Source organism: Pseudomonas sp. HY7a-MNA-CIBAN-0227 (assembly GCF_040310325.1).
In the GTDB taxonomy this organism is placed as follows: Bacteria; Pseudomonadota; Gammaproteobacteria; order Pseudomonadales; family Pseudomonadaceae; genus Aquipseudomonas.
Genome location: NZ_JBEOPT010000025.1, coordinates 1 through 48,030, shown reverse-complemented (window position 1 = coordinate 48,030; position 48,030 = coordinate 1). Strand labels below are relative to the sequence as shown.

44 protein-coding genes, 1 tRNA gene and 7 pseudogenes are annotated in these 48,030 nt (G+C 58.6%); 26 read left to right on the top strand and 26 right to left on the bottom strand.

Annotated elements, in window-relative coordinates; genetic code table 11:
• The first annotated feature begins 70 nt into the window (after nucleotides 1-70).
• From AAEZ06_RS25975 to AAEZ06_RS25920, 12 genes are all read left to right on the top strand, one after another.
• Nucleotides 71-223 (top strand): helix-turn-helix domain-containing protein, encoded by a 153-nt coding sequence (locus AAEZ06_RS25975; RefSeq protein WP_502948052.1) that lies wholly within the window; start codon nucleotides 71-73, stop codon nucleotides 221-223.
• 119 nt (nucleotides 224-342) lie between these two features.
• The gene (locus tag AAEZ06_RS25970; protein ID WP_149411755.1) at nucleotides 343-537 is read left to right on the top strand and encodes a glycine zipper domain-containing protein; all 195 of its coding nucleotides are present in this window, start codon (nucleotides 343-345) and stop codon (nucleotides 535-537) included.
• A 295-nt stretch (nucleotides 538-832) separates the two neighbouring features.
• The gene (locus AAEZ06_RS25965) at nucleotides 833-1,051 is read left to right on the top strand and encodes a hypothetical protein (protein ID WP_350616900.1); all 219 of its coding nucleotides are present in this window, start codon (nucleotides 833-835) and stop codon (nucleotides 1,049-1,051) included.
• Between the two features lie 113 nt (nucleotides 1,052-1,164).
• Nucleotides 1,165-1,530 carry an EscI/YscI/HrpB family type III secretion system inner rod protein gene (locus AAEZ06_RS25960; protein WP_149411757.1) on the top strand — a complete coding sequence of 122 codons (366 nt, stop codon included), beginning with the start codon at nucleotides 1,165-1,167 and terminating at the stop codon, nucleotides 1,528-1,530.
• 7 nt (nucleotides 1,531-1,537) lie between these two features.
• On the top strand, nucleotides 1,538-2,362 hold the full coding sequence (sctJ, locus tag AAEZ06_RS25955; protein ID WP_149411758.1) for a type III secretion system inner membrane ring lipoprotein SctJ: 825 nt from the start codon (nucleotides 1,538-1,540) through the stop codon (nucleotides 2,360-2,362).
• Nucleotides 2,355-2,930, top strand: a complete 576-nt coding sequence (locus AAEZ06_RS25950; RefSeq protein WP_178114434.1) for a type III secretion protein — start codon at nucleotides 2,355-2,357, stop codon at nucleotides 2,928-2,930. Before sctJ ends, AAEZ06_RS25950 begins: the two co-directional genes overlap by 8 nt.
• The gene (gene sctL / locus AAEZ06_RS25945) at nucleotides 2,908-3,489 is read left to right on the top strand and encodes a type III secretion system stator protein SctL (RefSeq protein ID WP_149411759.1); all 582 of its coding nucleotides are present in this window, start codon (nucleotides 2,908-2,910) and stop codon (nucleotides 3,487-3,489) included. Before AAEZ06_RS25950 ends, sctL begins: the two co-directional genes overlap by 23 nt.
• Before the next feature lie 107 nt (nucleotides 3,490-3,596).
• Nucleotides 3,597-3,815, top strand: a complete 219-nt coding sequence (locus tag AAEZ06_RS25940; RefSeq protein ID WP_149411760.1) for a hypothetical protein — start codon at nucleotides 3,597-3,599, stop codon at nucleotides 3,813-3,815.
• 1 nt (nucleotide 3,816) lies between these two features.
• Complete coding sequence (locus AAEZ06_RS25935) at nucleotides 3,817-4,206, top strand: type III secretion system chaperone (protein ID WP_149411761.1); 390 nt, start codon at nucleotides 3,817-3,819, stop codon at nucleotides 4,204-4,206.
• A gap of 15 nt (nucleotides 4,207-4,221) precedes the next feature.
• Nucleotides 4,222-6,369: a type III secretion system outer membrane ring subunit SctC gene (gene sctC, locus AAEZ06_RS25930; RefSeq protein WP_350616895.1), complete on the top strand. Its 2,148-nt coding sequence runs from the start codon at nucleotides 4,222-4,224 to the stop codon at nucleotides 6,367-6,369.
• 38 nt (nucleotides 6,370-6,407) lie between these two features.
• Nucleotides 6,408-6,569: an HrpT family type III secretion system protein gene (gene hrpT / locus AAEZ06_RS25925; protein ID WP_371923876.1), complete on the top strand. Its 162-nt coding sequence runs from the start codon at nucleotides 6,408-6,410 to the stop codon at nucleotides 6,567-6,569.
• Complete coding sequence (locus AAEZ06_RS25920) at nucleotides 6,566-6,946, top strand: transcriptional regulator (protein WP_149411764.1); 381 nt, start codon at nucleotides 6,566-6,568, stop codon at nucleotides 6,944-6,946. Before hrpT ends, AAEZ06_RS25920 begins: the two co-directional genes overlap by 4 nt.
• Nucleotides 6,947-6,979: 33 nt before the next feature.
• Here the strand turns inward: AAEZ06_RS25920 and sctU are convergent, their stop codons facing one another.
• Genes sctU through AAEZ06_RS25865 form a run of 11 tightly spaced genes read right to left on the bottom strand, consistent with a single transcriptional unit; the run spans nucleotide 6,980 to nucleotide 17,156 of the window.
• Nucleotides 6,980-8,077, bottom strand: coding sequence for a type III secretion system export apparatus subunit SctU (gene sctU / locus AAEZ06_RS25915; protein WP_149411765.1), 1,098 nt, complete (start codon nucleotides 8,075-8,077; stop codon nucleotides 6,980-6,982).
• Complete coding sequence (gene sctT / locus AAEZ06_RS25910) at nucleotides 8,074-8,862, bottom strand: type III secretion system export apparatus subunit SctT (protein WP_350616905.1); 789 nt, start codon at nucleotides 8,860-8,862, stop codon at nucleotides 8,074-8,076. The genes sctU and sctT overlap by 4 nt, the downstream gene beginning before the upstream one ends.
• Before the next feature lie 15 nt (nucleotides 8,863-8,877).
• Nucleotides 8,878-9,138, bottom strand: coding sequence for a type III secretion system export apparatus subunit SctS (gene sctS / locus AAEZ06_RS25905; protein ID WP_133101935.1), 261 nt, complete (start codon nucleotides 9,136-9,138; stop codon nucleotides 8,878-8,880).
• A 7-nt stretch (nucleotides 9,139-9,145) separates the two neighbouring features.
• Entirely contained in the window at nucleotides 9,146-9,799 is a 654-nt protein-coding gene (gene sctR / locus AAEZ06_RS25900) for a type III secretion system export apparatus subunit SctR (RefSeq protein ID WP_149411766.1), read from the bottom strand.
• On the bottom strand, nucleotides 9,796-10,830 hold the full coding sequence (locus AAEZ06_RS25895) for a FliM/FliN family flagellar motor switch protein (RefSeq protein WP_149411767.1): 1,035 nt from the start codon (nucleotides 10,828-10,830) through the stop codon (nucleotides 9,796-9,798). The genes sctR and AAEZ06_RS25895 overlap by 4 nt, the downstream gene beginning before the upstream one ends.
• Nucleotides 10,827-11,285 (bottom strand): type III secretion system HrpP C-terminal domain-containing protein, encoded by a 459-nt coding sequence (locus AAEZ06_RS25890; RefSeq protein WP_350616891.1) that lies wholly within the window; start codon nucleotides 11,283-11,285, stop codon nucleotides 10,827-10,829. The genes AAEZ06_RS25895 and AAEZ06_RS25890 overlap by 4 nt, the downstream gene beginning before the upstream one ends.
• Complete coding sequence (gene sctO / locus AAEZ06_RS25885) at nucleotides 11,282-11,695, bottom strand: type III secretion system stalk subunit SctO (RefSeq protein ID WP_149411769.1); 414 nt, start codon at nucleotides 11,693-11,695, stop codon at nucleotides 11,282-11,284. The genes AAEZ06_RS25890 and sctO overlap by 4 nt, the downstream gene beginning before the upstream one ends.
• On the bottom strand, nucleotides 11,682-13,040 hold the full coding sequence (locus AAEZ06_RS25880) for a FliI/YscN family ATPase (protein WP_149411770.1): 1,359 nt from the start codon (nucleotides 13,038-13,040) through the stop codon (nucleotides 11,682-11,684). The genes sctO and AAEZ06_RS25880 overlap by 14 nt, the downstream gene beginning before the upstream one ends.
• On the bottom strand, nucleotides 13,037-13,933 hold the full coding sequence (locus tag AAEZ06_RS25875) for an FHA domain-containing protein (protein ID WP_350616889.1): 897 nt from the start codon (nucleotides 13,931-13,933) through the stop codon (nucleotides 13,037-13,039). Before AAEZ06_RS25875 ends, AAEZ06_RS25880 begins: the two co-directional genes overlap by 4 nt.
• Nucleotides 13,934-13,956: 23 nt before the next feature.
• A complete protein-coding gene (gene sctV, locus AAEZ06_RS25870; protein ID WP_149411772.1) occupies nucleotides 13,957-16,053 on the bottom strand; it encodes a type III secretion system export apparatus subunit SctV in 2,097 nt (698 codons plus the stop codon).
• Nucleotides 16,050-17,156 (bottom strand): TyeA family type III secretion system gatekeeper subunit, encoded by a 1,107-nt coding sequence (locus AAEZ06_RS25865; protein WP_149411773.1) that lies wholly within the window; start codon nucleotides 17,154-17,156, stop codon nucleotides 16,050-16,052. Before AAEZ06_RS25865 ends, sctV begins: the two co-directional genes overlap by 4 nt.
• A 262-nt stretch (nucleotides 17,157-17,418) precedes the next feature.
• Between AAEZ06_RS25865 and AAEZ06_RS25860 the strand changes: the two genes are divergently transcribed.
• Nucleotides 17,419-17,967, top strand: a complete 549-nt coding sequence (locus AAEZ06_RS25860) for an RNA polymerase sigma factor (RefSeq protein WP_149411774.1) — start codon at nucleotides 17,419-17,421, stop codon at nucleotides 17,965-17,967.
• Between the two features lie 52 nt (nucleotides 17,968-18,019).
• Here the strand turns inward: AAEZ06_RS25860 and AAEZ06_RS25855 are convergent, their stop codons facing one another.
• A complete protein-coding gene (locus AAEZ06_RS25855; RefSeq protein WP_149411775.1) occupies nucleotides 18,020-19,237 on the bottom strand; it encodes an MFS transporter in 1,218 nt (405 codons plus the stop codon).
• Nucleotides 19,238-19,614: 377 nt separating this feature from the next.
• On the opposite strand from AAEZ06_RS25855, the gene AAEZ06_RS25850 reads away from it, so the two are divergent.
• A tRNA-Met gene (locus tag AAEZ06_RS25850) sits at nucleotides 19,615-19,691 on the top strand.
• Nucleotides 19,692-20,311: 620 nt separating this feature from the next.
• Here the strand turns inward: AAEZ06_RS25850 and AAEZ06_RS25840 are convergent.
• Both AAEZ06_RS25840 and AAEZ06_RS25835 read right to left on the bottom strand, forming a co-directional pair.
• The gene (locus AAEZ06_RS25840) at nucleotides 20,312-21,868 is read right to left on the bottom strand and encodes a methyl-accepting chemotaxis protein (protein WP_149411776.1); all 1,557 of its coding nucleotides are present in this window, start codon (nucleotides 21,866-21,868) and stop codon (nucleotides 20,312-20,314) included.
• Nucleotides 21,869-23,007: 1,139 nt separating this feature from the next.
• Nucleotides 23,008-23,445: pseudogene (locus AAEZ06_RS25835) on the bottom strand (GNAT family N-acetyltransferase); the annotation flags it as partial.
• A gap of 447 nt (nucleotides 23,446-23,892) precedes the next feature.
• Between AAEZ06_RS25835 and ggt the strand changes: the two are divergent.
• Nucleotides 23,893-25,737, top strand: coding sequence for a gamma-glutamyltransferase (gene ggt, locus AAEZ06_RS25825; protein ID WP_350616885.1), 1,845 nt, complete (start codon nucleotides 23,893-23,895; stop codon nucleotides 25,735-25,737).
• A gap of 65 nt (nucleotides 25,738-25,802) precedes the next feature.
• Here ggt and ddlA read toward each other — a convergent pair whose 3' ends face one another.
• Together ddlA and AAEZ06_RS25815 are read right to left on the bottom strand one after the other, a co-directional pair.
• Nucleotides 25,803-26,897, bottom strand: a complete 1,095-nt coding sequence (gene ddlA, locus AAEZ06_RS25820) for a D-alanine--D-alanine ligase (RefSeq protein ID WP_350616883.1) — start codon at nucleotides 26,895-26,897, stop codon at nucleotides 25,803-25,805.
• 100 nt (nucleotides 26,898-26,997) lie between these two features.
• Entirely contained in the window at nucleotides 26,998-27,636 is a 639-nt protein-coding gene (locus tag AAEZ06_RS25815) for a LysE family transporter (RefSeq protein ID WP_350616881.1), read from the bottom strand.
• Between the two features lie 151 nt (nucleotides 27,637-27,787).
• Here AAEZ06_RS25815 and AAEZ06_RS25810 point away from each other — a divergent pair, with 151 nt between their 5' ends.
• Together AAEZ06_RS25810 and AAEZ06_RS25805 are read left to right on the top strand one after the other, a co-directional pair.
• The gene (locus AAEZ06_RS25810) at nucleotides 27,788-28,591 is read left to right on the top strand and encodes an AraC family transcriptional regulator (RefSeq protein WP_149411780.1); all 804 of its coding nucleotides are present in this window, start codon (nucleotides 27,788-27,790) and stop codon (nucleotides 28,589-28,591) included.
• Nucleotides 28,592-28,707: 116 nt separating this feature from the next.
• Nucleotides 28,708-29,253: a GNAT family N-acetyltransferase gene (locus AAEZ06_RS25805; protein WP_149411781.1), complete on the top strand. Its 546-nt coding sequence runs from the start codon at nucleotides 28,708-28,710 to the stop codon at nucleotides 29,251-29,253.
• Here AAEZ06_RS25805 and AAEZ06_RS28665 read toward each other — a convergent pair.
• The 3 pseudogenes from AAEZ06_RS28665 to AAEZ06_RS25795 all read right to left on the bottom strand — a co-directional run.
• Nucleotides 29,246-29,677 (bottom strand): annotated as a pseudogene (locus AAEZ06_RS28665) (methyl-accepting chemotaxis protein); the annotation flags it as partial. The gene AAEZ06_RS25805 and the pseudogene AAEZ06_RS28665 overlap by 8 nt on opposite strands.
• 156 nt (nucleotides 29,678-29,833) lie before the next feature.
• A pseudogene (locus AAEZ06_RS28660) lies at nucleotides 29,834-30,472 on the bottom strand (PAS domain-containing protein); the annotation flags it as partial.
• A gap of 211 nt (nucleotides 30,473-30,683) precedes the next feature.
• Nucleotides 30,684-30,860, bottom strand: a pseudogene (locus tag AAEZ06_RS25795) (DUF2790 domain-containing protein); the annotation flags it as partial.
• Nucleotides 30,861-30,971: 111 nt separating this feature from the next.
• Here AAEZ06_RS25795 and AAEZ06_RS25790 point away from each other — a divergent pair.
• Both AAEZ06_RS25790 and AAEZ06_RS25785 read left to right on the top strand, forming a co-directional pair.
• Nucleotides 30,972-31,869: pseudogene (locus tag AAEZ06_RS25790) on the top strand (OprD family outer membrane porin); the annotation flags it as partial.
• A pseudogene (locus AAEZ06_RS25785) lies at nucleotides 31,868-31,960 on the top strand (winged helix-turn-helix domain-containing protein); the annotation flags it as partial. The pseudogenes AAEZ06_RS25790 and AAEZ06_RS25785, both read left to right, overlap by 2 nt.
• 38 nt (nucleotides 31,961-31,998) lie before the next feature.
• On the opposite strand, the gene AAEZ06_RS25780 reads toward AAEZ06_RS25785, so the two are convergent.
• Nucleotides 31,999-33,324 carry an MFS transporter gene (locus tag AAEZ06_RS25780; protein ID WP_149411783.1) on the bottom strand — a complete coding sequence of 442 codons (1,326 nt, stop codon included), beginning with the start codon at nucleotides 33,322-33,324 and terminating at the stop codon, nucleotides 31,999-32,001.
• Between the two features lie 198 nt (nucleotides 33,325-33,522).
• On the opposite strand from AAEZ06_RS25780, the gene AAEZ06_RS25775 reads away from it, so the two are divergent.
• The 3 genes and pseudogenes from AAEZ06_RS25775 to AAEZ06_RS25765 form a co-directional block, all read left to right on the top strand.
• Entirely contained in the window at nucleotides 33,523-34,941 is a 1,419-nt protein-coding gene (locus AAEZ06_RS25775; RefSeq protein WP_149411784.1) for a short-chain fatty acid transporter, read from the top strand.
• Nucleotides 34,942-35,171: 230 nt separating this feature from the next.
• A complete protein-coding gene (locus AAEZ06_RS25770) occupies nucleotides 35,172-36,341 on the top strand; it encodes a hypothetical protein (RefSeq protein ID WP_149411785.1) in 1,170 nt (389 codons plus the stop codon).
• Between the two features lie 48 nt (nucleotides 36,342-36,389).
• A pseudogene (locus tag AAEZ06_RS25765) lies at nucleotides 36,390-36,725 on the top strand (SET domain-containing protein-lysine N-methyltransferase); the annotation flags it as partial.
• Here AAEZ06_RS25765 and can read toward each other — a convergent pair.
• Nucleotides 36,722-37,366 carry a carbonate dehydratase gene (can, locus tag AAEZ06_RS25760; protein ID WP_133101908.1) on the bottom strand — a complete coding sequence of 215 codons (645 nt, stop codon included), beginning with the start codon at nucleotides 37,364-37,366 and terminating at the stop codon, nucleotides 36,722-36,724. The pseudogene AAEZ06_RS25765 and the gene can overlap by 4 nt on opposite strands.
• 151 nt (nucleotides 37,367-37,517) lie before the next feature.
• On the opposite strand from can, the gene AAEZ06_RS25755 reads away from it, so the two are divergent.
• On the top strand, nucleotides 37,518-37,922 hold the full coding sequence (locus AAEZ06_RS25755; protein ID WP_149411787.1) for a serine kinase/phosphatase: 405 nt from the start codon (nucleotides 37,518-37,520) through the stop codon (nucleotides 37,920-37,922).
• Between the two features lie 57 nt (nucleotides 37,923-37,979).
• On the opposite strand, the gene rimI is transcribed toward AAEZ06_RS25755, so the two are convergent.
• Together rimI and AAEZ06_RS25745 are read right to left on the bottom strand one after the other, a co-directional pair.
• Nucleotides 37,980-38,432: a ribosomal protein S18-alanine N-acetyltransferase gene (gene rimI / locus AAEZ06_RS25750; protein ID WP_149411788.1), complete on the bottom strand. Its 453-nt coding sequence runs from the start codon at nucleotides 38,430-38,432 to the stop codon at nucleotides 37,980-37,982.
• Complete coding sequence (locus tag AAEZ06_RS25745) at nucleotides 38,425-39,171, bottom strand: energy transducer TonB (RefSeq protein WP_149411803.1); 747 nt, start codon at nucleotides 39,169-39,171, stop codon at nucleotides 38,425-38,427. Before AAEZ06_RS25745 ends, rimI begins: the two co-directional genes overlap by 8 nt.
• 214 nt (nucleotides 39,172-39,385) lie before the next feature.
• Here AAEZ06_RS25745 and mksB point away from each other — a divergent pair, with 214 nt between their 5' ends.
• From mksB to mksF, 3 genes are read left to right on the top strand one after another with little or no spacing between them, the layout of a single operon-like run.
• Nucleotides 39,386-40,678, top strand: a complete 1,293-nt coding sequence (gene mksB / locus AAEZ06_RS25740) for an Mks condensin complex protein MksB (protein ID WP_350616902.1) — start codon at nucleotides 39,386-39,388, stop codon at nucleotides 40,676-40,678.
• On the top strand, nucleotides 40,668-41,375 hold the full coding sequence (gene mksE, locus AAEZ06_RS25735; RefSeq protein ID WP_350616876.1) for an Mks condensin complex protein MksE: 708 nt from the start codon (nucleotides 40,668-40,670) through the stop codon (nucleotides 41,373-41,375). Before mksB ends, mksE begins: the two co-directional genes overlap by 11 nt.
• Entirely contained in the window at nucleotides 41,372-44,212 is a 2,841-nt protein-coding gene (gene mksF / locus AAEZ06_RS25730) for an Mks condensin complex protein MksF (RefSeq protein ID WP_149411790.1), read from the top strand. The genes mksE and mksF overlap by 4 nt, the downstream gene beginning before the upstream one ends.
• Before the next feature lie 66 nt (nucleotides 44,213-44,278).
• Here the strand turns inward: mksF and AAEZ06_RS25725 are convergent, their stop codons facing one another.
• The 3 genes from AAEZ06_RS25725 to AAEZ06_RS25715 are packed head-to-tail and all read right to left on the bottom strand — an operon-like array spanning nucleotide 44,279 to nucleotide 47,844.
• Nucleotides 44,279-46,582, bottom strand: coding sequence for a PqiB family protein (locus AAEZ06_RS25725; protein WP_149411791.1), 2,304 nt, complete (start codon nucleotides 46,580-46,582; stop codon nucleotides 44,279-44,281).
• Entirely contained in the window at nucleotides 46,575-47,198 is a 624-nt protein-coding gene (locus tag AAEZ06_RS25720) for a paraquat-inducible protein A (protein WP_149411792.1), read from the bottom strand. Before AAEZ06_RS25720 ends, AAEZ06_RS25725 begins: the two co-directional genes overlap by 8 nt.
• Nucleotides 47,185-47,844 (bottom strand): paraquat-inducible protein A, encoded by a 660-nt coding sequence (locus tag AAEZ06_RS25715; protein WP_350616873.1) that lies wholly within the window; start codon nucleotides 47,842-47,844, stop codon nucleotides 47,185-47,187. Before AAEZ06_RS25715 ends, AAEZ06_RS25720 begins: the two co-directional genes overlap by 14 nt.
• Nucleotides 47,845-48,030 lie beyond the last annotated feature (186 nt).

Sequence of the window (48,030 nt, the reverse complement as noted above, 5' to 3'; positions counted from 1 at the left end):
TGTGAGAGCCTGGATTCTACCGGTGGCTGGCTCTCTGCCTCTCGTTTCAAGCGTTGCGCTTATTCTATGAATTCAGGAACGATTACAACAAATAGAGAAAGTACTGATCGAAGACTCCCTGCGGCGCCACCGGCGCAGCATTGATACGGTCGCACTTGAATTGGGGATGGCCAGGCGGACGCTTTATCACCGGATGAAACAACTGGAAATACCCACTCATTGAGTTGATGGAACCAGAGAGCCGAAATTACCACTTATTGTGCAAGCCAGCTCCAATTGGCTTGACTGGACTTGTGAATCCATAGCTAACATGAAACTTTAGCACTCCAGGAGATTAACAATATGACTAGCGGTATAACGCAACTTCCGATGCAGTTAATCCAAACCGCTGCACCTATAGCAGGTACAGCCGCAGGAGCGGCGCTGGGCACTGCTGTAGGTGGCCCCCTCGGCAGTATGGTGGGCGGCGCTATCGGTGGCGTCGTGGGGCAAGCAGCCAGCAGCCTCCTTGAACAACAGAGACCCTTGAGCTATTGATGAAGGTTGAGTAGTCGTCAATGCAGTGGAGTATTTTGTTGTACAGAAAATGATAATCGACGACCCACAATCAGAATCTTGACTCATTAGCCGAATGTTGCGCACCAGAACTTACCGATGATTCTGTATCACGGATACATTCCATGCTCTTGATTTATGCACTGGCAGACAGCCCCGTCGCAAACAATACGTGACCTACGGGGCACCGTCGAAAGCGTGGTGCATTCAAGCGCATTGAAATACTCACAACATACTCCTCCTATAACAGATCAGAAATTGAATAGAGGTATACACCATGTCATATGGCTTGAATAGCAACCTAATGTCTAACTATGTCAACTATAACACCAACCTTGCGGGCTCCGGCTCGAGTGCAGCAGGTGCTGGCGGGGACGTCGGGGATCAGCAAGAGGCGGCCAGGAAGGCGCTTGCAGAAAAACGCGGCTGGCAGCGTATTGCAGCTGAGGATTTTGCTGCAGGAATCGATGTTCCAAAATCCATAAGGATCAGTTAACTCTACTGCCTCCTCCCCCCGAATAGAGGGAAAGGAGGCAGTTCAAAAACAATTCACTCCTATTTTAAATCAACTCGCCAGTTGATCACCCATCAATTTGGAGCAAGGAATTTATGCTCGGAAATATCAAAATTTTTTCGTCGAGCGACCCCCTCCATAACTCTACTGGCGGACCAGAATTATCCTCGTCAGCCACAGACATCAACTTTTTCAATGCGCGCTTAACCAGCGACAAACTGCCAGCCACGAGTATGAGCACAGCCATGGCTCCCAACCTTCTGTCAGAACAGTCGAATCAGCTGATTGGGCTGAGATCACAGGTGGCTCGCAGCCTTCGAGAGATCAGTCGAGGCTCCAACCCCTCGGCGCTACGCGATTACGGCAGCCAACTTTCCGACGCTCAACTACAGACCGTTCTGACGGTCAAGACTCTCAATAAAGCCGTACAAGCTCTCGAAAAACTGACCAACCTGCAATAGGAAGAACATGGCCCGCCCTCTGATTGCCACTGTACTTTTGTCATTGATGTTAATGCTGGGTGGATGCGGCGAAAGTGTGGAGCTTCATCGCCAGCTCTCAGAGCAGGAAGCCAACGAAGTCATTGCCGAGTTGGCGGACAAACAGATCCGCGCCCAGAAAGCCCCGGCCAAAGATGGGGTCGTTGTCCGTGTTGCAACTGATGACATCAGCCGCGCTGTCCGCACGCTGGAAGCAGCCGGCCTGCCACGAACCGCACGCTCGACACTGGGTGATATTTTTCGTAAGGAAGGTGTCATCTCCACCCCACTGGAAGAGCGCGCCCGCTACATCTACGCCTTGTCCCAGGAGCTGGAAGCCACCTTGTCCAATATCGACGGGGTAATCGTCGCCCGCGTTCATGTGGTGCTGCCTGAACGGGTTGCACCGGGAGAACCGGTACAACCGGCATCCGCCTCAGTATTTATCAAACATGATCCGCGACTTGAGCCTGACAATATCCGTCCCCGCGTTCGCAGGATGGTGGCCAGCAGTATTCCCGGCATGTCGACCGCAGTAGATAACCCACAAAAACTCACCGTAGTGTTTGTCCCCGCGACCGTTTATCAGGAGCAAAGACGCTTGATCTATTTCGGTCCCTTCCTGGTACCCAGTGAGGATCTGCGATTTTGGCAAAACAGCCTGACGGTATCATTGTTCAGCCTTTTACTTGCCGGTATCGCCGCGTTTTTCTGGTTTAAACGCAACTCACGAGCGCGGGGTTATCTGGCCAGTGATCCGACGCATTCACCAGCGCCTGCCCACACCTCGATGAACCCATCGCCTTATGAGTGACGCACAAACCTGGGCGCAATGGTGGGCCTATCCCTGGACAGTCTCATCACCCGAATGGGGAGTTCCAGGCGCCTTGAAACCCCTCTATCGCAGCCAGCACTGGCTGCTCGGCAAAAAACTCTCCATTGCCCCGTGCCTTCCCACTCCCCCCAACTTGGCACTGCTGCGGCTTATATATGGATCGCCAGGCCAACGAGAGTTGATGCTTGCGTTGATTGAAAGTATTTGCCACCCCAAGTCCAGCAGCCAGTTGAGCGAAGAACACCAACTCTGGTGTCAGCGACTTGCAAAGGCATTGCCTCCCTGCTCGCCGCTTTCAGAGGAGCAAGATCCGCTGCGACTGTTACGGGAGTGGGTCCCGCTCCCCACCTGGCAGCGACTCCGCCTCAGTTTCCCCCGTCAACGAGTGATTGAGTTGGAACAGATCCCGTGGCTATCCGACGCCCATGGCAGGCTCGACACCCTCTGGCAAGCAGCCATCTGGCGCGCCACCTCAATGGAAAGCGCTGAGACCCATCAGTATCAATCATGGGAGCATTCAATCAATGCTTTGTCATCGCAAGATTGAGCTGCATAACGGCACGCAAGGCCTGCCGCAAACATTGATTCCTCAAGAAACCCTCATACATTGTGGCCAGGCCTCTCGGTTGCTGGCACGCGCGCAGACGCAAGTGCGCGAACTGCTGCAACAGGCCAAGCAGCAGCGTGCAGAACTGCTGGAGCAGGCTCTGCAGGCGTTCAGGACGAATGCCGAGGCCCAGCTCAGTCAGCTGAAAATCGAACACCAAAAAATGTGCGATGGCCTGGAACAGAGTGCCACATCGCTCGTCAACCAGGCGCTACGCTGCCTACTGGAAGAGACCCCGCCTGCGCAACGTCTCGCGGCCCTGCTCAAACAACTCCTGGCAACCCAACTGCCCCCGGTCAAGGCGACGCTGTTGTGCCACCCCCTGGACCGCGAACCTGTCGAATCGTGGCTGAGCGGCCATGAAGAGCTCCCCTGGAGTCTTCGGATCGGCGACACGCCGAGTGCTCAAACATTAGTGCTGAAAACGGAGGAAGGGGACTTTTGCGTCGATTGGAACTCGATCCTTGAAACGCTCATGACTCCTGAGAAAGACGGATAGCTTGATGTGTCGCAAGTATTTCATTTTTTTGCAGCCAAGGTGCTCCATCGTGGAACTGACGCCAAGGCAAGGACCACTGAGGAGGGAAATCCAAAAGGGGACAGTTGATGAGTTTCTATGACGGCATACAAAGCAGGCTTGACAGCCAAATGAAAAAAACCACAAAGCAACTCGACGAACTTCTTCGCAATCCGGACCCATTCTTTTCGGATGACGTCGATTTTTTCGAAACCAAAATGGAAATTGCCCAGGCTCATTTCGCGAGGTCGGAACATACCCGAATCAGGCATGAGTTGAGGAAGTCCGTTCTTGATGGAATGCAATGAAATGAGCGATCTGCTTGCTCGCTGGCTGGAAGGCAGCGACCAACAGATCGCATTGTACGAAGGCGACGACTCGATCGACCTGCGGCGTTGCGAAAGCAATCTGCTGTTAAGCGTTCAGCTTACCCTTGCCCCTCCCGATAACCCCCAGCAGGAAATCTGGATGCGTCAGGGGCAAGCCAACCTGGAGTACTTTCAAGGTTCCCTGGCCCAATCACCTGAAAGCCGCCATCTCTGGCTACTTCAGAGATTGCCCGGTAACTGTTGCCGGGATCAGCTATTGGCAAGTCTCGAAACCCTGCTCAACCAACGCGATACCTGGCGCTCTATGGTCGAGTGCCGCCGGAGTGCCCCGAAGTGCATGCCCTCATCGCTGCGCTTGCTTTCGCACTAACCAGAGAATCTCTCCATGCCTGACAAGACCTACAAGCAAACCTGCTTGCGCCTCACCTCGCCCGTAGCAACAACGACGCAGCCCTCCCATTGGCGCTGGCTGGCCGTATTACCCTGGCTACTGATACCGCTGGAAAGCACACTGGCAGCCATACCCGCCGAATGGAAAACCACGGCTTACGCCTACGAGGCCGACAACAAGACCCTGCAGGAAGTACTCGAAGACTTCACGAAAACCTTCGGCACCCAACTGCAAATCGACGGTTTCCTGGAAGGCTACGTCAATGGCAAAATTCGCTCGAACACGCCCCAATCGCTGTTGGACCGGCTCGCCGTCGAGCACCGCTTCCAGTGGTTCATGTACAACAACACTCTGTACATCAGTACCCTGGACCAGCAAGAGTCAGCACGGCTTGAGGTTTCAGCCGAAACTGTTGCCGACCTGAAGCAGGCCTTGACCGACATCGGCCTGCTGGACAGCCGTTTTGGCTGGGGTGAGCTACCGGATGACGGCGTTGTATTGGTCTCTGGCCCCAAGCGCTATATAGAACAGATCAAACAATTCAGCAGCAAGCGCAAGACGCCTGATGAAAAACAGAGTGTGCTGACGTTTACCCTGCAGTTCGCCAATGCGGCGGATCGCCAGATCGACTACCGCGGCGAAAAACTGCTTATCCCTGGCGTCGCCAGCATGTTGCGTGGTCTGCTGGAGCCGCGAACATCCTCCGTGCTCTCGAGTGCGGCTCAAAACCCCGCACCGTCGTCAGTACTATCCCCCATGGCCCAAGTCTTTCCACGGCTGAGCAATCCTCTGCTGGGGCAGATGCTCAGCCCACCGGCCGCCCTCGGCCAGCCGGATGCCAACTACGCCATGACACCCCGAGCGCCGACACCCACAAGCAAAATCCGCGTCGAAGCCGATGTGCGCAACAACGCCGTGCTGATCTACGACCTCCCGGAACGCCAGGCCATGTACCGCGAACTGATCGCCAAGCTCGACGTGGCGCGCAAGCTGGTGGAGATTGACGCGATCATCCTAGACATCGATCGCACTCAGCTCAGGGAGTTCGGAGTGAACTGGGGCTTTCAAAACAGTCGCTTCAGGGCTGGGGTCAATAACATTGCGCCGGGGACGGCATCGCAAGTGTCTATCGGTAACCGTGACCGCTTTGAAGCAGACCTGCGGGCACTGGAAGCCCGTGGCCTGGCGACCGTCGTGTCCAATCCCTCGATCCTGACCCTGGAAAACCAGCCGGCGGTGATCGACTTCAACCGCACGCAGTACATTACCGCAGGCACCGAAAACGCAACCATTCTGCCAGTCACAGTGGGCACCAGTTTCCAGGTTGTCCCACGGGTCATTACGTCAAAGGGCGCGCACCAGATCCACTTGGTAGTGGACATCGAAGACGGCAGTTTCGATGAAACCAACCCCGATCGAATCGGCCCGGATGTGCGTAAGGGTAAGGTCAGCACCCAAGCGGTGATGGCGGAAAAGCGCTCGCTGGTAGTGGGAGGGTTCCACGTCACAGAGAACGCCGACAGGCTGAACAAGTTGCCATTACTGGGGGATATCCCGCTGCTGGGCAAGGCGCTGTTTTCCTCCACCGAACGCAAGAGCAACCGGCGAGAGCGCCTGTTTATCCTGACGCCCCGAGTCATCGGTGATCAGGCCGACCCCTCGCGTTATTTGCCAAAATCTGATCAGGTGGAATTGGAAGACGCCCTCAAACCGCTGGCGCGTCGCTACGCCGAACACCAGCCGGCGATCAAGCGCAGCGATGTCACCTCTACCCTGGCCCATCTGGTCACCGGGCAGGTACCCAAGGACTTCAAGGCCGAGCCCATGCCACTGGGGCTCGATACTCTGTGCCGAACCCGCGACCTCCTGGCGCTCAACACCGCCAGCAGTCAGTGGTATGCCGGCCCGCAGTACAACGTGGCCATCATCGTTCTGCGTAACCAGTTCAACCGCAATGTGCGCATCGACGAGAGGGAATGCAGCAACTCGCAAACCCTGGCCGTCACTGTCTGGCCGCACGCCTGGCTCAAGCCGGGTGAGGAAGCGGAAGTGTTTATCGCCATGCGCCCTGTTGTGAAGGACGAGCACATTGGTGTGCCTCGCCCTTCCCTGCTCACTCCGACCCGGAAGACCGATCAATGAAAAAGATACTCTCGCCCCTTGCACTCCTTGCCCTGGCCATGGTCATGTCGGGTTGCACGCCCACCTGTAAGGGTGATTCCTGCTCACGGCCGCAATCAAACGCCCAGCAAATGGTGATTTGGTGGCCTGAACAGATGCGGGTGGAGCCCGGCCCGTCCGGCGAACGATCGGACTATCAGACGGTCTCTCTGGAGCGATGAAGAACGCAGGAATTTCTGCCGACGAGCAACGTCGGCAGGCCTTCCTAGACGCCCTCATGGCTGGCAATGACGCTGAGTGGTCGTTGTGCGACGGCATCATATTCTGTCGGTTGAGGGTGGGGACCAAGGTGGGACTGGCCTTGCGAATACCGCCTCACGCCATCAAGGCGGGTCAGCTGCAGCGCGTACTTGAACGACGCTTTGAGCAGGCACTGGCATTCGATGGGCTGTTTGCCTATCTCGACGATGAACGAGCGCTGGTGATCTGGCAGGCGCTGCCTGAACGCCGCGAGAGGGCATTGCTTGACGGCATGCTGAGTCGAAGTCTGTCACTGGCGGAACTTGAACGACTGGACGCGTACGGCACGCGCTATTAAACCCCTTGGTACACGCAGCAGTTTATATGCCAATCAAAGATCATCAAGCTCCGGCAGCTCAAGCGTCTCGCGCTTGGCCTCATCATCCAACTCTTGCAAGGTGCGATAGATAAGGGCCACAGCCTTCAGCGTTTCACGGGTGATATGACTGCCCAGTTCTCCCTTGTAAAGGGTGCGCGCCAGCCACACACACTGGATAACCGGTATGTCTGCCGCCTTGGCCCGATCAATCAACTTGCGTGCCTCGGCATCCGTGCCTTTTTCCACCATCATCGGCAGAGGCGTTTCCCCGGGGCGGTAGTACAGGGCCACGGCAAAGTGCGTCGGGTTGACCACCAGCATGTCGGACTCTTCAAGCTTGGGCAGCTTGACCTTCGGCTCTTCGTTGGCCAATTCATAGGCCAATGAGCGGCGCTGGTTCTTGACGTGCGGGTCGCCCTCCATGTCCTTGTACTCCTTGATGACCTCCACCTGGGTCATGCGCATGCGCTTGGCGAAGAAGTACTTTTGCAACGCCAGGTCAATGAGCGCCAGGACCAGCAACAAGCCCAGACAGGTGTTGAGCAGATGGCGAAACAGCACGATCAGGGCCGAGATGTAGCCTGGCAGATCACCACTGGTCAAACCGATCAAGGGACCTAATGCCGGGCCAACCACCACATACAGGATCAGCGTAATAAACAGCGCCTTGGCCACACCCATGAACAGGTTCATCAACGATTGGCCGGAGAACATCTGCTTGGCCTGGTTGAGCGGGTTGAGGCGGTTGAAATCCGGCTTCAAGGTTTCAGGGGCAAACAGAAAACCGAACTGCATCCAACTGCTGATCAGTTTTGTCGCGATAGCGACAGCGGCCATCAACAAGGCAAAACTGAAAAACACCACCGCACCCGCCACCACAACCTCTTCCAGCGTGCGCACAAAGGGTTGCCCGATGCGCGACACTGGCAACATCAACAACTGCTGAAATCGTTGCATGCTGGTTTCAGCGGTGAACAAGGCGATCTGGCTCAGCACAGTCAACGCCAGTAGTTTGCCAATATCCTGGCTCTGGGAGACCTGACCCTTCTTGCGTTGGTCACGCAGTTTCTTGGCCGTCGCCGGGTGTTTTTTCTCCCCCGAATCACTCATGTTGCCGCCACCCGAAACAACAGGCCCAGCGAGTGCTTGAGCTCGCTCAGTAAGCTCATGCGGCCCACGATCAAATTTTGCAGCACGGGCAGATAGAGCAGCAGAAATGCCAACCCTGCCAGGCTCTTGGCTGGCATCGACAGGACCATCACCTGCAACTGCGGGCTGTAGAGACTGAGCAAGGCAATAGCGAATTCGATCAGCAGCAACAGGGCGATAAAGGGCGCTGCATAGAGGGTCATATGGGTGAAGGTATCGGCGAGCAGTTGGAGAAACGTGCTGAAGCCATTGACGGCCGGAACGGGCAACCAGACGGTCGGTGGCCAGATCAGATAGCTGTCCCAAATCACCTGGGTCATCGCGCCAAGGCCCAGGGTGACGATCAACAGAAAGATGCTCAATTGCTTGAACATATGCCCGATGGGCGTGGCGTCCGGCCCGAGAGAGGGGTTGAGTTGCCCGCCGATCAGGGCACCACGCTGGTTATCCAGCAATGCCCCCACACCTTCGAACAGCCAGAACGGCATCGCCAGCAATATGCCCAGCAACAAGCCCAGTGCGACCTCCTTGAACACCAGTGCGCTGATCAGCAGCAAGGTAAATTCCTGGTCCACCAACACCGCGTGAATACCGGGTGTCGGCAGCAACGCCATAACCAGGACAATGACATGGCGCCGCATCCCGCGCACATGCTGAAAGCAAAACGCCGGCACCAGGAAGGCACAGGGGTAAATGCGAGCCATGGCAATCGCCAGGCTGGGCAAGTATTCAAGATACGGGATCACCACGGGGCCAATTCCTCAGAGCGCTGAACGCGCAACCATGTCGAAGGTGAGATTGATCAGCTTGATCAACTCCACACCGATCCAGCGTCCTGTCACGGCCAGAGTAATACCCACGGCCACCAGCTTGATCCCGAACGGCAGCGTCTGGTCCTGCACCTGCATCAGGGCCTGGACCAGGGACGTCAGCACCCCGACAATCACCGCCACAATCAGTGGTGGAGCCGACAGTACCACCACCAGCAACATGCCCTGTTTGAACAGCTGAATAGGGTCCATGTTTCACTCACAGGAAGGAAAGAAAGAGGCTGTCGAGCAGCCGCGACCACCCCGATACAAGAACGAACAGCAGCAGCTTGAGGGGCAGTGAGATGGTCATGGGCGAGACCATCTGCATGCCGAGTGCCAGCAGCAGGTTGGAGACAATCAGGTCGATGACGATGAACGGAATGTAGATCAGGAAGCCGACTTCAAACCCTGCCTGCACTTGTGACAGAACAAACGCCGGCATCAGCAGGATCAAGTCATCGCGCTCGGTGCTCTGCGCCATCTCGGGCGGCCACAGGCGCGCGGTATTTTCATGAAGGTGGGTCAGCAGGTCCGGATCGGTGTTGCGAAACATGAAGGCCCGCAGTGGTTTTATCGCAACCAGCCCGGTTTCCTGAAACGCCTGCACACTGGTGGTGTCCAGCGGCGACACCTTGACGATCTGCCCGATTTCATAGCCCACGGGGGCCATGATAAAGAGAGTCGCTGCCAGCGCGATCCCGTTCAAGGCCATGCTCGGTGGAACCTGCTGCACGCCGATGGCGTTGCGGGTAATCATCAGCACGATAACGATTTTCAAAAATGCCGTGCAGATGATCAACAGCATCGGCATCAGCGTCAACGAACCGAGGAACAGCGCCAGCAGAAGGGGATCAAGTCCTTGAATACTCATCGGGAAAAGATCACCCGTGACAGCTGCAACCCCAGGCGCCCATCCACCTCCACCAACTGCCCATGACCAATGGGACGGTCTGCGTAATAAAGCCCGGCCATCCCCGGCCCATAACCTGAAATACCCAACACTGCGCCCGGCGCCAACTGCCGCAGTTCCCCCAGGGTCAGCTGCAGGGTGCCGCAGCGCACGGTCAGGGCCATCGACAACTCATCGAACGGCTCATGCCCAAAGACATCAACCAGCGGCTCGTCGCGTGCCTGATCACCGGGTTCGTCCCATCCCTGTCCCTGGGAACTGTCCCCATAATCTTCGCCCACAGTCGCTTCCTCGATAGAAAATAGGGTCAGGCGCAGAGCGCCTGTTTCATCGTCAATGCGCCCTTGCAGGCGGTGGTGCCCCAGGCGCAATTGACCATCACCCTGGGCATTGAAGAATGGGGATTCCAGCAGCAGCACATCTCCCGGGCGCACGGTGCCCAACTGTGTGATGGGCAGTTGCAGGCGTCCGAGAGTCACCGGTACGCAGAGGGGAAACGAGTCGGGCAATGGGCCGCTCATCGGCCGCCATAACGCGGCATCGCACAGCGCCAGCAGGCTGGCCGGCGCCAGTATCAGACGCGCAACCACCCTGGATGCGCCCAGCACCACGGTGAGTCGACAGCCAAAGGTCTTGCGCTGCAATTGCCCCAACGGTCGCAGATACCCGAACACGTCAAGCAACTGGGGGCTCAGGCTGTGCTGGAACAACGCCCAGAACCAGGAGTCCGGATCGTTGCCGGCCTCGGCCAGCACCACCGGGCACTCACCAAACAGACTCAGCACCGCGCTTGGCTCACTGAACGTCAGCACCCCACGAGCGGTCTCGAATGAAAGCAGCCCCCGGCCAGCCGGTGCGGGCCCAGGCTCCAGCAGCAGCTCACCGCACTGGTCGGCCACCTGAAACGGCAGGCGTAGCCCGCGCCCCAGACGACGCCGCGCCGCGACCTTGGCCCCATCGACAGCTGGCAATTTCAAGGCAGGCAACATCATGCTGGGTTCACTTGTGCCACCTGTAAACTGACGGGATGCCCAAGGCCTTTGGACAGTCTGTCCTGACAGGCCTGCCGGGAGCCGGTGAGCCAGATCGAGGTCCGTTCTTCTTCCGCCTCCAGGTCAATCTCCCAGGACTGGTTCTCATGTTTGGCGCTGACATTGATCCGCCCAAGGCGCGGCAGGTAGATGGCGGCGTGCAGAGGCCACTGGGATACGCCGCTCAGGCGAAGTTCCAACTGCTCGGACAAGGTATCAATCGTTGCAATATCGGCCTGCCCTGTCTGAGAAGGTCGTTGGCTGGTGTAACCGCCTTCCCCGCCATCGTCGGCAAAATACTGAGCAAACAATAAACTCGATTCCATGGACACAACGAGGCCCTGTCCTGGCACGATCTCGTTCTGAGACTCGCGCACGCGTGCACGCTCCTGCTTGCTGACAAACAGTTGTGTCATGGCGTTTCCTCGGCCAGTAGCACGGCCAACTCCTGAAGTTTTTCAACTTCGCGCAGGCACTGGGTGACCTGCTTCTGTGCAGTATTGATATGCGCCACTTGCCTCTCCTGTTGCTGGTACAAGGCCTGCAGTTGCCCCTCATCACGGGCCGTGCCAGCCGATAATTTGCGCTCCTGGGCACCCCAGGCCTTCAGGTCTTGCAGCGAAACCACCTGCCCTTGACGCTGATTCGCCAGTTCTGCGGTTTGCCGGGTTTCCTCCAGGCGGGTTTGCTCAAGCGCCTCTTGCGCCTGCTCGACCTTGGCCAGGAGGGCTTTGTGGGCTCCTTTCGCCTCACGCAAGGCCCGCTCGGCGCGGTCGGCCCGGTGCCTGCGCAAACGCCGCAAGGTGTCTATCTCAAAAGGGAACATAAGCTGTCAGCTCACTCAGTTGATCCAGGGTCGACTCCATCGGTGAAGGCAGCCTCAAGTCCTGCCGCAAAAAGGCATCGACCGCTTGCCGGCTCTCGACCGCCAGGTCAGTCAGCGCGTCAGCACCGGCCTGGTACTCACCCAGTTTGAGCATCAGTTCGATCTGCTGGTAAGCCGACAACAACCGCCGCAGTGCCGTGCTCGCTTGTATGTGCGCAGGCTCGGCCACGTTGCTGAGAGTCCGCGACAGGCTGGCCAACACGTCCACCGCCGGGTAATGGCCGCGTTCAGCCAGTTTGCGTGAAAGCACGATGTGGCCGTCCAGCAGGGAGCGGACCTCATCGGCGATGGGGTCGTTCATGGAGTCCTGCTCGATCAGCACGGTGTAGATGGCGGTGATGACACCCTGACGGGTCAGCCCCGCGCGCTCCACCAGGCGTGGCAACAGGCTATAGACCGAGGGCGGCAGGCCGCCGCGACCCAACGGCTCACCGGCAGCCAGGCCGATTTCGCGCTGGGCGCGGGCGAACCGAGTCAGGGAATCAATCAGCAGCAGGACCCGCTGCCCCTTGCGCCGAAAACCCTCCGCCAAGGCCGTGGCGGTAAAGGCCGCGCGGGCACGCTCCATGCTGGACCGGTCAGAGGTGGCACACACCAGCACTGCCTTGGCGCGTAATTGATCATCGAGTTCATGATCGAGAAATTCGCGCAGCTCCCGGCCACGCTCACCAATCAGGCCGAAGACAATCACATCGCAATCAACGTTACGGGCGATTTCCGCCAGCAAGGTGGTCTTGCCGCACCCCGCACCGGCGAACAAGCCAACCCGCTGGCCCTCACACAGGGTCAACAGGCCATCGATCGAACGCACGCCCGTGGGCAACGCCCGGCTGATTCGCGGACGCTCGGTGGGCAACGGCGCCTCGCACAACACCGCACTCGCCTCTTGTGTATCGGCGCCCGCAAACGCGCTGGGGCCGATGCCGGCAATGGGTCTACCGAACCCGTCGAGCACCTGCCCCAACAAGTCATCACCCACCCGTACCCGGTGGGGCATACCCAGGCGCTGCACGCTGGCGCCCACTCGCACACCCTCCAGGTTGCCCAGGGCACTGAGTACCGCGTCTTGATGATCGAAACCTATAATTTCCGCCAGCATGCTGTCTTCACCGACCTTCTCCACCAGGCACAAATCGCCGATGCACGACGCAGGCAAGCGGCATTGCAGCAACATGCCGTTGACCCGTTGTATGCGCCCACGCACCGTGACCGGCGCATAGCCTGCCAGCCTGGCAGACTGGCGCTGCTGCCAGGAGTCAAGCCGCTCTGTGAAGGAGTGGTTCACCAGCCGACCTCATAACGCTGCGGACCGTCAAACACCACCTTGTTGTTGTCGATGGAGGTCAATCGCAAACCGTCTATTTCATCCCCCAGAAACAACCGACGCCCTTCTGCCAGGACGACATGACCATTCTTGCCGCCGACAATTTGCACAATCCTGAACGGCAGATCGGTGTTGCGCTCACGCACCCGGCTGATAACGGGAACCGGTGTGTCGAACTGCTCCTGAAAACGGTTGAGCATCCGCGAAACCAGCGCCACCTCGTCCCTGGACGCTGTACCGTCGATCATCACCTGCCCATTGATGATTTCCAGGGCAAAACGATGACCCAGTTCACGCTCACTCAGCATCTTCAGCAGTTGCTGGCGCACCTCATAAGAGCTGGTCAGTTCGGGCTTTTGCCCAACAACCGGCATCAGCGACGCCTGTGGCTGACTCTCATCGGTGGAGGTCATCCCCAACGCCATGATGATCAGGGCCACAATCGCCAGAATCCCCATGACGCGTCTTTGTTGAAGAATCGACGGCACGGCCGCTTCGGGTTCCGGCTGTTCAGGCACCTCCACTCGGTGCACGTAAACGGGCTCCGGTTCCTCGGGCCAGGGTTGATCGGCAGAGGCCACATAGAGTCGAACACCCGCGATGGTAAAGGGCATATTGATCGCAAGATCCGCGATTTGAGCCAAAACCTGACCGCCAGCATCCTGCAAAAGGCCTTCTTGCGCTTGCACCGTCCATTGATCGGCGACACACAGCAGATGCACATGACGGGGTGCAATTCCCGGATCGTAAAGAGCCAGGTCGGCGTCCACACTGGCGCCAATGCACCATTGCTCCCCAAACAGAGGTAATGCGGCGCCCTGGTGCAAACCATTGAGTACTCGCAACTCGAACATGATCAGGCCCTCTGTCGTTGGATTCACGCCACGGAGTCGTGCTGCAAGCCGTCCTGACCTAGGTCAAACCGACCGAGCACCTTGACCTTCGCGGCATTCGTCAGCTCGGCAAAGGACAGCACCGGCACATGGTTGAACTCCTCCAGCAACAAAGCACGCAAGGGACTGCGCAGATCCTGCGCGACCAACAGCACGCTCTTGGTCTTGGATCGCAAGACAAACGCCTCTTTCAACAGGCTGATCAGCAGCGCGCTGTGCTCATTGTCCAACGCAAAAAATACTCCGGTCTGGGTCTGGCGCAGCGCTTCACGGAAAACGTTTTCGGTGTATGGCGAAAACAGCCAGGCATGCAAACCGTCTTCTTCGCTGTACTGGTGGTAGATCTGTGATTTCAAGGCGATCCGGGCATAGTCAGCCAATGCTTCGGGCTCACGCTCATGTTGGCCGTACTCAATCAACGCCTCGACAATCAACCGCACCGCCCGTAGCGGTATGCCCTCACCGGCCAAGCGCTGCAATACCGCAGAAAAGCGCGACAGCGGCATGATCCGTTGCAGCTCCTGAACCAGCTCCGGCTGGTTGAACTCCAGCCAGCTAAGGATCGATTTGCTCTCCTGAATACCGAGAAACTGTGGCCCGCTGACCATCATCGCCCGCTGCATGCGCTCGATAATCAGATCCTGCGCGGTAATCCGTTCCAAATGCTCATCACCCAGCAGGGCATCATCGGGATGCAGCCACAGCCAATCTTGCTCATCTCGCTCTGCAAGGCCCCTGATGCCATCGATGAGTTCGTCGGCACACGCCTCGCGCTGCACGGCCAGTCGCTCGGTCAGCGTCGCCTTGAGCATTGGTACTTCATGCACGCAGAAGCGAAATTCATCGTCGGCCAGCGGCGGGCTGTATTCAATCTCAAAAGGCGGCAGCGTCAATCCGACGCTGGTAACGATGCCATTACGGGTTTGGCGAATCGCCTGAATAAGTGCTGTCACACTCGGATCTCCCAAGCGTGTAGAGGGGAACTGCAACAAGTACGGGCGGGAGGGATCAAAACCACGCAAATCTTCCTCGCCGTTTTTTTCCGGCGCAACGATCTGCGCCGTCGATGCCTCGAATTGGTCGTCCTGTGTTTTTTTGCGGGAAAGGTAATAGCCCAGGCCACCGGTCATCAGCGAAATAACAATAAAGACCACTGTCGGCATCCCGGGAAGTGCGGCGAACGCCAACATGCCGACCGATGCGATCATCCAGCTCTTGGGTTCACTGGTCATCTGCCGGGCAATTTCAGCGCCTATGTGATTGGCGCCCTTGTTTGCGCCATCCGGCGCAACTCGGGTGATGATCATGCCGGCAGTCAGGGATATCAGCAGTGCCGGAATCTGTGCAATCAGCCCGTCGCCGATCGTCAGTACCGAATACAGCGCCATGGAATCCCCTGCGCTCATCCCGTGCTGGAACATGCCGGTGGAAAACCCACCCAACAAGTTGATCACCACGATCACCAGCCCGGCGATAGCATCACCCTTGACGAACTTCATAGCCCCGTCCATAGCCCCGAACAACTGGCTTTCCCGGGATAGTTGCTCGCGCTTGTTACGGGCCTGGTTGCCGTCGATCAAGCCGGCACGCAAGTCACTGTCGATGGACATTTGCTTGCCGGGCATCGCGTCGAGGCTGAAACGGGCCGCCACTTCAGCGACGCGTTCCGAACCCTTGGTGATCACCAGGAAGTTGACGATGGTCAGGATCATGAAAATCACCAACCCCACTGCCAGGTTGCCGCCCACCACAAAGTTGCCAAATGCCTCGACGATGTCACCGGCGTCCTGTTCCAGCAGGATCAGTCGGGTGGTGGCAATCGACAGCGCCAGCCGGAACATGGTGGTCAGCAGCAGGATCGAAGGAAAGGACGAAAAGGCCAGTGGCCCCGGCAGGTAAAGCGCCAACACGATCAACAGGCACGAGATACAGATATTGAGGGCAATGAGGATATCCACCAACCAGGTGGGCAACGGCACGATAAAGATGAAGACGATGGCCAGCACGACGACCGCCCCCAGCACGTCGGCTCGACGCGCAACGGTCAGCAGTACCGTGTTCAGCCATTGAAGTGTAGTCACTGCGCTGCTGCTACCAGGCGGGACGTGGCGCGCCCTTCGGCCGTCGTACGCTCATCCATCAGCATCAGAAAATTGTGCAGGGTTTCCTGGCGGCTTCGTTCGTCTCGCCACAGGGACAACGGCAGACGCTGAATCAACGGATAAAGGACGTTGAGCGAGACCAGTTGCGCGGACGGGCTCTCGCCCCCCAGTTCGCTGCCAAGACGTAACACTTCGTTGGGCGCGATGCCCGTACTGGCGTAGCCCAACAAGCGCTGCAACAGCGTAATGGCATCCTGTTCGCTGCGTGGATGCTCGGAAACCAATCGCCGGCACAACTCCCGACAACTGCACAACACCCCATTGAGCTGACCGCACGCCTGCAATCCCAACAACAATGTGCGCAGCTTGGCGATGGGCAATGAAGGGGTATGGGCGGCGACATCATCGGCGAGGGTCCGGCGCATCACTTGCAGCCCGGCATTGAACTGCTCGCCACCAAATAGCCCCAATAGCGCCTGCATCATGGTCGCCAGGGATTGGCGCACCACCACGCTTGCGTAGTACAACTGGCGAACGGCCTGGCGTAGAGCCGGATCATCGCTGGCCACCTGCAGCGACTGCGCAATATTGAGCCCCGCCTGAATCTGCGGAGCATAGAGCGTATGCATTTGCTGAAGAAAGTCGCGGGCCAGATCGGCCTCATGAGTGCGGCCTTCGGCCTGGGCCTGAGCACTGACCTGCTGCAACACCACATGGGTGCGAGCCGGATCATCCCCAGTCAGCCCCAGCAGGTTCTCGGCACTGGGCCGCTGCAGCAACTGAATCCGCGCCTGGCGCACCATATGCTCCAAGCTCGCTTGCCCAGGGTGCCCCAACTGCTCATACAGCTGTGCCAACTGCTCGACTTTTTGAACCCGGTTCTCCGTACGGGCAAGCCTCAACTGACGCTGATCCAGACCTTTGCTGCTGCGCTCCATCTGCTGACTGAACAGCATGCCGACTTCCTCGGCGGCATTGTGCTGTGCAACCTGCGCCGATTGCCCACGTGCCAAGGGGATTGCAACAGCAGGATTGAGCTGCTGAAGCTTTTGCGCATCGCTGTGGGATGTATCAACTTTCATAAAGGCGCCGGGAGTTAGATTTCGTGCTCCTGTGTGGTGAGCCACTCCTGAACAGTTCCAACCCCTGGCACATTTTCTTGCGCGTGTAATAACTGGCACGGTTTTAATCAGCCCTGTGCAAGTTTTTACATTTCACGCCTAAAAAACAAAAAAAATAACTATTAATATCAATACATTAAACAATTAATGCGATTGGCACAGCCGGTGCTTAGGGAGTCCCCATCGAAACCATTTCGATAGCGATTACCCTAAGGAAAAAATAATGGATAACTCTTCCGATGTAGAACCTACTTCTCCTGTCTCACCTCAAGCCATGCTCGACCTACCGGGCGAGCATCAGAAAAAGCTGCGCAGTTTTATCCACAAGCGCGTCCTGAACCCCGAAGATGCCGATGACATCTTGCAGTTGACCTACCTTGAAGCCTGGCGCAACAAAGAGCGTTTCGGCGGCCAGGCCGCCCTGAGCACCTGGATGTGTGGCATTGCACAAAACCTGATCCGCAACCACTTTCGCCGTCTGTACGCCAAGCCCGTGCATTGCGAATTTGATGAATCGCTCTGGCACGGCCAGGACGAAGGGCAGGATCTGGGGTGGCAATTCGAAATCAACCGCCGGCTGGAAAAGACCCTCAGCGCCATCAAAGGTCTGCCGGTAGAAATGCGCAACACTCTGTATGCCTCACTCGAAACCGACGGCAGCTACCAGGACACCGCCGATGTGCTGGCGATTCCAATCGGCACCGTACGCTCCCGGCTGTCCCGCGCGCGCGAACAGCTCAAACGGGTGACACAGTCCCACGCTTCCCGATAGGAGAGGTATGGCCCAGGGACGGAGCAATACCCCCTGGGTCAAGACTCAGGTATCACGCCTGTTTCGAACGCGGCAATAGAATCGCCAACACCCCCAACAATGGCAAGAACGAGCACAGCGTGTACACGTACTCAATGCCGTGAATGTCAGCCAGGTGCCCCAGCAGCGCCGCACCAATCCCGCCAAAACCGAACATCAAACCGAAGAACACTCCGGCGATCATCCCCACGTTCCCCGGCACCAACTCCTGTGCGTAAACCACAATCGCCGAAAACGCCGACGCCAGAATAAAGCCGATCACCACACTGAGCACGCTGGTCCAGAACAGATCGGCATGGGGCAATAGCAAGGTGAATGGCGCAACGCCCAGGATCGAGAACCAGATCACCGCCTTGCGGCCGATCTTGTCGCCAATCGGCCCGCCGAAAAACGTCCCCGCCGCCACCGCACCGAGAAACAGGAACAGGTGCAACTGGGAACTGGCCACCGACAGGTCGAACTTCTCGATCAGGTAGAAGGTGAAGTAGCTGGTGATACTGGACATGTAGAAGTACTTGGAAAACACCAGCAGCCCCAACACCACCAGTGCGCTCAGTACGCGCCCCCTGGACAGGCCGTGAGTCGCCGCCTGGCCTTGCTTAAGCTTGAACAGGTTCAAATGGTTGCGGTACCAGCGACTGATGGCATACAGCACACCCAGCGCAAACACCGCGAACAAACCAAACCAGGCCACATTGCCCTGGCCGAACGGAATGATGATCGCCGCCGCCAGCAACGGGCCAAAGGCGGAACCGGCATTACCGCCGACCTGGAACGTCGACTGCGCCAGGCCATAGCGCCCGCCCGAAGCCAGGCGCGCCACACGGGAAGCTTCCGGGTGAAACGTCGAGGAGCCAACACCGATCATCGCCGCAGCAACGAGGATCATCGGGAAACTACCGACCTGGGACATCATCAGAATCCCGATTAAGGTGCACACCATTCCACATGGCAACAGGAACGGCTTGGGATGGCGATCGGTGTAATACCCCACCCACGGCTGCAACAGCGACGCGGTGAGCTGGAACGTCAGGGTAATCAGCCCGACCTGGGTGAACGTCAGGCCATAACTGGCCTTGAGCATTGGATAGATCGACGGCAACACCGCCTGGATCAAGTCATTGATCAAATGCGCCAGCGCCACCGCGCCAATGACACGCATGACCAATGGGCTGGATTGCCCGGCGGCAGGCGCCGTAGCCACTGTGGGCTGGGAATTGCTCAGAGCCATGAAGAAGGTTTCCGTACAGCAGATGGATGCACAGGCGCAGGTGCGACAATGTGCCACTTTTCGCTGCAGGATTGCCATCCCCTTAGGGTGCTAACGAGTTGATGAGTTAGTACTGCCGCCACGGCTTGTAAAAAGCCAGCAAGGAAAATCGCTATATTTTGCGGGACGTTTCCTAGAGAAACTTTCGGCCTTGTGCCGGGAGGGTTCGCTGGTTTGTCTTCGGATTGCCTGCCCTTGCGCGCTGGCACAGGAACGACCAAGGCCCCGCCACTCGTCACCTTACCCGGCGATTTTCGATAAACAGTTGATAGCGTAGATAAAATTTCAACAAAAAGGCTTGACGCATAATCGTTCTACGCGAATAATGCGCGCCACTTGGCTACATAGCTCAGTTGGTTAGAGCATAGCATTCATAATGCTGGGGTCCGGGGTTCAAGTCCCTGTGTAGCCACCAAGTACCGATCCATAGACGTCTACAGCAGTCTATGAATCACCTCAAGAAGCCCGCCTAGTGCGGGCTTTCTTGTTTCTGGCTATCTCTCCTTGTATCCCCCTGTGCATCCTCGATAAATAATTGAACCGAGGGGATACAAGCCCAAATGAAGCGATCCGAGATAAAACGCCGCCCCCTTTCCGATACCGCATGCAGGCCTGGAGCCTGATGCCAACGAGTATCGCGAGCTGGACGGAAGCGGAAAGGGATATCACCGGCGAGACATTCGAGCCACTGGCGCGAGAGTGGTAGACCTCACGTCTCACCAACTGGAATGCGGGCACCGCGAAGCGAATCATCGGCGCCCTGGAGCGTCACGTCTTCCAGGTGTTCGGCAAACGTCAGTCACCCACCCGTTATCAACAATTATGGGGTGCCGGGCATTGGTTTCTACCAAAAGCAGGCGTTTTGACTGGAAACCTGGCCATTCGCAAAACAAACCCACGGAGGTGTTGCGTAAAGCGCTAAACCAATTTGTGAAACGCCCCCCTGTAATCACCAGCGCAATGCAATGCTAACCAGCGTCAGCTTCAATCTATCCGTCTACCGGCTAACTGATTGGGGAGTGCTTTAGATCAGCCCTATAATCGAAAGCGCTTAACCAAAACGTCAAGTTCCTGGCCTAAGCGTGCCAACTCGATACTTGAGGCCGCTGTCTCATTACTAGCGCCAGCGGTTTGTTCAGAGATATCACGCACGCTCAGCACGCTACGGTTGATCTCTTCAGCCACTGCGCTCTGCTGCTCAGCGGCTGAAGCAATCTGCTGATTCATCAACTGGATTGTAGACACCGTGCGGGTGATATTTTCCAGAGATGTTCCAGCACGACGAGTTAACTCAACACTGCTATCAGTCAATATACGACTGTTCTCCATAACGGCGGAAACCTCTTGAGTGCCGTTTTGCAAGCTGGAGATCAGCTTTTCAATTTCTTCGGTGGATTGCTGGGTACGCTGCGCCAGGCTACGAACTTCATCGGCAACTACCGCAAAACCTCTTCCAGCTTCACCAGCTCGCGCGGCCTCAATGGCGGCATTGAGAGCGAGTAGGTTGGTTTGTTGGGCGACCGCCTTAATAACATCGAGCACGCCGCCGATTTTGCTGCTTTCCTCTCTGAGATTACTCATAGCTACGGTGGAGTTGCCGACTTCGATAGCTAGGCGTTCGATTTGAGCCACTGCCTCGCCAACAACTTTGTCACCTTCGCGAGCCTGCTGATCTGCGGCGGCCGCGGCGTCAGAGGCTTCTTCAGCATTACGCGCTACCTCTTGCACGGTGGAGGTCATTTGGTTCATGGCAGTAGCAACTTGATCGGTTTCGACTCTTTGGCTGTTCACACCAGCACTGGTCTGCTCGGTGACGGCTGACAACTCTTCGGCAGCGCTAGAAATCTGGATGACACTAGCGCCAATACCGCCAATCAGTTCACGCAGGCTGGTGGTCATCTGTTGCAGGCCTCTCTGCAATTGCCCTACCTCATCGCGGCGATTGACCTCCATATCCTGACTCAAATCGCCTGAGGCAATACGATCGACGTCCTTGAGGACATGCTGCAACGGTGTAACGATTTGCCGGGTAATGATCCAGGCCGCGACGGCACCGAGCAGCAACGCCAGCGCAGCGATGCTAGCAAGCAAGGTTTTAGCAAAAGACGAATCGGCATCGCGCTTAGCGGATTGCGACGCTATCAACTGCTGAGTGGTATTGAGCAGGATATCGCCTTGCACACCTATTCGGGCGAACACCGGAGCCAGATCGGCTCCCGCCTGGCTTAAGGCGCCCTGGGCATCGCGATACACCCTGACCGCGGCTATCTGCTGGTCAATCAGCGCCGCATCGCTGGGCACGGTCAGTTGGACACGAGCAGTGTTCAAATACCCAGCCAGTTCGTCGAGCGTCTGGAGGATCATCCGGTCACTGTCCCCCTTAGGATTGAGCTCCATCTGCAAGCGATGAATTCGCAGGTCCTTGGTCATCTCGCTGACACGAGCGATGTCCTGTACTTTGACGCCGCGCTCAGCAAGAGCATTGATTGCTGTCCAACTGGTGAGAGCAAGGAGAAAAGTCAACGCCAATACCAGGCCGAATCCAAGACTGAGTTTGGTACCTACACGGATATTGCTGATCCAGCCGAACATAAATACTCCAAGCAGTAGATTGCGTTTACCAGGGGATAAACTATAGAGGTCTATCGACGGCCCTTTGTGATGCTTTAGCTACGCTGTCCACCCTTCGTCGGAATGTAAGACAGGCATGAGACGAAACCGGTGCCGGGTGGGCGTCTGAGGCTTATCCCATGCGGGGGCCGTCAAGAGCCGGGCTTTGCCGTCTCATACCCCAGACGGATTCTGGACAGGCTCTGGACAGCCGGACAGGCCGCAGATCATCCAGCTCGGCCCAGGAGCCAAAGCCAGCACGGTCTGGCGGCGGATCGGCTAGGCGGCCGAAAGCTACCTCGTCCAGAAACAGGGAGGGGCCGCGACGGTCACTTTCGGGACAAGTGGCCCACGGCCGCCCCAGGCAAACGCGGCCATAATCCTTGACGGAGTCTTGACGAAATTTTTGACAGATCTTGACGGATTTCTCCGCCCCCCCCCACAAGTGGGAACGCTGAAAGCCACGCAGTTCATGGCTTTTCGGGCACTCGCACCGCTTGGCTGGTACCAGCGTTGTCAAAAATTCCAAACTGGGCCCTAAAGGTAACTGCTCGACCAATCGCCAGGCCCAAGCCTGCGGGATGGGGTGGTGAAACACCGACCCAGATAAATCCTTAGAACGCTAAGTAATACTAGACAGGCACTAGACGGATTTTCGCCGAAAGACCACGTTAAAATTGCCCGCAGTCCAAGCAATACGCCGCCGCCAGCGTGAAAGGTGGTGTGCTGGCGCTTGATGCTCGTCAAGTATTTACCGGGGCTTCCAGCGACCTGACAGTAGGTCGGAGCAGGGGGTGAACGAGTCGTTCACCCTGGAGCGGAAAATGGTCGGTTCCCCAGCTTGGCCAACCCCCGGATTCCAGGTAGTTGCTCACGTTCCGCTGGTAACCTCTATGGGTCATCTGCTGGCCTAGGTTCGTTCGGAGGCCAGCATCAATCGCGCATCGAAGATAGAGCCGTGTATCCCCTGGTGTATCCCTTTAAAATACGAACACATAAATAACCAACAAATACAGCATGTTACTTATCTAGTTCAAATGTCTGTGTACCACCAAGTACTAAAAACGGCTTACCAAAAGGTAGGCCGTTTTTTATGCCTGGAGAAAATCCCTACCCCTGCATTACCCCAGCCTTACAAAACACTGCTCAATCACCGGCGCGCCCCACTGTTGCCCTTCCTGTTCCGATTCCAGAATAAAGCCCGCGTCTTCATAGAGCTTGCGCGCGACATCAAGCCCCTTGAACGTCCAAAGCCGCACGACGGGGAACCTCTGCTCATCGCAAAAGGTAAGTGCCTCGTTCAACAAGCGTTTACCCAATCCCTGGCCTTGAGCCGATGGATCAAGAATAAAGCAGCGCAGTATCGCCTCGCCCTTTTCGCCCTCAGCGTCGATGGCAATCGAGCCGACAATCCGCTCAGCGTCCAATACGGTCCACACCTCGTTGCGAGGATTGGACAAGCGCCCCATCAACTGTGCCATGTCCGATGCCACCAGGCTTTCAAAGGGCTGGCCGAATTCGGCGTGCCTGGAATAGTAATCGGCATGCATTTGCGTAAGTGAGTCTCCGCCAACCTGGGTTGCATGAAACCCAGCTCTCGAACCATGAGTCGGGATGCCGAACGGATTTGATCAATGAGATCCGGTTGGAAAGCATTCACAGGGGCTACCTCATCTGAACAGGGCATTTAGTTGTGCAAGGCAACTACATGAATTTAAGTTGCACCGAACAACTACCTCTCGGATTTTGACGCTCGCCCTCCTCCACTGCTAGTGTCCGACCTCCCCAAACAGACGGAGCGCCCCGGTGAAACTGGACATCTACCAAGTTGACGCCTTTAGCGACCACCCCTTTGGTGGCAACCCGGCTGCACGCTGAGCAGGGCGGCAAGCGCCGCGGCGAATTGCGCGGCGATCGGGTGATTATTTCCGGCAAGGCCGTGCTGTATAGGCAAGATACGATTTACCTGTAGAGCGTTACCCTAGGGACAACAGATCATTCTCAAAATGAACGGAGTTCATCGCGTGTTTTCGATTTTTCATCATCACAGGCTTACCACCCTCTCGTTGATAGCCGCCGCTCTTACCCTCGCCGCTTGCCACAGCGCCACCACGCCTGAGTTGCCGCCTGCCCCCGAGTTGGGTTCGGGCTATCGCACCGATATGAGCGTGCGTCACGCCGAGCGCCATATGGCTGCAGCGGCTAACCCGTTGGCAGCCGAAGCCGGGCGGGAAATCCTGCGCAAGGGTGGCTCGGCCATTGATGCGGCGATTGCCATGCAAGCGGTACTCACCCTGGTGGAACCGCAATCCTCCGGGATCGGCGGCGGCGCTTTTATCATGCTGTGGGACGGTAAACAGGTACGCGCCTACGACGGTCGCGAAACTGCGCCGGCCGGCTCCACCAAGCGCTTGTTCCTGAAGGCCGACGGTACGCCGATGGCGTTTCCTCAGGCGCAGATTGGTGGCCGTTCAGTCGCCACACCCGGCGTGTTGCGCGCACTGGAGATGGCGCACAAAAAGACCGGTCGACTGCCATGGGCCACGTTGTTTGAGCCGGCCATTAACTTGTCCGAAAAAGGCTTCCCGATTTCCCCACGCCTGCACAGCCTGATTGCCGCCGACCGGTACATCAGCCAATCACCGGACATGGCCGCCTACTTCCTCAACACCGACGGCACGCCAAAAGCCACTGGAACGCTGCTGAAAAACCCAGCCTTGGCCAACGTCTTCAAACGCATCGCCAAGGAAGGACCGGACGCTCTTTACCTCGGCCCAATTGCCGAAGAAATCACCCGCAAGGTCCAGGGCAATAGCAACGCCGGCAGCCTGTCGCTGAGCGATCTCAAAGGCTACAGCGCCAAGGAGCGCGCGCCGTTGTGCACCGACTACAAACGCTGGCAAGTCTGCGGCATGCCGCCACCGTCTTCGGGCGGAATTGCCATTGCGCAGATCCTTGGCACCTTGCAGGCATTAGAAGCCCGCGATCCACGTTTGGCGCTGGCCCCCTTGAAACCGGTGAAAACGCCAACAGCGGCAGGCCTGGAGCCGCTCCCGGAAGCCGTCCACCTGATCGCCGAGGCCGATCGCCTGGCCTATGCCGACCGCGCCCTGTACGTGGCCGACAGCGACTTCGTTCCGGTACCGACCGCCGGGCTTGTGGCCCCCGACTATCTGGCCAGCCGCGCCGCTTTGATCAGTGATCGCAGCATGGGGATTGCCCAACCCGGCAAGCCTGCTGGAATTGAGGTGGCATACGCGCCGGATCGCTCGCCGCTGCGCATCTCCACTTCCCAGGTAGTGGCCGTGGACGATCAAGGCGGCGCCGTGTCGATGACCACCACCGTCGAGGCGGCCTTTGGCTCCCACGTCATGGTCCAGGGCTTTTTGCTCAACAACCAGATGACGGACTTTTCCTTTATTCCCGAGGAAAACGGCCAGCCGGTCGCCAACCGAATCGAGCCGGGTAAACGCCCACGCTCCTCCATGGCTCCGACCCTGGTATTCGACCGCCAAAGCGGCGAACTGCTGGCTACCGTCGGCTCCCCAGGCGGTTCACAGATTATCGAATACGTCAGCAAATCCCTGGTAGCCATGCTCGACTGGAACCTGGACCCGCAAGCCGCCATCAGCCTGCCCAACTTCGGCAGCCGCAACGGCGCGACCGAGTTGGAGCAAGGATTGTTCAGCCCGCAGTTGAAACAGGCGCTCAAGGACAAGGGCCACGTCCTCAGCGAGATCGACATGACCAGTGGCACCCAGGCAATCGTTCGGGTGCGGGATGCCCAGGGCAAGGTGTCGTGGAGTGGTGGAGCTGATCCGCGGCGTGAGGGGGAGGCGTTGGGGGATTAAATAGCTCGCAGCTGCGATTGACCCCGTAGATCCCTGCCCTATCTACTGGCTGGCACGGGCTTCACTTAACGACTGATCTTCAAACCCTTACGCCCTGCATACCGCTCCAGCGCCAGCTCGATCAAGCGGCTGACCAGTTCGCTATAGCTCATGCCGGCGGCCTGCCACAGCTTGGGGTACATGCTGATGCGGGTGAAGCCGGGCAGTGAGTTGATTTCGTTGATCAGCACTTGGCCGTCGTCAGCGAGGAATACGTCGACCCGCGCCAGCCCGGCGCAGCCCAAGGTTTGGAAGGCTTCGATGGCCAGGGTGCGAATACGCTCGCTGGCTTCGACGCTGATAGCCGCTGGCACCACCACTTGGGCGGCCTGGTCGTCGATGTATTTGCTGTCGTAGGAATAGAACCCATCACGCACCACAATCTCGCCGCAACCGCTGGCGATAGGGTTGTCATTGCCCAGCACGGCACATTCGATTTCCCGGCCTTTGACCGCCGACTCCACCAGCACTTTTTCATCAAAGCCCAGGGCCAGTTCAACGGCGGCGAGGTACTCGGTTTCGTTGCCGACTTTGCTCACGCCCACCGAAGAGCCCTGGTTCGCCGGCTTGACGAACATCGGCAAACCAAGTTTGTGCTGCGCCTGCTGGAACGAGGTACGGGCAGCGTTGCCACGGTTGAGGGTGATAAACGGCGTCACCGCAATCCCGGCATCGCGCAGCAGGCGCTTGCTGATGTCCTTGTCCATGCACACCGCCGAACCCAATACGTCAGAGCCAACAAACGGCAAGTCCGCCATGCGCAGCAGGCCTTGCAGGCAACCGTCTTCGCCAAGGGTGCCATGGACGATGGGGAAGATTACGTCGACGTGTTCCAGCAAGGTCTGGCTAGAGGTTTCCACCAATTGCTGGCTGGCCTTTCCCGGAACCACGGCCAACTCGCGGCTGGACTGGTTGAGGGCGATCAACGCAGGGTTTTCCTGGTTGATCAGAAAATCGGAGGTGTCATTGAGGTGCCAGTGGCCGGCCTTGTCGATGCCAATCAGCACCGGCTCGAAGCGCGAACGGTCCAGGGCATCGACGATGTTACGTGCCGACTGCAACGACACCTCGTGCTCGGCCGAACGCCCACCAAAAATAATACCTACCCGCAACTTGCTCATGACTGGCCTCGCGTTGAACGTGTTCTGAAAAGTCACGCTACTTAACACCAGGCTTGCATCAACTTAAAGGGGCTGTGGCACTTTTTCCTATGCGCTGATCTCAGCGAGTAGTCACCAGATGCGCGCCGAACAGCACATAGCAACTGCCGGCAAAGCGGTCTAGCCACTTGCGCGAACGGCTGTAGACGTTGGCCATCCGCTCGCTGGAAAACACCAGCGCCACGCAGGAGTACCAACTGAATGACAGGCTCGCCATGGTGATCACCGCCAGCGTCAACAACATCGGCGAGGGCGACACAGGCATGGTGGAGGCGAAGATGGTGGCGACAAACAGCGCCGCCTTGGGGTTGGACAGATTGCCAAGCAATCCCAGGCGCCAGGCGGAAAACAGCGAGCGCTGAGGCTCATCAGGCAACAGGGCCTGATCCATGGCGGGTGCTGCGCGCTTGAACAACTTCAATCCCAGGTAAATCAGGTAGCAACCGCCGATGATCTTGAACGCCAGGTACAGCATAGGCGCTGCGGTAAACAGCGACTTGATCCCCAACCCGCCGGCCAAACCCCACATCACCGTGCCGGTGGCCACGCCGCAAGACGCCACCACACCGTGGCGGCGCGAGCAACTGGCGGCCAACTGCGCGGTATTGAAGAAATTCGGTCCCGGCGTCACCACGGCGACGGCCCAGAGCAGGGCCAGCGACACCAGCGGCGCGGCATAGGCAGGATTGAAAAAATCCATGTAAGGGTTCCGCCAGGTCAGTGCACGAACACGAATCATAGACCCGGCCAACGGAGCTGTCTGCCCACTGCGTGCACGATCGTTCAAGACCCCGGCAGACAGCTGATTCACACTGGGTTAACGTATCTATATCCCAATATGCCGCTCTGCCATGACCAAACCCACTCTCGACTGGCTGCACCGCGCCCCCCACGCCAGTGGGCTGGAGCGCATCGAGGCGTATTTTGCCGGGTTTGGCTACGACCCCCATCGCCACGACACCTACGCCATCGGCCGCACCCTGTTTGGCGTGCAGAGCTTTCACTATCGCGGGGCCCAGAGTCACAGCCTGCCGGGCGGGACCATGGTCTTGCACCCCGATGAAGTCCACGACGGTTATGCCGGCAGCGCGCAAGGTTTCAAGTACCGGATGATCTATGTCGAACCGGCGCTGATCCAGCAGATTCTCGGCGGCAAGCCGTTGCCGTTTATCCACAATGGTCTGTCCAGCGACCCGTGGCTGTACCGGGCCAGTGAAGTGCTGCTGCAAAGCCTGGATTGCCCGATTGATCCGTTGCAGGAACAGGACGCACTGTTCGACCTGGCCCATGCCCTGAATAACGCATCGGGCATCAGCACCAGTCGCAAGACCTTCGATTACCGAGCCGCCGAACGTGCCCGGGAATTTATCCACAGCGCCCTGGGCCGCACCATCACTTTGGATGAAATGGCCGAACACAGCGGCCGGGATCGCTGGGCATTGTCGCGCGATTTTCGCCTGCTGTTCGGCACCAGTCCCTATCGCTACCTGACCATGCGCCGCCTGGACCTGGTGCGCAGCCTGCTAGTGCAGGGCCAGTCGATGGTCGACGCCGCGCTGACCGCAGGTTTCACCGACCAAAGCCATATGACCCGGCAATTTCGCAGCACCTTCGGGTTGCCGCCGTCACGCTGGGTGAAGATGCTCGGGCGCTGAGGCAGGCGCGATGGTAGGTTTAAAGCTTCATGCCCAGCCACCTGAAACTTGAACCCACACTCTGGGTTGTGAGATGAAGATAACGTTCGTTACAGCGACCGCGAGGCTTTACAAGGATGAACCTGACATTGACGCCCCCGCAGTGGGATGACGTGAACGAAGTGCTGGCCTTCGAGCTGGGGAATCGGGCGTACTTCGAAAGCTGGGTCAACGCCAGACCCGACACTTACTACAGCGTCGACGGCGTAACCCGGGCAATCGAGACCGCCCTGCTGGAAGCCAATGAAGACCGTGCCTATCAGTATCTGGTGCGCGAGAACGGGGTTCTGGTGGGACGGATCAACTTTACCCAAGTCCGGCGCCGGTACTTCCATTCGGCGTCCCTGGGTTACCGCATGGGCGCCGACCACACCGGGCGCGGCCTCGCCCGGCAAGCCGTGGGGCTAGGCTTGAAAAAAGCCTTTGAAGAGCACGCCCTGCTGCGCATCGAAGCCACGGTGCGCCCGGAAAACCCAGGCTCCCTGCGGGTGCTGGAGCGCAGCGGCTTCACTCAGTACGGCCACTCACGCAAAAGTTTTCTGTTCCATGGGCAGTGGTTCGACATGCTGCACTTTGAAATCCACGCGCAACCCAACACTACGACAAGCACGGAAGTTAGGTAGCCAGCTGATTGGCAAACTGCCCCACCGCACTGACCACTTTCTGCGCGCCGTCCTGGATTTCCACGATCACCGTGCCCGCTTCCGCCGCCAGGGCCAAGCCTTGCTCGGCCTGGAGTCGGCCATCGGTCATCAACGCCACCGCATCCCGGGCCATGTCCTGGTTCTGACGCACCACCCCGACGATTTCCTCGGTGGCTTTGCTGGTGCGCGAGGCCAACTGCCGGACCTCATCGGCCACCACCGCAAAGCCGCGCCCCTGTTCCCCGGCGCGGGCAGCTTCAATGGCGGCGTTGAGCGCCAGCAGGTTGGTCTGCTCGGCAATCCCGCTAATGGTCTTGACGATACTGCCAATCACCTGGGACTGGGCATTGAGTGCTTCGATGCCCTCGCCCGCCTGCTGCATGTGCTTGGCCAGGTCGCGCATCACGTCCACCGCCTGGGTCACGACAGTGGTGCCGCGCTGGGCACTGCTGTCGGTTTGCAGGGAAGTGCTGTAGGCAATGTTAGCGGCCTCGGCAACCGCCTGCTCCTGATTGACCTGATCGGTGATCACCGTGGCGAACTTGACCACTTTGTACAGCCGGTTGTTGGCATCGACCACCGGGTTGTAGGACGCTTCCAACCAAACCACCCGGCCATGGGAGTCGATGCGCTTGAAGCGATCAGCGACAAATTCACCGGCACTCAGGCGTTTCCAGAAGGCCTGGTACTCGGCGCTGTTGTAGTCCTCCGGTTGACAGAACGTACGGTGATGTTTGCCCTGGATCTGCGCCAGGCTGTAGCCCATACCATTGAGGAAACGCTCGTTGGCGGTGAGGACATTGCCATTGAGGTCGAACTCGATCACCGCTGTGGAACGCACCAGCGCCGTGATCAGGTTTTCGTGCTCGCGGGATGCCTCGATGGTGCGGGTCAGATCGCTGGAGTACACCGAAAAATGCTTGATGCGCCCATCGGCGCTGCGTACCGGTTGCACGATGGAGCGCAGCCAGGCTTCCTTGCCGTTGCCACGCAGCAGGCGCACGGTACCGGCAAAGTGTTCGCCACGGCTGAGGGCGTTTTTAAAGCGCTTCTGGAACTCATCCTGCTTCACATGGGCTGGGACAAAGTCCTCGATCGCACGGCCGAGCAAGTCACCCGCCTTGTAGGCCATCTCCTGAAGAAAGTTTTGGTTGACCGACTCGATGTGCCCTTTTGGATCAAGCGTCAGGGCAAGCATTTCGCTCTCCAGGCTCTCCTTGACTTGCTGCAGGCTGGACAATTCTTCGCGAAGAGCGGACAGCTCCTGCTTCAAGCGGGTGTTGAACATGGGGGCACCGATGGGCAAGTAAAAATAGCCAGTGAGAACAGCGATCTGTCTAACCATCGGCGCTCGCGGCGTTTTCTGAAGAGGGCTTTAGCGCCACACCCAACTATATTTTTCCAGCCCCTCAACTGCCGTTATTACGGCACAGGCCCATCACCTGATATTCGAGGGTATTGAGGGTGCCGCTGGAGTCCTCATAAGTCATGCGCGAGGGCACGGCCTTGCAAGCGCGAATCGGTGGCGTGACGCTAACCACCCTGGCGATGTCCAGCTTCATGCCATACCGATAGGCCTGCACCTGGCGACCAAAAAAGCTAATAGCTGCCAATACCAAGGAGCGCTACATCTGCACTAACCGCAAACGTACCTTTCAATAATCTCCGTATTGGCCGGATGTACGCCGCTGGCGAGCATGGCCGTGGAAGATAAACCCGAAGGTTTTATCGATGGCAGTACCTTGAACGTGCTGGCGCGCAACTTTTACTTCAATCGTAATGACCGCAAAGGCCAGTCCAGCCCCACCGGCAACGGCTATTCAGAGGCTTGGGCGCAAGGGCTGATCGGCAAGTTCGAGTCAGGGTTCACTCAGGGCACAGTAGGTTTTGGCCTGGATGCCTTTGCGATGTATGGTTTGAAGCTGGATTCGGGCTCCGGGCGCAGCGGCGGCAAGGGGTCGTTCAGCGTGATGCCGGTAGACAGCGACAACCGTCCCGAAGATGGCTACAGCAAACTTGGTGGCGCCGCGAAAATGCGTCTGCTGGATACCGTGATCAAGGTCGGTGATGTGTTCCCGCAAACGCCGGTGGTGCACTACGGTGACTCGCGCTTGTTGCCGGAAAGCTTTCGCGGCGTCACCCTGGAAAACACCAGCCTGGAAGGCTTGAACTTGCAAGGCGGGCTCCTGCATGCCATGAGCCAATCGACCGCCATCGGTGTTTGGCGGTTTTAATTACTAGAAGGCGGTGGACGAGGGCAAGAAGCTGTTGGGCGAATTCGATAACAGCATCTGGAGCGCCCGGCTCGGCGTGAAGGTCGGCGCGCATCGCCTGGCCCTGTCGCACCAGTGCAACAACGGCGATGACGACTTCGATTACTTGCGCCAGTCGGACTCGATCTTCCTCGACAACTCGATCCAGTACAGCGACTGCAACTCACCCAAGGAGCGCTCATGGATGGCGCGCTACGACCTGGACATGCAGACCTTCAGCATTCCCGGCCTGTCGTTCATGACCCGCTACGGCAAAGGCACCGGCGCTGACTACAGCAACGCCAACGCGGTGTACATGCGCCGCGATGGCGCGGGTGACCCGCCGCCTGCGGGCGAAGATCGATGACCCGTTCGATCACAAGCTGATCCACACCCTACGGAGTGTGGGCTATGTATTGGAGGCGCGTGACTAGCCGCTGATCGCACCAAAACAGCACACGGAAGCTCTGGCTTAGTGATCTGGGTGTGGCACTTTCTGATGTAACGATTCTCCCGCCAAGGTGTGGCGCTTGCCGAAGTGCGCCGCACTCACCGCCCCCACTGCCCCCATCACCACGCAATACCCCACGCATATCCATGGACGGGTGGGCATCAACGCGATCAACATCAGCGGTGTGGTGCTGGCCCACAGGGCGTAGGCAATGTTGTAGGTGAAGGAGATCCCCGAGACGCGAATTTGCGCCGGAAACAGGCTGACCATCACCGACGGCACCGCGCCTACCACGCCGCAACTCAAGCCGGCGATAGCGTAAGCCGCACCGAGCCAGACGCCGCCCGCGATCAAACTGGCGTAGAGCACGGCAATCCCCATCGGCAGCAGCAGGCTGTAGACCAGCACTGCACGCCAGGCGCCGATGCGGTCCACCAGCAGGCCGGCAAGGACGCAGCCGATGTTCAGGAAAACGATGCCCAGACTGCTCAGGGCGAAAGTGTGGCTTGGGGTCATGCCGAAGGTTTTCTGCATCATGGTCGGGGTGATGACCACCAGAACGACCACCGCCGAGGTCAGCACGCAGGTGAGGATCATCGCCGGCAGCAGTGCGTGGCGGTGTTCACGCAAAACGGTGCGCAGGGGCATTTCCGTATCCGTCTTGCGACGGGCCTGCATCGCCAGGAACACGGGGGTTTCGCTAAGCCAGCGCCGTAGCCAGACGCCGATCACGCCAAACACACCGCCCAACAGAAACGGAAAGCGCCAGGCGTAGTCGAGGATCTCGGCCGGGGTGAATACTTGCGCCAGTAATGTTGCCGTCAGTGCGCCGAGCAGGTAGCCGAAGGTCAGGCCGGCCTGCAGGAATCCCAGGGCATAACCACGGTGATTGGCCGGTGCGTGCTCGGCGACGAACACCCAGGCGCTCGGTACTTCACCGCCCACCGCGGCACCTTGAAGTACCCGCAGCACCAGCAGTATCAACGGCGCGAAATAGCCAATTTGCGCGTAGGTGGGCATGATGCCGATCAGCAGGCACGGCAGCGCCATCATCAGGATGCTCAGGCTGAACACCCGTTTGCGTCCCAGGTGATCGGCGAAGTGCGCCATCAGGATTCCACCCAGGGGCCGCGCCAGGTAGCCGGTGACGAAGATGCCGAAGCTTTGCAGCAGGCGCAGCCATTCGGGCATTTCCGGGGGGAAGAACAGTTGGCTCAGGGTCAGGGCAAAAAACACGAAAATAATGAAATCGTAGATTTCCAGGGCACCGCCCAGGGCGGCCAGGCCCAGGGTTTTGTAGTCGGAGCGGGAGAAACGCTGCGCCTGTGGATAAGCGGTGGCAGTCATGAAGAAGCTCGGCAGACAAACAAATGGCATGCAGGTTATGAGCTGAGTCGAATCCTGGCAATCACAGCCGATATATTCGTTTTACTCATTGATCCATGAAAATAACAACATTCCCAAATAAATGCCCGTGGGCCAAGATGCGGCAATACCTTGCGAACACCCTGCCGCCCCCATAATAACTACAAGAGGTACTCCAACGTGGCCGATCCTATCGAAGATAGCCGCTATGCCCGCTTTGCCCTGCGATGCTCGAACTTTGCCGAGCGCTGGTTTCCCGATTCCTGGGTGTTTGCCGCCCTTGCCGTGATCATTGTCGCCGTAGCGACCTTGAGCATGGGCGCAGCACCGACCGAGGCTGCCAAAGCCTTCGGTGATGGTTTCTGGAGCCTGATCCCGTTCACCATGCAAATGGCCTTCGTGGTGATTGGCGGTTATGTGGTCGCCAGTTCGCCGCCGGCCGTAAAGTTGATTGATCGCCTGGCGCGCATTCCCAAAAACGGCCGCTCCGCTGTGGCTTGGGTAGCGTTGATTTCCATGGTCGCCTCGCTGCTCAACTGGGGCTTGTCCCTGGTCTTCGGCGGTTTGCTGGTGCGCGCTCTGGCCCGCCGTACTGACTTGCGCATGGACTACCGCGCCGCCGGTGCCGCCGCGTACCTGGGCCTCGGCGCGGTATGGGCCCTGGGGCTGTCGTCGTCGGCAGCGCAGTTGCAGGCCAACCCGGCCAGCCTGCCGCCGTCGATTCTGTCGATCACCGGGATGATTCCCTTCACCGAGACCATCTTTCTCTGGCAATCGGGCGTGCTGTTGCTGGCGTTGATTGTGGTGTCGCTGGTCATCGCTTACGTCACCGCGCCTGGACCCAACTCCGCCCGTGACGCCAAGGCCTGCGGAGTCGATCCGGCATTTAACCTGCCCAAGCCGCAACCACCGACCCGCCCCGGCGAATGGCTGGAGCACAGCCCATTGCTGACCATCCTGCTGGCCTTGCTGGCGGCCGGGTGGCTGTTCCATGAGTTCTCCACCAAGCCGGCGATCAGCGCTATTTCGGGGCTAAACACCTACAACTTTTTGTTCCTGATGGTGGGGGCATTGTTGCACTGGCGCCCGCGCAGTTTCCTCGACGCGGTGGCCCGCGCAGTGCCAACCACCACCGGGGTGCTGATCCAGTTCCCGTTGTATGGTTCCATCGCGGCGCTGATGACAGTGGTAAAGGGCGGCGACGGGCAGACGTTGGCCCACCATATCTCGACATTTTTCACCTCTATAGCTTCCCACGACACTTACGCCCTGCTGATGGGCGTGTACTCAGCGGTGCTGGGGTTCTTTATTCCGTCGGGTGGCGGCAAGTGGATCATCGAAGCCCCTTATGTGATGCAAGTGGCCAACGACCTGCAATATCACCTGGGCTGGGCGGTGCAGATCTATAACGCCGCCGAGGCGCTGCCCAACCTGATCAACCCGTTCTACATGCTGCCGCTGCTGGGTGTGCTGGGGTTGAAGGCGCGGGATTTGATTGGTTTCTCGTTTGTGCAGTTGCTGGTGCATACGCCGCTGGTGCTGTTTCTGTTGTGGGCGCTGGGGACGACGTTGACGTATTTGCCGCCGGTGATGCCTTAATTTAGTTGAACCGCGCCTGTTATTGCGACAGGTGCGGTTAGGTTCATGATCACCCGAGGCCAGAAACCCATCGGCGACTTGAGCAATGCGTTGCACTTCACGGTGTAGCCGCTCTTGCCCAATAGCGACAAGAAAACAGATTTCCCACGCATGTTTCCTGGTCAACCGCTACTGTGTGAGGGTGGGCACTCACCCCGCGCAGACGGGCTTTCGCTGACAAGGAAACATGCATGTTTAAACTGACCAGGTTGTCCTTCACCCTGGCGGCACTGAGCTTGAGTGCGGTCGTACAGGCTGACGTCATCGTGCCGCTGGGCACCCCGCAACGGGTCACCCAACTGTTTGCCTATCCCAATAATTGCAGCGTTATCTGTTTTCGGCCGCTGACGCTGGAGCAGACCGTTGAGCATTACCTTAACCAGAGCCTTCAGCGTGATGGTTACAGTCGAGCGAAAGTCAGCGTAAAAAACGATCAGAGTCAAATACTGGCCCACTTCAGCGGTGTGCCGGACGGCTACGGCCAGCCGTTGACCACACTGCTCAACACGGCAGACCTGGCCTATCAGGGCGCCAGCAAACTCAACAGCGACGGCAAGTGGCAGTTCAACTGGTACCTGTTCCTGCCGTTGGGCATGGCGCTGGAAAACCGCAAAAGCATCGAACTGCTGCACTTCCCGCCGGACTATTCCCTGACCCACTTCCAGGACTACCTGGAATCAGCCACCACTGACCGTTGGGCCACGCTGCTGACCGCCAACGGCCTCCCGGCGACCCAGACGCCGGAGTACCAGACCATCATCGATATCGCACCGATTGCCGCCCCCGCCACGGCAGGCAAAGATTTGGAGGGGGTCTACGGTTACTTCACCGAGTACCAGACGCGGATGGTCAAGGAACTCAGCCAGAACGCCAGCGGCTCGTTGCCGATGGTAGCGTTCGGCGCGCCAGTGCGCAGTTGGATCAAGCAGCAGTACGGACAGAGTGTGGCGGTACTGGGCCTCGCGCAGATCAGCCCAGCCGAAGGCGCCAACGTCGCGGTATTGGGCGCCAACCACCCCAGTTACATCTGGTACGCCGCCAACCCCGACACCTACGACGGCGACGAACAAAAAGCCGACGATGCCGGCTTGAAAATCATGGGCCAGGACTTGAGCGCTGCCTGCTGGCAGGCCGCAATGGGCCAAAAGCCCGCCAGCGATCCTAATGTGCAACTCAAAGGTTGTATGAACACCTGGCAAGTGACCCGCAAGGAGCAGACCTGCGAGTTGTTCTATACCTCGATTCGCGAGTTCCCCCCCGAGCAAGCGAAGGCCAAGTGCGCCACGCCAGCGATCAAGGCTCAACTCAAGCAATTGAAGAGCGCAGCGCCTGCCCCGTCAGCGAGCATCCCGGCGCTTTAATGACAGGTAATCAGCAGGCATTTTCTTACGCAAAAAATGGGCAATATCTCCGGGCACACCCTGGGCGAGCGACGCCTGCATACGCTACAGGTGTCTGCTCGCATCCACCTATATGACCCCTGGTGCAGCGGCCTACTGTTGCACTCCTGCAACCCGAACACTTTTCTCGACATCAGCGAGCTGGAGCTGTGGTCGGTCCAGGCCATCCCCGCCGGAACCCTCCTGACCATGGATTACGCCAGCACTGAAGACGTGTTGTTTCGGCAGTTCCCTTGCCGTTGCGGCGCCGGCAACTGCCGGGGCTGGATCACCGGTATAAAGGAGCCGCTGAACGCTGAAGGCCAGCTATTCATGGAACAGTGGCGCAAACGTAAAAGCCCTTAAACAGCGCCTACCGGACGCAAACGGTACTGCGGCGGCAACTGCTCAAAGCCGCTGATGGTGGCGTTCAGGCTTTTCCAGCGACCGTCCTTGATCCCGTAGATGCAGCCGTGGATCGACAGGCTCTGCCCACGGTGCCAGGCGTTTTGCACAATGCTGGTGTGGCCGACGTTGGCCACTTGCTGGATCACGTTCAGCTCACAGAGGCGGTCGACCCGCTCTTCTTCCGTAGGCAATTGGCCCAGCACTTCGCGGTTTTCGTAGTAAAGGTCGCGGATTGAGCGCAGCCAGCCATCAATCAGACCGAGTTGGCGGTCCTGCATCGAGGCGCGCACACCGCCGCAGCCATAGTGGCCGGTGACCAGGATGTGCTTGACCTTGAGGACGTCAACGGCGTACTGAATCACCGACAGGCAGTTAAGGTCGGTGTGCAGCACCACATTGGCCACGTTACGGTGCACAAACAGGTCGCCAGGCAACATGCCGACGATCTCGTTGGCCGGTACACGAGCGTCCGAACAGCCAATCCACAGATATTCCGGGGTTTGCTGACGGGCGAGCTTGGCGAAGAATTCCGGATCTTCCTGTTTGATCGCATCCGCCCAGCGTTCATTGTTATCAATCAGGTCTTGTAGTTCGTTCATCAGGTCAGCCTCAGGAATCATGCGCAGCTTTGACAGACGACCACCCATCGGGGTCACGTCCAGGACGCAGATAGTCGAACGGAAAATACCTTGAATCTTAAAGGGCCGCGCCTGTCCACACACTATAAGCCCCACATTATGAGGAATAGCCATGACTGAATCACGACGTCCTTTCGGCGCCACTCAACCGGAGCCGATTGATGACAACGAAGACCGCATGGGCTCGATGCGGGAGCTGGACTTTGATGAGGAGGAGCCGACGGCGGAAATTGGCAATGAGCTCCCGCGGGGTGAACGCGAACACTTGATGCCCGAGCAGCGGGTGCGAGAAGCCGGGATGACCGCAGCTTCGACCGCCGATCATGAGGCGACCGATGACGATATGAGCCCGCAAACGCTGATCCGTGAAGATGGTGCGCGCGATGCCCATGAAGCAGGGGAAGGTGAGCCGGCGGATTGGGACCTGAGCATCGTTGATGAGGATGATATTGGTGGCGGGAATGGTCTGGATGAGGCGGAGATGGCGGAGCGGGACCCGGTGGATGGCAATCGCTGAAGCAACGCGGTTCTAACTATGGGAGCGAGCAAGCTCGCTTCCACATGAGTTTTATACTCAATCCACCAAGGTGCAGGCCATGACGACTGCATCCTCGCGCCCACCTACAGCCGGATAGTAATCCCGACGCCGGCCGATTTCATTAAAGCCATAGCGCTCATACAGGCGAAACGCCCCGGTATTGCTGTCACGTACTTCCAGGAAGCACTCGCGCGCCTTGGCCTCGTAGGCGCGGGACATCAAATGCTCCAACAGGCTCAAGCCCAGGCCACGGCCCTGGTTTTCCGGCTTCACAGTGATGTTCAGCAGGTGCGCTTCATCGAGGATGAGCTGCACCACGCCATGCCCCACCTGTTGCTCACCCTCAAACATTAGCCAGATCTGGTACTTGCCCAGTCCGTCGAGAAAAATCCCGCGAGTCCAGGGGTGGCTGAAGGCTGCGTATTCGATCTTCAGCACAGCATCGAGGTCCGCCTCGGTCATCGGGCGGAAAGATAAAGCCTCACTCATTGGTACTTTTCCAGCGCGCCATCAGCCGGCGCATGGCTTGCCAGACATCAGCCTTACGCTGTGGCTCTTCCATTAATAATTCCAGGCCCGGCAGGGCCCAGACTGAACCGAGGCCTTCGACCTGCAGTTCGCGGTACCAGGACTCGGCATTGGCCTCGCCGGCAAAACGCACGGCTGGCAGGCCGATCAGCCACAGGCAGACGCAAGGTTCGTCTTCCAGGCGGGCCGAGACAAAGCCTTGGACAAAATCCCGTGCTGCTTCCGGGCCTTGGTCCATAGTGCCTCGTACCAGCAGCGGCCAGCGCACCGGTTCGCCGACGATCTGCGGGCTGTCCGGCAGGCCGGCGGCGCGTAGCATGTCCTTGAGCAGCAGATACGCCGGGTCGCGCGTTTGGAAGCGCTCGCCGGTGGGCAACTCCACCAGCACCAGGCAGCGTCCAGCCCTTAGCAGCTGCAGGGAAAAACGCGGCGGTAGCACCACCGGGGCCTTGACCACGGGGGCTGCCTGCTCTGCAATCGCCGGTTTGGCAACGGGCGACCGACGCGGTACTTCGACCTTGACCCGCTCTGTCGGCCGAACAACCGCTTCAACCGCAGGTTTGACCACCGCTACAGGCGAAGCCGCTTCCTCGCCAGACGACTCGAAAGGCTCGTAAGGTTCCAGCGCTTGCAACAGCTCGGGCCGCGAAGGCGCGGCAAAGGGCAATTCGGTGCGTGGCAGCCAGTTGACCACCTGCATGGCGGTCAAGTAAGCGCGACGTCGGGACTCGATAAGCAAAGGTCGGCCACTTGTGGATAACTAAAGAATGGGGATTCTACCGCCCTTCGACGATGATCGCCCACCGTTGATGCGTTTAAAGCCCATCCAGGAGCACCCTGACCGGCTGTGGATAAATCCCATCTTGGATGCAGTACAATCGCTGCTTTTAATCGCCAACCAGCCGGCCATTCCGATGATCGAACCCAAGCGCGTCTTGCGCGCCCTCGCCGAACACTGGGCCCTGCTTGAGCCTCTGTGCGAACACTTCGACCAAGGCACCCTGAGCCTCGCCGAACTGCGCGCGCAACTGGCCGCCCAACAACTGGACAGCACGCCCCAGGACATCACCAGCCTGCTGGACGTGTGGATTCGCCTGGATATCCTGGTGCCTGTCGCCAAGAGCCCGAACCGTTTCGAGCTCAACGCGCAGATCCACGACTTCCTCGCCTATCTTCGCAAGGAGCACCGGCTAGGCCTGTGCCTGGAAATCGAAGCCTACCTGCGCCACCTTGAGCGCCTGGCCGGTTATATCCAGGACGCCTTCGACATCCGTGACGGCCACGACCTGGCCCGGCAGCTGCGGTTGCTGGACATGCGCGTGCGCGACGTGCTGAAAAAGCTCGCCAACGACGAACAGGCCCTCGCCGCCGTGGCCGATCGGGCCAAAACCAGCGACCGGCAGATCCCGTTGCGCCAGCGTTACGCCGAAGTCCTGGCGACCTGGGACGAATACGTAGAACCGATGATCCAGCTGGTGAACGCCGACGGCGCCTTCGAACAAGGCGTGCGCAAGGTGGAAAACGTGCTGCTGCGCATGCTCACTGAGCAGCAGCGCCTCGGCCACCTGGTGGACGATGACATGCTGCTGCGCACCCACGCGCGCATCCTCGAAATGCAAACCAGCGCCCAACTGACCTTGCGTCATGCCCGCGAATTACTGCTGCCGCTGCGCGAAGAGGCCCGCCGGCACAACGCCGTGACCCGTGGCGCCGCGCTGGCCTTGTCGGCGATTCGCCGCAAGGGCCTGGACGCGGTGCCGCAAGCGGCGATGCCAATGTTTACCCGGCCGCAAAGCACCTTTCTCGGCAGTGCCAGCCAGGTCGAGGCTTATGTCTACGCCCTGGCGAACTTCGAACCCAAACCTGCGCGCTTCCCCAAGGCACACAAATCCCACAAGGGAGAAGCCCCTCGCGCACCGCGCACGGTCAAGGAAATGCTGGAGCGTTGCGAAGATGCTCTGCCGATGCCGGACCTGATGACCTGGCTGCTGGAGCAGGAACCGGACGGCGCGACCGACGAGTTGCTGTACTGGTTCTCACGCCTGTCGCGGGAAAAACGCTTCAAGCGCGAACGTCTGGAACGCCAGGATTACCACACTCACGAGCACCAGGTCAGCCTGCGCTCATTCGCCCTGCTCCCGGCTAGCCTTGATGCGGCCGAGAATTCTGCGAGCACCCCTTATGCAAGTACTCAGCATGCATCTTGATCTATCCGAACTGTCCCAGCTGGCGCCGATCTTTCGCGAGCTGTTCAAGGGGTACCACGTCAGCCGCCGCGACCCGGAGCTGTACGCGCAATTGTCGAACTTCCAGGACCAGTACCGCACGCTGTTCAAGGCCCTGGGCTTTGAGCTGGTATGCGATACCCGTGGTTTCTATTACTTCGTCCCGGACACCGCCGTCGCCGCCGCGCAGGTCAACAAGACCGCCCAGCGCCTGGCACTGTTCACCTTCATCATCGTCGAGCACCTGGCCGACCAGGGTCGCGACCCGATTGCCGTGCTCGACGGTGGCAGCCTGGGCCGCGATGAGCTGCCGTCGTTGCTGGAAAAGTACCGCGACCTGTTTATCCAGGCCGAAGTGCAGACCCAGGAAGAGCTGGAAGAAAAAATCATGCGTCGCATGACACAGCTCGGTTTCGCCAGTGAAGAGAACGGTATCTACCGCTTCCTGCCGCCGATGCATCGATTCCTCGATGTGTGCCTGTCCGTGCAGCAGGACCGCGATTTGGCGGCCAGCTTGCATAGCGTGTTGCCGTTGCCGGCTCCGGTATTGATCGATGAGGACAGCGACGAAAAATTGCTGAAGACCAATGATCCGCTGGACCTTAGTGACTTCACCGACGACAGCGAAGAAGACGCCATGGCCCGCGCCATTGCCGAAGAACAGGAGACCGACGCATGAGCAAGGAACGCTACGGCATTCGCCGCTTCGCCCTCTTGAATACCGCCGGTTACAGCCTGGGCTTGTTCCCGCTGGAAGAGCCGCTGTCGGTGTATGGCGCGAACAACCTGGGTAAATCGGCTTCGATCAACGCCTTGCAGTTCCCGATCCTGGCGCGCATGTCGGACATGAGTTTCGGCAAGTACACCCTGGAGCAATCCCGGCGTTTCTACTTTGCTACCGACACCAGCTACATCCTGGTGGAAGTGGCACTACCGCACGGCCCGCATGTGATCGGCGTGGTCGGTCGCGGCCCGGGGGGTGGTTTCGGTCACCAGTTCTTTGCCTACGCCGGCAAGCTGGACCTGGCCCACTACCAGAAAAACGATACTTGCCTACGGCAGAAAGAGCTGTTCACCAACCTTGAGCGTGAAGGCTTGAAAGCCTATGAACTCAAGCCCGATGAGCTGCGCCGTTTGCTGGTGGGTGGTCACACCTCTATTGCGCTGGACCTGACGCTGATCCCGCTGCGCTCTACCAGCGAGCAGAGCCTGAAGACCTTCCGCGCGTTGTTTATCAACCTGCTGCATATGCGCGAAATCACTGCGGCCAAGCTTAAGCAACTGTTCCTCGATGCCTTCGAACACAGCTTGCGCTCTGGCAGTGTCGATTACATCGCAGCGTGTGAAGAAGCTTTCCGTGATGTAAGACGCATGGAGCAGGACTACAACGCCCTGGTGACTGCTGGCCCTCTCGTCGAAGCCTTGGCCAATGGCGTGAAGCACCGCGATATTCTGCGTGGCAAGCTGCACCGCCTGTCGCCACTGCTGGATTCGTTGCTGGGCACTTGGTCGGACTACGCCGGTGCACGCAAGGAAGAACTGACGATCCAGGCCGAGCACTACCGCAACGAACAAGATTCGCTGCAGAACGACCAGCGCGGCGGCACCCAGGAACTGATGCGCCTGGAGCGGGAAATCAGCGGTATTCAGCGTTGGCTGGGTGAGTTGTCGGTGCTCAAGCATCGCTTTGCCCTGGTGGATGACGTCAAGGTGCTGGAGCAGCAACTGCTCGCGGCCAAGGATGCTCACGATGAGCTGGCGGGGGCCCTGGCGCAGTCGCGCCAGTTCAGCGCCGAGGACCTGGATGAGCGTCTGCGGGACCTGGAAAAACGCCTGAAGTCGGTCAAGCAACAACTCGATCACGCCGACAACAACAGCTACGCCAAACTGCGGGAAGAATTCTCCCAGCAGGACGTCGAGCGCCTGATGCGGCTGTTCAACAGCTCGTTGTTCAGCTTGCCATTGGGTGAACATGGCATTGCCCTGGACGACGACGGTCAGTGGGTCAAATCCCTGGAGCTGATCCTCGATGGATTCAAGGGCGAGCGCTTTGAAGTGCCAGGGCTGTCCATCGACATCTCGCACATCGAGCCGCCGGCGTTGCAGGCCCTGGCTGACCGCGCAGCATTGCGCGACCAGAAAGAGCGTCTGGAAAAAGAACTCAAGCAACTGAAAACCCAGCAAGCCGTGGCCTCCGACCGCGCGGCGAGCAAGACCCAGACCGAGGCACTGTACCAGCAGGTGCTGGATGCGCAGAAAGCCTTGGAAGACTTCCGCCGCGCGCAAACCCTGAGCGCCGAGGAAGGCGAGAAGCTGGAAAACCTGGCGCAGATGGAAGCGGCGCAAGACGAACTGAAACGCTCCAGCGATGCCTTTACCGAACGCGTCCAGCAACTGTCGGCCAAGCTGCAACTGGTGGGGCGCCAGATCGGTGACATGGAAGCCAAGCAGCGCACGCTGGATGACGCCTTGCGTCGTCGTCAGCTGTTGCCAGCGGACTTGCCGTTTGGCACGCCGTTTATGGACCCGGTCGACGACTCCATGGATAACTTGCTGGCGCTGCTCAATGACTACCAGGATAGCTGGCAGGGTTTGCTGCGCGGCGATGGCCAGATCGAAGCGCTGTACGCCCAGGTGCGCCTCAAGGGCGTGGCCAAATTCGACAGTGAGGATGACGTTGAGCGTCGTCTACATCTGCTGATCAACGCTTACGCACACCGTACCGACGAAGCCCTGACTCTGGGCAAGGCGCGACGTGCTGCGGTCACCGATATCGCGCGAACCCTGCGCAATATCCGCAGCGACTACGACAGCCTTGAGCACCAGTTGGCGCTGTTCAACCGCGAGATCAACAAGCGCCAGGTCTCCAACCTGCAAAGCTTCCGCATCGTGCTGGCGCCGAACAAGGAAGCCCTCAAGCATATCGACCAGATCATCCACAGTGCCGGTCAGTATGAAGAAGGCGAAACCCTGTCGGTGTTCGACTTGAGCCAGAGCGCCGAGCAGGACAACAAGAACGAAGAGGCCAAGGAATACCTGGCACGCCTGGTAGCCGCCAACCATAACCAGCTAGGCCTCAAGGATCTGTTTGAGCTGGCATTTGAGATCACCAAGGTCAACGGTCAGCCGGTGATTCACACCGACATCGATGGCGCCGCCTCCAACGGCACCACCATGACCATCAAGGCGCTGACCAACATGTACTTGTTGCTGCACTTGATGGACCGCGATCAGGCCGGGCGCGTGCGCTTGCCGTATTACCTCGATGAGGCAGCAGACATAGACGAGAAGAACCAGGCGGCGCTGCTGGAAACAAGCTTGCAGCTGGGCTTCGTGCCGATTCTGGCCAGTGTGAAGCCGCAGGTTTCCGCCCAGGTGGCCATTGACCTGGAAGGCGGCAGCGGGCCGAACGGGATCTACATTGATGAGGCGGACTGGAAGTACATTCGCCGTCACGACGCAGTGAAGGCGACAGTGAATGTGCAGGCGGACGAGCCGGAGTTGGATGAGGTCTGATTGGCTGCACTGAAAGCAAAAAAGGCCGAGATCCAATGGATCGCGGCCTTTTTTATGGGTTCGGGTTTATTTACCCAGAGGAATCTTCGGCGCCCAGATTAGCCACTCGTCTTCGAACTTGTCGAACAACGGGAAGGTCTGCTCGGGACGTGCGGCATTGCCCATGCGCTCACCATCTGGCGTGGCAAAGGCGATGCCGCCCTGGATCAGGGTCTCCAGGGACTCGGTGCGTACCGTCGCGCCCTTGAACAGGCCGAAGTCGACACCGAAGCCGCTGCTGTTCCAGAACCGACTGCCTGTGCGTACCAGTGGGGCGTACTTGGGTTCGATCAAGATATGGATCAGCACGCGGTCAGCGGTCTGTCCCAGCTCGTAACCGGTGACCTTGCCCACGGTGACTTCACGGTAGGTCACCGGCACACCGACTTTCAACGATCCACGGCGGGCAGCACTGAGCACCAGGCTCAAGCCGGCTTCCTGTTGGGTAGCCTCAGGCGGTTGGGCCAAGGCGACAAAGCTCTTTTGTGGGCCAGCGCTTTTCGCCGCAGGTTGCACCTCGATGTACTGGCCCGTCACCAGGGTTTCCAGATTGGACGTCTTCATCAAGCTCAATTCAGGCTTGACCACCCAGAACTGGCTGCCAACGCGAGCAATACGTTCCGGCACTTCGGTGATACGTGCGCTGAGCATCACGGACTGCATATCGGCGCTCAGGTCGACGCTTTCAATCTTGCCCACGTCCAAACCCTTGAAGCGAACCGGCGTGCCACTGCGCAAACCATCGGCACGGTCAACCTTGATGGTCACCAGCGTGCCCTTTTGATTGGCAGCTTCGTGATCCGGGAACAGGCGGAAACGTGGTATGCGCTTTTTCAGGGGTACGTTCTGCTCTGGCGTCTCGAAGGCGATACCGCCGGCCATCAGACTCTGCAAGGATTCACTCTTGACTTGGATGCCGCCGGTCAGACCGCCAGTGAGCGTTACGCCGCTGGCATTCCAGAAGCGGGTAGAACCGTTGACCAGGCCTTCGTATTCCTTCTCGATATGGATACCGATCACCAGTTGCTTGCGCTTGCGGGAGAATTGATAGCTCTGTACCGAACCGACCTTGACCTGCTTGTAGAGAATCGGACTGCCAACCTCCAGGGAGCCAAGGCTGTCGGTGAACAGCACCATGTGCAAGCCTGGGGAACGCAGGTCCAACGGGGGGGCCTTGGGCCGGGCCTCGAACTCACGCTGGGGGGCAGTGCCTTTATCGCCGGGGCGGATGGCGATGTAGTTACCCTTTACCAGAGCTTCCAGACCGGTAATGCCGGCCAGGGAAATGGAGGGTTTGACCACCCAGAATTGGGTGCCCTGGACCAGATAGTCTTCGGCCAATGGATCGAGGGTCAGTTCGGCGCTGGCGCTGGACAGGTCTGGATCGACCTTCAAGGTCTTCAAGCTGCCGACCTGAATGCCTTTGTACATCACAGGTGTACGGCCGGCCTGCAGGCCTTCGAAGTCGCTGAGTTTGACCTTGACCCGGATACCTGCGGCCGCGGCGTCAAAGTCTTCGTACAGCCGGAACGGCAGGCTTGGATCGGTGGGTGGGCTGTCCTTGCGGTTCTCAGGAGTGGCGAAGGCGATACCGCCGGCGACGATGCTGGCCAGGGATTCGCTGCGCACTTTGACCCCGGACAGGTTGGCATCAATGCTGATGCCACTGGCGTTCCAGAAGCGCGTATGTTTACGCACCAGATTGGCGTAGGTTGGCTCGATGTAGACTTTGACCTCAACGGTACTCTGGTCTTCGGAGAGCAGGTAACTTTTGACCTGGCCCACCTGGATCTGTTTGTAGAACACTGGGCTGCCCCGGTTAAGCGAACCGAGGCGTTCGGCCTTGATGGTCAGGTGCAGGCCGGGCTTGGCATCCGATAGTGGAGGCTCTTCGGAAAGCGCCTTGAACTTGCGCGAAGACTCTCCATCGCCGGGGCTGGCAGCAATGTAATTACCCGAGACCAGTGTCTCCAGGCCGGTAATTCCGGCCAGGCTGACGCTGGGTTTGACCAGCCAGAAGCGGGTGTTGGTCTTGAGGTATTGCTCCACGTCCTTGTTCATCTCGATGGTAGCAATCACCCCGCGATTATTGCCTTCATCATCGAGGGCCAGGGTTTTGACCTTGCCCACAGACATACCTTTGTAGACCACTTCGGTCTTGTTGGCCTGGATACCTTCGCCGCTTTCAAAACGAACCTGGATCTCGATGCCCGTCTGGTTATAAGCGCGCCATCCCAGCCAGCCGCCGATCACCAGTGCAATCAGGGGCAGCACCCAAATAGCCGACCAGTTCGAAGCTGGGCGGGTTTTAGCCTTAGGCAAATCAGTCATGGTCGTCGTCCGACTCCGTGTTATCCCAAATCAGTCGGGGATCGAAAGTTACTGCGGCAAGCATCGTCAAAATCACCACACTGGAGAAAGCCACAGCGCCGAGATTAGCCTCGACACTGGCAAGTCGCCCAAAATTTACGACCGCCACCAGGATGGCGATCACGAAGATATCCAGCATGGACCAGCGGCCAATGAATTCGATAAAGCGGTACATGATAATGCGTTGTCGCGCAGAAAGCGGCTGATGGCGTTGCACCGAGAACAACAGCAAAGCGATACCCACCAGTTTGAACGTTGGCACCAGGATACTGGCAATAAAGACTACGGCCGCGATAGGGAACATCCCATGCTGCACCAATTGGATCACCCCGGACATGATGGTGCTCGGATCGCCCTGCCCCAGGGAGCTGACGGTCATGATCGGCAGCAGGTTGGCGGGGATGTACAAAATGGCCGCAGTGATCAATAAGGCCCAAGTACGCATCAGGCTGTTCGGACGACGAGCGTGGACCAATGCACCGCAACGGCTGCAGGTTTGCTCGTCAGTGTCCGGGTCTTGCTTGTTCAGCTCGTGGCATTCGGTACAAATCAGAATGCCCGCATCAATCGCCCGCATGAGCATCCTCTCCTGACAACGCCTGCCAGATCTGGTGAGGTGACATCACCACCTCCAGCAGCACCTGGACCATTAACAGACCGACAAAACAGGCCAAACCCAAGCCTACGGTGATGGAAGCCATATCGGCCAGCTTTACGATTGCCACCAGCACACCCATCAGGTAGACCTCAAGCATTCCCCAGTCCCGCAAATGGTGATAAATGCGATAGAACAGCAAGCCGTAGCTGCGGCCGACGTTCCAACGAATGCTCAGCAATACCGCCAATTGGCAGATGAGTTTGAGCAATGGAATGCCCATGCTGCAGAGGAAAACCACCACGGCGACGCCTTGCATCCCGGTGTTGAATAGGGCGACAACGCCGCTCCACACAGTGTCCTGCGAGGACTGCCCGAGTAGATTGAGCTGCATGATGGGTAAAAAGTTCGCAGGGATGTACAACAGCAGCGCCGCGATCACCAAGGCGAGGCTACGCTCGACGACATTGTGCCGATGGGCGTACAGCTCATAACCACAACGCGGGCATAAGGCTTTTTCACCACGGGCAAGCTCTGGCTTGCGCATCAGCAAGTCACACTCATGGCATGCCACCAGGTCGTCCAGCGGTAAGTCTGACACCTTGAGGGTATCAACCGGATCCGGCATATAGGGCTCGAACTCTAAAAAGGTTAGGTGCCTATTCTAGTGTTCTGCTTCAGAAATAACTGTGCAAATTTGTCGGGGCTTCAACTCTAGGGTCGAGCTTGCTCCCGGCGCGCTCGCTCATACTTTTCCATCGCCCAAAACAAAACCCCATCTGCTTTCGCAAATGGGGTTTCGGAATTTAATCTT

Coding starts and splice junctions, on each gene's coding strand:
- AAEZ06_RS25970 (WP_149411755.1), top strand. CDS start 343: ATGACTAGCGGTATAACGCAACTTCCGATGCAGTTAATCCAAACCGCT.
- AAEZ06_RS25965 (WP_350616900.1), top strand. CDS start 833: ATGTCATATGGCTTGAATAGCAACCTAATGTCTAACTATGTCAACTAT.
- AAEZ06_RS25960 (WP_149411757.1), top strand. CDS start 1,165: ATGCTCGGAAATATCAAAATTTTTTCGTCGAGCGACCCCCTCCATAAC.
- sctJ (WP_149411758.1), top strand. CDS start 1,538: ATGGCCCGCCCTCTGATTGCCACTGTACTTTTGTCATTGATGTTAATG.
- AAEZ06_RS25950 (WP_178114434.1), top strand. CDS start 2,355: ATGAGTGACGCACAAACCTGGGCGCAATGGTGGGCCTATCCCTGGACA.
- sctL (WP_149411759.1), top strand. CDS start 2,908: ATGCTTTGTCATCGCAAGATTGAGCTGCATAACGGCACGCAAGGCCTG.
- AAEZ06_RS25940 (WP_149411760.1), top strand. CDS start 3,597: ATGAGTTTCTATGACGGCATACAAAGCAGGCTTGACAGCCAAATGAAA.
- AAEZ06_RS25935 (WP_149411761.1), top strand. CDS start 3,817: ATGAGCGATCTGCTTGCTCGCTGGCTGGAAGGCAGCGACCAACAGATC.
- sctC (WP_350616895.1), top strand. CDS start 4,222: ATGCCTGACAAGACCTACAAGCAAACCTGCTTGCGCCTCACCTCGCCC.
- hrpT (WP_371923876.1), top strand. CDS start 6,408: ATGGTCATGTCGGGTTGCACGCCCACCTGTAAGGGTGATTCCTGCTCA.
- AAEZ06_RS25920 (WP_149411764.1), top strand. CDS start 6,566: ATGAAGAACGCAGGAATTTCTGCCGACGAGCAACGTCGGCAGGCCTTC.
- sctU (WP_149411765.1), bottom strand. CDS start 8,077: ATGAGTGATTCGGGGGAGAAAAAACACCCGGCGACGGCCAAGAAACTG.
- sctS (WP_133101935.1), bottom strand. CDS start 9,138: ATGGACCCTATTCAGCTGTTCAAACAGGGCATGTTGCTGGTGGTGGTA.
- sctR (WP_149411766.1), bottom strand. CDS start 9,799: ATGAGTATTCAAGGACTTGATCCCCTTCTGCTGGCGCTGTTCCTCGGT.
- AAEZ06_RS25895 (WP_149411767.1), bottom strand. CDS start 10,830: ATGATGTTGCCTGCCTTGAAATTGCCAGCTGTCGATGGGGCCAAGGTC.
- AAEZ06_RS25890 (WP_350616891.1), bottom strand. CDS start 11,285: ATGACACAACTGTTTGTCAGCAAGCAGGAGCGTGCACGCGTGCGCGAG.
- sctO (WP_149411769.1), bottom strand. CDS start 11,695: ATGTTCCCTTTTGAGATAGACACCTTGCGGCGTTTGCGCAGGCACCGG.
- AAEZ06_RS25875 (WP_350616889.1), bottom strand. CDS start 13,933: ATGTTCGAGTTGCGAGTACTCAATGGTTTGCACCAGGGCGCCGCATTA.
- AAEZ06_RS25865 (WP_149411773.1), bottom strand. CDS start 17,156: ATGAAAGTTGATACATCCCACAGCGATGCGCAAAAGCTTCAGCAGCTC.
- AAEZ06_RS25860 (WP_149411774.1), top strand. CDS start 17,419: ATGGATAACTCTTCCGATGTAGAACCTACTTCTCCTGTCTCACCTCAA.
- AAEZ06_RS25855 (WP_149411775.1), bottom strand. CDS start 19,237: ATGGCTCTGAGCAATTCCCAGCCCACAGTGGCTACGGCGCCTGCCGCC.
- AAEZ06_RS25840 (WP_149411776.1), bottom strand. CDS start 21,868: ATGTTCGGCTGGATCAGCAATATCCGTGTAGGTACCAAACTCAGTCTT.
- ggt (WP_350616885.1), top strand. CDS start 23,893: ATGAACGGAGTTCATCGCGTGTTTTCGATTTTTCATCATCACAGGCTT.
- ddlA (WP_350616883.1), bottom strand. CDS start 26,897: ATGAGCAAGTTGCGGGTAGGTATTATTTTTGGTGGGCGTTCGGCCGAG.
- AAEZ06_RS25815 (WP_350616881.1), bottom strand. CDS start 27,636: ATGGATTTTTTCAATCCTGCCTATGCCGCGCCGCTGGTGTCGCTGGCC.
- AAEZ06_RS25810 (WP_149411780.1), top strand. CDS start 27,788: ATGACCAAACCCACTCTCGACTGGCTGCACCGCGCCCCCCACGCCAGT.
- AAEZ06_RS25805 (WP_149411781.1), top strand. CDS start 28,708: ATGAACCTGACATTGACGCCCCCGCAGTGGGATGACGTGAACGAAGTG.
- AAEZ06_RS25780 (WP_149411783.1), bottom strand. CDS start 33,324: ATGACTGCCACCGCTTATCCACAGGCGCAGCGTTTCTCCCGCTCCGAC.
- AAEZ06_RS25770 (WP_149411785.1), top strand. CDS start 35,172: ATGTTTAAACTGACCAGGTTGTCCTTCACCCTGGCGGCACTGAGCTTG.
- can (WP_133101908.1), bottom strand. CDS start 37,366: ATGAACGAACTACAAGACCTGATTGATAACAATGAACGCTGGGCGGAT.
- AAEZ06_RS25755 (WP_149411787.1), top strand. CDS start 37,518: ATGACTGAATCACGACGTCCTTTCGGCGCCACTCAACCGGAGCCGATT.
- rimI (WP_149411788.1), bottom strand. CDS start 38,432: ATGAGTGAGGCTTTATCTTTCCGCCCGATGACCGAGGCGGACCTCGAT.
- AAEZ06_RS25745 (WP_149411803.1), bottom strand. CDS start 39,171: ATGCAGGTGGTCAACTGGCTGCCACGCACCGAATTGCCCTTTGCCGCG.
- mksB (WP_350616902.1), top strand. CDS start 39,386: ATGATCGAACCCAAGCGCGTCTTGCGCGCCCTCGCCGAACACTGGGCC.
- mksE (WP_350616876.1), top strand. CDS start 40,668: ATGCATCTTGATCTATCCGAACTGTCCCAGCTGGCGCCGATCTTTCGC.
- mksF (WP_149411790.1), top strand. CDS start 41,372: ATGAGCAAGGAACGCTACGGCATTCGCCGCTTCGCCCTCTTGAATACC.
- AAEZ06_RS25725 (WP_149411791.1), bottom strand. CDS start 46,582: ATGACTGATTTGCCTAAGGCTAAAACCCGCCCAGCTTCGAACTGGTCG.
- AAEZ06_RS25720 (WP_149411792.1), bottom strand. CDS start 47,198: ATGCGGGCGATTGATGCGGGCATTCTGATTTGTACCGAATGCCACGAG.
- AAEZ06_RS25715 (WP_350616873.1), bottom strand. CDS start 47,844: ATGCCGGATCCGGTTGATACCCTCAAGGTGTCAGACTTACCGCTGGAC.